Origin of the sequence: Anabaena sp. WFMT (assembly GCF_051781005.1) — a bacterium.
Classification (GTDB): domain Bacteria; phylum Cyanobacteriota; class Cyanobacteriia; order Cyanobacteriales; family Nostocaceae; genus Anabaena.
Genome location: NZ_JBPWOA010000026.1, coordinates 346,029 through 403,699, shown reverse-complemented (window position 1 = coordinate 403,699; position 57,671 = coordinate 346,029). Strand labels below are relative to the sequence as shown.

At 38.5% G+C, this 57,671-nt stretch carries 48 protein-coding genes; 19 read left to right on the top strand and 29 right to left on the bottom strand.

The annotated features are described in order from the left end of the window. Positions 1–213: 213 nt before the first annotated feature. The 4 genes from ACSQ6I_RS18640 to ACSQ6I_RS18625 all read right to left on the bottom strand — a co-directional run bounded on the left by ACSQ6I_RS18640 (position 214) and on the right by ACSQ6I_RS18625 (position 3,541). Positions 214–606 (bottom strand): DUF309 domain-containing protein, encoded by a 393-nt coding sequence (locus ACSQ6I_RS18640; RefSeq protein ID WP_438891781.1) that lies wholly within the window; start codon positions 604–606, stop codon positions 214–216. Further along, the gene (locus ACSQ6I_RS18635; protein ID WP_438891801.1) at positions 603–968 is read right to left on the bottom strand and encodes a ferredoxin thioredoxin reductase catalytic beta subunit; all 366 of its coding nucleotides are present in this window, start codon (positions 966–968) and stop codon (positions 603–605) included. The genes ACSQ6I_RS18640 and ACSQ6I_RS18635 overlap by 4 nt, the downstream gene beginning before the upstream one ends. 217 nt (positions 969–1,185) lie before the next feature. Next, positions 1,186–2,346 carry a DUF58 domain-containing protein gene (locus tag ACSQ6I_RS18630; protein ID WP_438891780.1) on the bottom strand — a complete coding sequence of 387 codons (1,161 nt, stop codon included), beginning with the start codon at positions 2,344–2,346 and terminating at the stop codon, positions 1,186–1,188. 163 nt (positions 2,347–2,509) lie between these two features. Then, complete coding sequence (locus ACSQ6I_RS18625) at positions 2,510–3,541, bottom strand: DMT family transporter (protein ID WP_438891779.1); 1,032 nt, start codon at positions 3,539–3,541, stop codon at positions 2,510–2,512. Positions 3,542–3,849: 308 nt separating this feature from the next. Here ACSQ6I_RS18625 and ACSQ6I_RS18620 point away from each other — a divergent pair, with 308 nt between their 5' ends. Both ACSQ6I_RS18620 and ACSQ6I_RS18615 read left to right on the top strand, forming a co-directional pair. Then, complete coding sequence (locus ACSQ6I_RS18620) at positions 3,850–4,644, top strand: endonuclease/exonuclease/phosphatase family protein (protein WP_438891778.1); 795 nt, start codon at positions 3,850–3,852, stop codon at positions 4,642–4,644. 114 nt (positions 4,645–4,758) lie between these two features. Beyond that, positions 4,759–5,202, top strand: coding sequence for a DUF29 domain-containing protein (locus ACSQ6I_RS18615; RefSeq protein WP_438891777.1), 444 nt, complete (start codon positions 4,759–4,761; stop codon positions 5,200–5,202). A gap of 167 nt (positions 5,203–5,369) precedes the next feature. Here the strand turns inward: ACSQ6I_RS18615 and ACSQ6I_RS18610 are convergent, their stop codons facing one another. The 9 genes from ACSQ6I_RS18610 to ACSQ6I_RS18570 all read right to left on the bottom strand — a co-directional run bounded on the left by ACSQ6I_RS18610 (position 5,370) and on the right by ACSQ6I_RS18570 (position 11,451). Next, entirely contained in the window at positions 5,370–5,840 is a 471-nt protein-coding gene (locus ACSQ6I_RS18610; protein ID WP_438891776.1) for a hypothetical protein, read from the bottom strand. An 88-nt stretch (positions 5,841–5,928) separates the two neighbouring features. Then, complete coding sequence (locus ACSQ6I_RS18605) at positions 5,929–6,417, bottom strand: endonuclease NucS domain-containing protein (protein ID WP_438891775.1); 489 nt, start codon at positions 6,415–6,417, stop codon at positions 5,929–5,931. 198 nt (positions 6,418–6,615) lie between these two features. Further along, complete coding sequence (locus tag ACSQ6I_RS18600; protein ID WP_438891774.1) at positions 6,616–6,780, bottom strand: hypothetical protein; 165 nt, start codon at positions 6,778–6,780, stop codon at positions 6,616–6,618. Next, the gene (locus ACSQ6I_RS18595) at positions 6,780–7,100 is read right to left on the bottom strand and encodes a DUF433 domain-containing protein (RefSeq protein WP_438891773.1); all 321 of its coding nucleotides are present in this window, start codon (positions 7,098–7,100) and stop codon (positions 6,780–6,782) included. The genes ACSQ6I_RS18600 and ACSQ6I_RS18595 overlap by 1 nt, the downstream gene beginning before the upstream one ends. Before the next feature lie 32 nt (positions 7,101–7,132). Then, positions 7,133–7,774 (bottom strand): Uma2 family endonuclease, encoded by a 642-nt coding sequence (locus tag ACSQ6I_RS18590; protein WP_438891800.1) that lies wholly within the window; start codon positions 7,772–7,774, stop codon positions 7,133–7,135. A 70-nt stretch (positions 7,775–7,844) separates the two neighbouring features. Beyond that, positions 7,845–8,435, bottom strand: a complete 591-nt coding sequence (locus ACSQ6I_RS18585) for a Uma2 family endonuclease (RefSeq protein WP_438891772.1) — start codon at positions 8,433–8,435, stop codon at positions 7,845–7,847. A gap of 327 nt (positions 8,436–8,762) precedes the next feature. Beyond that, a complete protein-coding gene (typA, locus tag ACSQ6I_RS18580; protein ID WP_438891771.1) occupies positions 8,763–10,553 on the bottom strand; it encodes a translational GTPase TypA in 1,791 nt (596 codons plus the stop codon). A 169-nt stretch (positions 10,554–10,722) separates the two neighbouring features. Next, a complete protein-coding gene (locus ACSQ6I_RS18575) occupies positions 10,723–11,187 on the bottom strand; it encodes a type II toxin-antitoxin system VapC family toxin (RefSeq protein WP_438891770.1) in 465 nt (154 codons plus the stop codon). Beyond that, positions 11,188–11,451, bottom strand: a complete 264-nt coding sequence (locus tag ACSQ6I_RS18570; protein ID WP_438891769.1) for a hypothetical protein — start codon at positions 11,449–11,451, stop codon at positions 11,188–11,190. It lies immediately after the preceding gene. 118 nt (positions 11,452–11,569) lie between these two features. On the opposite strand from ACSQ6I_RS18570, the gene ACSQ6I_RS18565 reads away from it, so the two are divergent. Continuing rightward, the gene (locus ACSQ6I_RS18565) at positions 11,570–12,859 is read left to right on the top strand and encodes a serine/threonine protein kinase (protein ID WP_438891768.1); all 1,290 of its coding nucleotides are present in this window, start codon (positions 11,570–11,572) and stop codon (positions 12,857–12,859) included. Positions 12,860–12,987: 128 nt separating this feature from the next. Continuing rightward, positions 12,988–13,560, top strand: a complete 573-nt coding sequence (locus tag ACSQ6I_RS18560; RefSeq protein WP_438891767.1) for an HD domain-containing protein — start codon at positions 12,988–12,990, stop codon at positions 13,558–13,560. 70 nt (positions 13,561–13,630) lie between these two features. Here the strand turns inward: ACSQ6I_RS18560 and ACSQ6I_RS18555 are convergent, their stop codons facing one another. Next, the gene (locus ACSQ6I_RS18555; protein WP_438891799.1) at positions 13,631–14,647 is read right to left on the bottom strand and encodes a ribose-phosphate pyrophosphokinase; all 1,017 of its coding nucleotides are present in this window, start codon (positions 14,645–14,647) and stop codon (positions 13,631–13,633) included. Between the two features lie 995 nt (positions 14,648–15,642). On the opposite strand from ACSQ6I_RS18555, the gene ACSQ6I_RS18550 reads away from it, so the two are divergent. The 5 genes from ACSQ6I_RS18550 to ACSQ6I_RS18530 all read left to right on the top strand — a co-directional run bounded on the left by ACSQ6I_RS18550 (position 15,643) and on the right by ACSQ6I_RS18530 (position 22,068). Beyond that, positions 15,643–17,361, top strand: a complete 1,719-nt coding sequence (locus ACSQ6I_RS18550) for a protein kinase domain-containing protein (protein WP_438891766.1) — start codon at positions 15,643–15,645, stop codon at positions 17,359–17,361. A 79-nt stretch (positions 17,362–17,440) separates the two neighbouring features. Continuing rightward, positions 17,441–18,118, top strand: a complete 678-nt coding sequence (gene bioD, locus ACSQ6I_RS18545) for a dethiobiotin synthase (RefSeq protein WP_438891765.1) — start codon at positions 17,441–17,443, stop codon at positions 18,116–18,118. A gap of 617 nt (positions 18,119–18,735) precedes the next feature. Beyond that, positions 18,736–20,376, top strand: coding sequence for a GspE/PulE family protein (locus tag ACSQ6I_RS18540; protein ID WP_438891764.1), 1,641 nt, complete (start codon positions 18,736–18,738; stop codon positions 20,374–20,376). A gap of 6 nt (positions 20,377–20,382) precedes the next feature. After that, positions 20,383–20,607 carry a hypothetical protein gene (locus tag ACSQ6I_RS18535; RefSeq protein WP_438891763.1) on the top strand — a complete coding sequence of 75 codons (225 nt, stop codon included), beginning with the start codon at positions 20,383–20,385 and terminating at the stop codon, positions 20,605–20,607. A gap of 237 nt (positions 20,608–20,844) precedes the next feature. Next, on the top strand, positions 20,845–22,068 hold the full coding sequence (locus ACSQ6I_RS18530) for a M20 metallopeptidase family protein (protein ID WP_438891762.1): 1,224 nt from the start codon (positions 20,845–20,847) through the stop codon (positions 22,066–22,068). Between the two features lie 25 nt (positions 22,069–22,093). Here the strand turns inward: ACSQ6I_RS18530 and ACSQ6I_RS18525 are convergent, their stop codons facing one another. After that, positions 22,094–22,933, bottom strand: a complete 840-nt coding sequence (locus ACSQ6I_RS18525) for a cyanophycinase (protein WP_438891761.1) — start codon at positions 22,931–22,933, stop codon at positions 22,094–22,096. Positions 22,934–23,376: 443 nt separating this feature from the next. Between ACSQ6I_RS18525 and ACSQ6I_RS18520 the strand changes: the two genes are divergently transcribed. Then, complete coding sequence (locus tag ACSQ6I_RS18520; protein WP_438891760.1) at positions 23,377–25,287, top strand: acetate--CoA ligase family protein; 1,911 nt, start codon at positions 23,377–23,379, stop codon at positions 25,285–25,287. Between the two features lie 327 nt (positions 25,288–25,614). Here the strand turns inward: ACSQ6I_RS18520 and dnaX are convergent, their stop codons facing one another. After that, the gene (gene dnaX, locus ACSQ6I_RS18515; RefSeq protein ID WP_438891759.1) at positions 25,615–28,050 is read right to left on the bottom strand and encodes a DNA polymerase III subunit gamma/tau; all 2,436 of its coding nucleotides are present in this window, start codon (positions 28,048–28,050) and stop codon (positions 25,615–25,617) included. Between the two features lie 230 nt (positions 28,051–28,280). Here dnaX and ACSQ6I_RS18510 point away from each other — a divergent pair, with 230 nt between their 5' ends. Next, positions 28,281–28,955 (top strand): hypothetical protein, encoded by a 675-nt coding sequence (locus tag ACSQ6I_RS18510; RefSeq protein ID WP_438891758.1) that lies wholly within the window; start codon positions 28,281–28,283, stop codon positions 28,953–28,955. A 185-nt stretch (positions 28,956–29,140) separates the two neighbouring features. Further along, a complete protein-coding gene (locus ACSQ6I_RS18505) occupies positions 29,141–32,695 on the top strand; it encodes a tetratricopeptide repeat protein (RefSeq protein WP_438891757.1) in 3,555 nt (1,184 codons plus the stop codon). Between the two features lie 579 nt (positions 32,696–33,274). Here ACSQ6I_RS18505 and ACSQ6I_RS18500 read toward each other — a convergent pair. The 6 genes from ACSQ6I_RS18500 to ACSQ6I_RS18475 form a co-directional block, all read right to left on the bottom strand. Continuing rightward, complete coding sequence (locus tag ACSQ6I_RS18500; RefSeq protein WP_438891756.1) at positions 33,275–34,615, bottom strand: O-antigen ligase family protein; 1,341 nt, start codon at positions 34,613–34,615, stop codon at positions 33,275–33,277. Next, positions 34,597–35,439, bottom strand: coding sequence for a YaaW family protein (locus ACSQ6I_RS18495; protein ID WP_438891755.1), 843 nt, complete (start codon positions 35,437–35,439; stop codon positions 34,597–34,599). The genes ACSQ6I_RS18500 and ACSQ6I_RS18495 overlap by 19 nt, the downstream gene beginning before the upstream one ends. A gap of 340 nt (positions 35,440–35,779) precedes the next feature. Beyond that, positions 35,780–37,093 (bottom strand): ABC transporter substrate-binding protein, encoded by a 1,314-nt coding sequence (locus ACSQ6I_RS18490; protein ID WP_438891754.1) that lies wholly within the window; start codon positions 37,091–37,093, stop codon positions 35,780–35,782. 144 nt (positions 37,094–37,237) lie between these two features. Then, on the bottom strand, positions 37,238–38,410 hold the full coding sequence (locus ACSQ6I_RS18485; RefSeq protein ID WP_438891753.1) for a glycosyltransferase: 1,173 nt from the start codon (positions 38,408–38,410) through the stop codon (positions 37,238–37,240). Positions 38,411–38,700: 290 nt separating this feature from the next. After that, a complete protein-coding gene (locus tag ACSQ6I_RS18480) occupies positions 38,701–39,363 on the bottom strand; it encodes a glycosyltransferase family 2 protein (RefSeq protein ID WP_438891752.1) in 663 nt (220 codons plus the stop codon). 126 nt (positions 39,364–39,489) lie between these two features. Continuing rightward, positions 39,490–40,131, bottom strand: a complete 642-nt coding sequence (locus ACSQ6I_RS18475) for a hypothetical protein (RefSeq protein WP_438891751.1) — start codon at positions 40,129–40,131, stop codon at positions 39,490–39,492. A 212-nt stretch (positions 40,132–40,343) separates the two neighbouring features. Between ACSQ6I_RS18475 and ACSQ6I_RS18470 the strand changes: the two genes are divergently transcribed. Continuing rightward, positions 40,344–41,084 (top strand): class I SAM-dependent methyltransferase, encoded by a 741-nt coding sequence (locus ACSQ6I_RS18470; RefSeq protein ID WP_438891750.1) that lies wholly within the window; start codon positions 40,344–40,346, stop codon positions 41,082–41,084. A 5-nt stretch (positions 41,085–41,089) separates the two neighbouring features. Here ACSQ6I_RS18470 and ACSQ6I_RS18465 read toward each other — a convergent pair whose 3' ends face one another. Genes ACSQ6I_RS18465 through ACSQ6I_RS18455 form a run of 3 tightly spaced genes read right to left on the bottom strand, consistent with a single transcriptional unit; the run spans position 41,090 to position 44,327 of the window. After that, on the bottom strand, positions 41,090–42,010 hold the full coding sequence (locus ACSQ6I_RS18465) for a S66 peptidase family protein (RefSeq protein WP_438891749.1): 921 nt from the start codon (positions 42,008–42,010) through the stop codon (positions 41,090–41,092). A gap of 50 nt (positions 42,011–42,060) precedes the next feature. Next, positions 42,061–43,230, bottom strand: coding sequence for a peptidoglycan-binding protein (locus ACSQ6I_RS18460; protein WP_438891748.1), 1,170 nt, complete (start codon positions 43,228–43,230; stop codon positions 42,061–42,063). 23 nt (positions 43,231–43,253) lie between these two features. Continuing rightward, the gene (locus ACSQ6I_RS18455) at positions 43,254–44,327 is read right to left on the bottom strand and encodes a DMT family transporter (protein ID WP_438891747.1); all 1,074 of its coding nucleotides are present in this window, start codon (positions 44,325–44,327) and stop codon (positions 43,254–43,256) included. Between the two features lie 198 nt (positions 44,328–44,525). Here ACSQ6I_RS18455 and ACSQ6I_RS18450 point away from each other — a divergent pair, with 198 nt between their 5' ends. The 4 genes from ACSQ6I_RS18450 to ACSQ6I_RS18435 all read left to right on the top strand — a co-directional run bounded on the left by ACSQ6I_RS18450 (position 44,526) and on the right by ACSQ6I_RS18435 (position 49,935). Then, a complete protein-coding gene (locus ACSQ6I_RS18450) occupies positions 44,526–45,533 on the top strand; it encodes a DNA-methyltransferase (protein ID WP_438891746.1) in 1,008 nt (335 codons plus the stop codon). A gap of 354 nt (positions 45,534–45,887) precedes the next feature. Then, positions 45,888–46,544, top strand: coding sequence for a vWA domain-containing protein (locus tag ACSQ6I_RS18445; protein WP_438891745.1), 657 nt, complete (start codon positions 45,888–45,890; stop codon positions 46,542–46,544). A 20-nt stretch (positions 46,545–46,564) separates the two neighbouring features. Beyond that, complete coding sequence (locus tag ACSQ6I_RS18440; RefSeq protein ID WP_438891798.1) at positions 46,565–47,332, top strand: PP2C family serine/threonine-protein phosphatase; 768 nt, start codon at positions 46,565–46,567, stop codon at positions 47,330–47,332. Positions 47,333–47,709: 377 nt separating this feature from the next. Then, entirely contained in the window at positions 47,710–49,935 is a 2,226-nt protein-coding gene (locus tag ACSQ6I_RS18435; protein WP_438891744.1) for a protein kinase domain-containing protein, read from the top strand. Positions 49,936–49,972: 37 nt separating this feature from the next. Here ACSQ6I_RS18435 and ACSQ6I_RS18430 read toward each other — a convergent pair whose 3' ends face one another. Together ACSQ6I_RS18430 and ACSQ6I_RS18425 are read right to left on the bottom strand one after the other, a co-directional pair. Then, a complete protein-coding gene (locus tag ACSQ6I_RS18430; RefSeq protein WP_438891743.1) occupies positions 49,973–50,305 on the bottom strand; it encodes a pentapeptide repeat-containing protein in 333 nt (110 codons plus the stop codon). A gap of 492 nt (positions 50,306–50,797) precedes the next feature. Further along, on the bottom strand, positions 50,798–52,450 hold the full coding sequence (locus tag ACSQ6I_RS18425) for a Ppx/GppA phosphatase family protein (RefSeq protein ID WP_438891742.1): 1,653 nt from the start codon (positions 52,448–52,450) through the stop codon (positions 50,798–50,800). Positions 52,451–52,681: 231 nt separating this feature from the next. Between ACSQ6I_RS18425 and ACSQ6I_RS18420 the strand changes: the two genes are divergently transcribed. Then, positions 52,682–53,563, top strand: a complete 882-nt coding sequence (locus ACSQ6I_RS18420) for a 4-hydroxybenzoate solanesyltransferase (RefSeq protein ID WP_438891741.1) — start codon at positions 52,682–52,684, stop codon at positions 53,561–53,563. On the opposite strand, the gene ACSQ6I_RS18415 is transcribed toward ACSQ6I_RS18420, so the two are convergent. Both ACSQ6I_RS18415 and ACSQ6I_RS18410 read right to left on the bottom strand, forming a co-directional pair. Further along, positions 53,560–55,419 carry an ATP-binding protein gene (locus tag ACSQ6I_RS18415; RefSeq protein WP_438891740.1) on the bottom strand — a complete coding sequence of 620 codons (1,860 nt, stop codon included), beginning with the start codon at positions 55,417–55,419 and terminating at the stop codon, positions 53,560–53,562. The two genes, ACSQ6I_RS18420 and ACSQ6I_RS18415, sit on opposite strands and share 4 nt — an antisense overlap. Before the next feature lie 11 nt (positions 55,420–55,430). After that, positions 55,431–56,324, bottom strand: coding sequence for a phosphate/phosphite/phosphonate ABC transporter substrate-binding protein (locus ACSQ6I_RS18410; protein WP_438891739.1), 894 nt, complete (start codon positions 56,322–56,324; stop codon positions 55,431–55,433). Between the two features lie 589 nt (positions 56,325–56,913). Here ACSQ6I_RS18410 and ACSQ6I_RS18405 point away from each other — a divergent pair. After that, positions 56,914–57,492, top strand: coding sequence for a hypothetical protein (locus ACSQ6I_RS18405; protein ID WP_438891738.1), 579 nt, complete (start codon positions 56,914–56,916; stop codon positions 57,490–57,492). Positions 57,493–57,671: the final 179 nt, after the last annotated feature.

Below are 57,671 nucleotides of genomic sequence, written 5' to 3'. Positions count from 1 at the left end.
GCGAAAATAGATATCTAGTGAAAAAGGTTAAAAAGCTGATTAAACAAGCTTTTATTCTTTTTGCCTTGTTGCACTAGAGGTGCTGAAGTGTCAACTCAACCACTTTATCCAGAAATACAATCTGCTATCGGGAATAATTGCAGATAAATCTTGAATATGTGACTACAACTTGAGATTGTTGACGCTTAAGGACACCTAAAAGTTTCGTTATTGCTAGTCTTTAATTATAGAAATTCTAGGTAAAGACAAGGCTGCATTTTTACCTAAATCTACACTAAGAATTTTTTCTGGATCTGTTTGTTGGAGTTCCTTCAACAATTCCACACTTTGAGTAAAAAATTCTTCCACATTGATGGCGCAATCACTAGCGGGATAACGGCGTAAGCGATTGCTACCTTCCCCCAATAAAATCATTGCTCCTCGCAAGTTACGATTACCCAGGTGATAGAGGGCTACTGCAATTTGCAGAATACCTTGATATAAACTTTTTTCTGGCTCGGTTGCTTCAATCCATAGAGCTTCTAAGGTGTCATGACAAGCGTAGAACTGTCCAGAGTTGAACTGTTCCACTCCTTGCCAAAACTCTTGGGGTAGGTCGTCACTCATCCCATGCTATCCCGCACTTCTTTGATGGTTTCCAGGGAAATATCTTGTCTTTCGCCAGCAAAATCGTTATCGGTGGTGAGAAAGAGCATACAGTGGCACTCTTTGCGTTCTCGCATGGGGACACAGGGACAGTTCCAATAGGCAGCGCTGACTTCTGCTTCTTTGTCTTCATAGTGGCGACAGGGACACAAAGGCGCACCGAGTTCATCTTTATGTTTGGCTAAACCTTCAATTACGACTGCTGTAACGGAAGGTTCTGAACAGAAGTATGTTCCAGTCCGTTTGGCGTATTGTTCGGAAAAATGCCGCATTGCCTCTAGGCTTTTTTCGCTGGATTTTGTGTTAACTTCTGATTTAATCATTGGATCGTCGTTCATAAATTAAATATTTCTTTGCATTATACAACAGCCTCAGTGAGCTATTACTGGGGAAATCTCCCCAACCTGAATTTTAAAATTTTGACCTAGATTTATGCTAACATTCGTCGGCCTAGGCGCTGGGTTTTCTTCCAGAGCAAAATAACTTGTGTCATCCATGAAGATGAACTTATTGAAGTTAATTTAATTTTTGTATCAATTTCTATAGTGAACTTAATGGTTTTTGCAACTGAAGTTGTAGTTCTTGTTCACTTTGAAGGATGATGCCAGGATAGTCTCGATTGACTATGACTTGTTCTGAGGATGGATTTATATTCTCCCATAAAACCCAACGACTGCCCAAAGGTAATTTCGATAGAGTTAAGGGGTTTTGGGTGAGCCAAATTAGGGGGTAGTTGTCTGGTGGTGTGTTGGCTTCTTCTAAGGGGTTGGTTGCTGCTAAGGTTTCGAGAACGGGAATATCACCTTTGATTAAACCTGTGGCTGCTGTCCACAGTTCTACTTGCAATTGTTGTCTATGGGCATAGAAATATAATGAAGCGGCGGCGATGACTGCTTGTTCAAATTGTTCTTGTTGCCAATTAGCTGCACTATCAAGGGCAATAATTATTTCTTGTCCACCTGTGATCACTTCTAATTCTCTGACTCGTAATTCTCCATAACGAGCGCTGGTGCGCCAATGAATGAGACGGGTGGGATCACCGATGCGATAAGGACGGAGCGATCGCACTAATCCTGTTGTCGCTAATAGTAATGGTTTTCCCCGAAGATCATTTTTTTGGTGTTCATCTTGCCCAATTTCATCAACTAGGGGGCAGCTGGTGAGGGGTAAAACGGTGGGATAGACAATTGCTCTAGCTTTGCATTCTCGCTGCCTACGACACCAAAATAAGCCCCAAGGCGCACCTGTGGCTAATTCTACTGTTTCCCATCGGTACAATCCTCGGCGTTGGGTGGGGTGGTAATATGTCCAACGGTGAGAGTCTTTTGCGTCAATGGTGTCAATTGGCTGTTTGACTGGTTTGCCTAAAATGAAGGGAAGTATATCTGCAACTTGCAATAAGGTGACAGGTCTTTGGGTGGGGTTATGGACTTCTATTTCAATGGTGATTTCGTCGCCAACGCTGACTGGCTGGATGGGAGAGCGTTTGATAATTAGATTTTTGAGCGATCGCGGTGCTAAAAAAGCGGATACACCCACAAGGGCAAGACAGACCCCACTAATTACATATAACCAGCCCGCCATCGTATTGATAGCAGCGCCTAAATAACAAATAGCAATGCCGGCTAATACCCAACCGCCATAGGTAGGAGATGAAGCGTGAATTTCTAGCCAACTGGTGATGTTTTTGGTGATTTTCATAGTGTAAGGAGACAGAAGGGAAGAAAGCAAGTTTTATCAGCTTTGTCAACAGTTTCTTTTTTAACTTAAAAATAATTGAAATGTACAGGATTTGAATGAATTCAGAAATTTTAAAATTTAGGGTGGGTTAGTCATAACCAACCCTAAAAACTAGCAACTTGGATTAAGTTAGATCATCTAAAAATCCTAACCTAGTTAATTTTTTATGTTTTTCCTCAGAGATAACCAAAACAGGCAATATTGCCTTGCTGACATCAACCTTTGTATTCGACTCGACATCTGGAGATTTTTGTTGACTTAAAGCTATTGCAGCTAAAACAAAAACTGCACCAATGAAACCATTTAGCCCTAGCCGTTCACCAAGTAACAAAAACGAAAAAATAGCTGCGAATACTGGCTCTAGGGTGTAGAGTAAAGCTGCTTCTTCAGATCGAATCCAGCGTTGAGCTACTGTTTGTAGCCAAATAACAAGAGCCGTTGCAACTATCCCCAGATAGAGAATTACACCCCAGTTTTCATTAATAGTCTTCAATTCGTCAATTAATTTTGTATTGCTCCAGATTAAGCCCATAATTGCAATTACAAACAACTGCACACTGGTGAGGGATAAAGATGGGTGGCGGGATGCTACTTTTTCTAGGATTAGAGTATAAACTGCATAAAGAAAGGCATCACCTAACATTAACAAATTGCCAATTCCTAATATTCCCTCTCCCCAACACATCACGCCGATACCAATAACCGCAAGTCCGGCTGCTAGGAAAGTTTTCAACGGTAAGTAACGACCAAAAAGCCAACCCATTAGAGGTACTAAGATTGCACTCAAACTAACAATAAATGATGCCTGGTTAGCATGGATACTTTCAAGAGCAATTGTTTCAGTAGCTAGATAGGTGAAAAATAAGATTCCCAAAATTAAACCATCGCGTAACAAAATAGCGTTTAGTCGCCGCAAGTTGACGCTAAAAAATAATGCTGCTACTACAAATCTCGTGGCAATTAATACACTAGGTGAAAGACTAACTACTGTTTTTTCAATGAGTGGAAAAGTTGTACCCCAAATGATGTTGATGACAATAAACAGTATAATTCCCTGAAGGTGCAAATTGTTTTGTGTAAGTTGATGGGTGGAATTGCGAAGCCTGACACTAGCCGCCACCCAGCGGCTGAACATCTTACTCAAAAACAATATCATAAAGATTTTCCAGCTATCCCTTCTATCATAAGGAACAGAGTGGGTAATATTGTTATTACCATTTTTTTGTTAACCCAAGAGAATTTTACTGTACATAATAAATACTATAGCAATCTGATTTGATTTGTAAATTTATTCTGGGAAGCAGGAGATAGATAATAAAGAGAGTATATATGTACATAATCTGTGTAAAAATTAAAAATTAATGGTAGTTTATAATAGTGCTGTAACTCAGTGAATTGCAGAAATCACAGATTATAATTGCCAATAAAGCGCAACTCAGAACCAAAGATTATTTTAATAAACTCATGAAAGTTATCACAATTAACATTCTATTTAAACTGAATTATTGGACACAACGCCGAGAATTATTAATAGCGGGACTCAAAGCCGAAAGTCCTGATATTCTTGCATTACAAGAAGTGAGTTTATCAGAAGATACAGCTGCTTGGATAGCAGAACAATTAAATATGCCTCATATTTATAAATCTGTACCCAAGGAATTATGTAATAGTGATTTACCATTTGGTTTAGCTATTCTCAGCCGTTATCCAATTGAAAAAACAGCAGCACTAAATTTAGAACATCAGGGAAGAATAGCCCAATATGCACAAATTAAGTTAGATGATAATAAATCAATAGTAATTTGTAACGGTCATTATTTTTGGCATCCCGGTTCTCACAAAAAACGCAATAAACAAATACAAATGATGTTAGATTGGTTATCAGAACTTCCTGATACAATGCCGGTTATATCAGTGGGAGATTTTAATGGTACTCCTGAAACATCAGGAATTGCATTAGTTAAGGAAAAATATCAATCAGCATATCAAGTTTATCATGGACAAGAACCAGAATATACTTGTCCCACACCTTTAGATCAAATTAGTTGGAAAAAACGAATCAGACAATTTTGGAGAACGTTAATTTTTAATAGGAGTTGGAAACTGTGGAAGGGAACTTTAGATTATATTTTTATTAATCAGCATTTACAAGTTAGAGATTGTCGAGTAATTCTCAATCAACCAGCAGCAAATAACCGTTATCTTTATCCTTCTGATCATTTTGGCATTGTTGCTGATTTAGAGATTGTTGATAATTAGATTACAGCAATTTTTGGGTAAATGAAACAATTTTTTTATTTCACGCAGAGACGCAGAGGCACAGAGAGAGATTAAGAGGTATGATTATATTGAAGATAAGGGAAGTGTGAAGTTATGACAATTATTACTAATTTAAAACAACTCTATGAAAGCGATGAAAACTTATGGTTAGAAGAAACTATTGAATTGTTAAAACAAAGACAATTTAATCAACTTGATATAGAAAACTTAATTGAGGAGTTAATCAGCTTGGGGAAAAGAGATTTAGCTAAAGCCAAAAGTCTTTTAAGGCAAATCATCATTCATTTATTATTACTTCAATATTGGCAGGTAGAATATGAAAGAAACTATCGTCATTGGATTGGAGAAATCAAGACTTTTAGATATGACTTAAATAATCATCTAACGACAAATTTAATAAATAAGTTACAGGATGATTTAGAAAATATTTATCAAAGTGCGGTTGATTTTGTGAAAATCAAAACTAATTTGACTATTTTACCAGAAAAATGTCATTACACTTTAGTCCAGTTGTTAGATGATAATTATTTACCTTAAATATATTCGTTTTTATCTGAATCTGTGAAAATTTAGGTTTTAATTAGTTGGATTTTAGCAGTGAAGCTGATTGAGTTGTTTGGTTCAAGAATAAAACGAGTTGAGATAGTGAAGAATTTATGGTTTTTTACGTGCCTAAACCACCCTACAAACTATGAATATTTCATTTATAACCTTTTTAACCAAGTGTCCAACGCAATATCCACTAATAAATCTAGAGAGTTAGTTTTACTGTTGATGATTTTTTCATAACTTTGATAGCAAATATTGGCTTTATCCAATGATGGAAAGTTTGTTTTATGCCTTTTGATTGAATCTATAAAAACTGGATAGTTATAGAATGTACTCAGTTTATGTTTACTGGAAATAAAAGCTCTAGGATAGTTAATCATTCCAGTAAATGTATCCCAATCTTCATTAGTTAAGATATACATTCTCATTATTGTTGTTTTCCTCCAAGGTTCTGGATCTGGTAATCTTAAAAATAAATTAGGTCTTCCATAGTAGGGGGAACCTGGATTGCAAAAATAGAACTCTGCACATTTCTTATTTTTCCCTTTTCCATATTCAATCACATTACCATTCACATTTTCTTGCATCCGGTGATCAAAACTCAGAATTTTTTGACGAATTCGCAAAACAGCTTCTCTCTCTTTTTCACTCGACTTTTCACATTTAGAGAGACGGTTAATTAATGCTCTGGAAGGTGGGGGTATATCTTCATTACTATTTTTTTTGCTGCTGATAGGGAATATTGATTTTAAAAAATTTATGATTATCTAAATCTTTCAACTCTAGAAAATAGCTAATATCATCTGCTAAAATAGCAAATTCAAAAAATCGAATAGATAGATGATTATAAATTCTATCTGTAAAATTATCCCGATGAAAATTAGGTGTAATCGCTATCAGTTCTATTGGCTTCTGATAGTCAACCTCATCTGCAAAAGGTTTTTCCTCCTGTAGCGCGTGATAATATCGAGTTAGCTGCTGAATAATATATCTATCTTCAATATTTTTCAATTCCAGTACGACTAACTGCTGATTTTTGCCCAAAGCTAAAATATCACAATATTGTCCATTGACAAAATATTGACGCTTCAGGGGAGTTAATCCGAATAGGTGCTTTAAATTAGCCCAAACAAAATCTTCTAAATCAGCCTCAGTTGCAAATTCCCAACCTGTACCAGTTGGCTTTAAATTTACCAAATCCATTGTTTAAATCTGACTATAGTAACTTCCTATTTTAAATATTCCCAAAGTCAGAGACTGATTTATCATCATTGCCGATTTATTTATGAAAATCTCTTTTTGTGTCTCTGTGCGAGAACTGAGAACAAGGTAAATAATCAGCTATCTCTTGTATTCTTGGTAAATGAAAACCTGTATTCCCGATTTCTGTTGATTATTTTTTTAAATTCTAATTAGCCGATTAGCAAAATCTGGATTTTCACTCAAACAACTATACAGTATTTGAGCTTGTCCTGCTTCATAGGAGGTAAGCACATCATATTGAATCAGCCGTAATTGTCGAACAATTTCTAGAGGAAAGTTCTCATCAGAATACAATCTCAACATCAATCATCCTCATTTTGGGAAGTGATGATGATATCAATTTCCGAACGATGCTGTTCGTAATAGTTCCACGCCGCTATAAGGTCTTCATGTGTGAGGCTAGGATAATTTTGCAGTAATTCTGCATCATTTGCTCCCTGCTGACGAAACGAAACCAACGTCCAGACAGGAATGCGTGTATTCCGAATTCGAGGATGTCCACCACAAATTCCCGGTGTTTGCTGTACAGCATTGAGTTTGAGACGACTTTCTAAAAGTTTTCTTTCTTCTGGGGAAAGTGCTTCAATTACTTGCACAAGGGAATCAACCAGTCGCTGATTCATAGCCTAACCTTTCATATTAGAAATATTCTTAATTATAACTGTAGCTGTCTTACCCAACTCCGAAAAGCTTTAAGCGTCGCATTTCTCCCCGCAGTTTTACTTTGCTCAAGATATTGAGGAATCACTTCAATCAAAGGTAAACCGGGGAAATTCAAACTTGACTGAGACTCAACATAATTCCCATCTTCTAAAATATTAATTTGCAGTTTAGCCTTCTCAAACCTCCACAACTCAGGAACTTGTAAAGCTTGATATATATTTGTATGAGTCCGGGAAGTAATATCAATTTCCAAAGCTAAATCTGGAGGAGGATCAATTGTTAAATCTAATCGCTTTTTCCCACGAATTAAAGCCTCATTTTTAATATAAAAACATTGATCAGGTTCTATCCCCTTTTCCATAAATTGATTTTTAAAAGTTGTAGAACCAAGACATCTAAATTCAATATCCAATTCTTCCAACAATACCTTAACTAAATCGCTAATGATTTCTTTGTCATCTTCATGTTCTGGTAATGGTGCCATAATTTCTAACATTCCCCTATCATAAGCAATTCGTGCAGCACGATGTTCTCCTAATTCTTCCAGAATTGCTTCTAACTCTGTCCAAGTGACATCTTCCAATAAAACTCTTTGTCCAGGGGGTACATGAATGCGCTTTAATTCCAACAACATCATTTCCACTCCTTATTTTTTTGTTTTAAAATTTATGTGAGACTATTTCTGATCTTGACTTAAAGATGTATTAATTTTTTCGCTGTAACCAAGCAAATACTTCATCAACACTCAGAATCAAATTCAAATCTTCTAAAACTGGTAAAATGTCTTTTCCTGTTAACAAATCTGGCAAAGAATTAGGTTGATAAACTAAAATAGAGCGTTCACTGGGATCTATTAACCATCCTAGTTGACTGCCATTTCTCAAACAATGTAAAATATTGCCAGTTACTTTAGTTTGACTTTGTGCCGGAGAAAGAATTTCTATTATCCAAGGAGGTGCAAAATCAATACCACTGCTGATAATATCTCCGCTGTCATCCAATGGTATTTGATTAGTAGAAATTACCACCACATCCGGAACAACTGAACGATTACCGCAGGTACAGCGCAATTCAGGAAAGGCTTCATAGTTACTTCCCAATTGATCAATCACTGCAACTAAACGCTTTTGTAAAAGACTGTGTTTACCACCACCCATTGGTTTTTGAATTGCTTCTCCGTTAATATATTCCCAAGCTGGTGATTCTTCAATATAGGGAAGTTTGAAAAACTCCTCTAAAGTAATGGTTTGTGGAAAAATGATTTTTCCTTCTGTTAACCTAATATTTTTTATCATCAGGTTTTTATTTTGGGTATAGTTCGTAAGTATTCAATCTTTTTCTCTCTGTGTCTCCGCGTCTCTGCGTGAAAAAGAGCTTTTATAACCCCATATCAATGCCTTGGGATTTTAAATAAAATTACCAGAAAAAATATCCTATGTCAATATCAATGGCTGAAAAAACCAAACTTCGTAAAATTATTGAGAATAGTGTCAAGAATATTGGAAATATAGGCTGCTTATTGCAAAAACCGTTAAGTCTACAAATTTTCTAAAAACTGATATAAGCAAAATTGATTAACCGCTGATTAAAGAAAGAGGGTGGGGTTTCCCCACCCCTACGGATTACCGTTTCACCAATTTCTTAGACATCTTGCGGAGACGGATAGATTCAGGTGTAACTTCCACCAATTCATCTTGAGCGATGTATTCCAATGCTCGTTCCAAACTCATGTCTATTGGTGTTTGTAACTGGACAAGTTCATCACCACCAGCTGCACGGTGGTTGGTCAATTGCTTGGTTTTACAAACGTTCAATTCCAAGTCTTGGGGACGATTATGTTCACCAATAATCATGCCTCTGTAAACCTTGGTTCCTGGACTGATAAAGAATGCGCCTCTATCTTCAGAGTTTTTCATGGCGTAGAAGGTAGAAACACCTTCTTCAAAGGAGATTAAAACGCCTTTATTCCGGGCTTCAATATCCCCAGAAAGTTGACGATAATCAAGGAAACTGTGGTTCATGATGCCTTCACCACGAGTCATCCGCATGAATTCACCACGGAAACCAATCAAACCACGGGCGGGAACAATAAACTCTAGTTGAGTGCGATCGCCTCCACCAGGCTGCATATCTTGCATTTCCGCTTTCCGTTGTCCCAAACGCTCAATACAGCTACCAACTGCATCAGCAGGAACGTCTAAAGCAAGAAGTTCAAAAGGTTCGCAAGGATGACCGTTAACTGTGCGGTAAATTACTTGAGGCTGAGATACTTGAAACTCAAAACCTTCACGACGCATGGTTTCGATTAAGATACCCAAGTGTAATTCACCCCGACCAGAAACCAGGAATTTATCTGGTGAGTCGGTTTCTTCAACACGCAACGCCACGTTGGTTTCTAACTCACGGAACAAGCGATCGCGAATTTGCCGAGAAGTTACCAATTTACCTTCTTGACCAGCAAAAGGTGAATCATTCACCCAGAAGGTCATTTGTAAAGTTGGTTCATCTACCTTAATTAATGGTAAAGCTAGGGGTTCATTAGGATCTGTAATTGTTTCACCAATGTAAGCATCAGCAAAACCAGCCACAGCCACAATATAACCAGCGGTAGCTTCTTCCATGTCTACCCGCTTCAAGCCTTCAAATCCCATCAACTTGGTGATTTTACCCTTCACAATGCTGCCATCTTCTACCACCAAAGCAGCTTGTTGTCCGGCACGGATAGTACCATTGTGGATTTTACCAATGATAATCCGTCCTAGATATTCAGAATAATCTAGGGTGGTAACTTGCAATTGCAGAGGTTTGTTAGGATCTCCCACTGGTGCAGGTACGTGGCGAAGAATTGCATCAAATAGGGGCTGCATATCTACCCCTTCTGCTTCCAAAGTTTCTTTAGCGAAACCAGCCATACCGGAAGCAAACAGATACTTAAAGTCGCACTGGTCTTCATCTGCTCCTAATTCCAAGAACAGATCCAAGACTTTATCAACAGCAACGTGAGGGTCAGCTTGTCCACGGTCGATTTTGTTAATAACGACGATAGGACGCAGACCTTTTTCCAACGCTTTTTTCAACACAAAGCGAGTTTGGGGCATGGGGCCTTCGTTAGCATCGACAATGAGCAGACAACCGTCAACCATGCCGAGTACCCGTTCTACTTCACCACCGAAGTCAGCGTGTCCAGGGGTATCAACAATATTGATCAGGGTTTCTTTGTAGCGAACCGCTGTATTTTTAGAAAGAATTGTAATCCCTCTTTCTCTCTCCAACGCGTTGGAGTCCATGACGCAATCCGGAACGTCTTCACCTTCACGGAAAATGCCGGACTGTTTGAGGAGAGCATCAACCAAGGTGGTTTTACCGTGGTCAACGTGAGCGATGATGGCGACGTTACGAATTGGGAGCGTCATAGAGAGTTTATGTGAACTTTAGTGTTTTTAGAATTAGTAGCTAAATGTTTGGCTGTTGTAACAGAATTGGGGATGATTTGCCGATTCTGTAACGAACCTTTAATAATTCTAGCGTAATTGTCACAAATATTGTTGTTTTGAGAATAACTAGCAAGAGAATTTCTTGGGTTTAGGGGTGGTTGTTAGGATTTTCCACAAGCAAACCTTCACTAGCAGCGGCTATATTTAATTCTTTATCAGCAGATATAAAAGTCAATAAAGGTAAATTATTTGCTATGCAAAGAGTATTGATGGCTTTACCAGCAGCTAATTGAACTGCGTCATAACCTCGTAAACCATATTTTTCTGCCAATGTCATTCCTGAATTAATGATGCTGTCTGTAATTTCCAGAACCTGATACTCAGATTGGATATCATTTCTCAACTGATGATATACTGCTGTAGCATCTTTAGAACTAATACTTCCACCACGAAATCGCCTACTAATCGCCGCAGTAATCTCCACAGAGGTAATAGCTGCAATAAACACATGATTTTTTAGGGTAAGATCGAACAAACTCACAACCCAAGCTGAACCGATTTCTGCAACATAGCGTTTAACTAACGCACTACTATCTAAGAAATAAACTGCCATTTAGCGGCGTTCCTCAATGATAGTTTGAGAAACAGGCTTACCCTGTACCTGAATGAGTTTTCTTTCTTGTTCTTGACTGTCAGCAGGATACTTAATTTGTTTTACTAAACCAGAACTTAAAAGTGCTTGATGAAATTTTGTGATTTGATGCGCTTGTGCTTTATCAGTCAGACATATTTGGATAGCTTGATTCAGCTGTTGTAGTTCATCTTGTTCTAAACAATCAAGCTGATTGAGAATTTCGTTAAGAATGTTTTGTGGCATAGGTTTTTAGTTTGGAATAAAGGTTTTTCTACTATTTTAGGCAAATAACAACCTGGAATCAGCACTTACGACTAAAATCGTGCCAAAATTAACTTATGTTTCGATAAGTTTACAGGTTATGGCTTGGTTATCAGGACAGCAATTACAAGATGGTAAATACACCATAGAAAAAGAATTAGGTGAAGGTGGTTTTGGTATCACATATCTTGCTAGAGATAATCATGGAAATTTAGTTGTTATCAAAACCTTGAATAATACAGTTCAAAAGCGTTCTGATTTTGCTAAATTTCAACAAGACTTTCTCAACGAAGCGATTAAATTAGCTAAATGTAGTCATCCCCATATTGTCCAAATTTATGAAGTCATTAGTGAAGATTCGCTGTGGTGTATGGTGATGGAATATATTGATGGGGAAGATTTAGGAAGTTTGGTAGAAAATCAAGGTGTTTTATCTGAAGATGTTGCATTAATGTACATTCAGCAAATAGGAGAAGCGTTAACTGTAGTTCATAATCACGGCTTATTACATCGAGATATTAAACCGCAAAATATTATGTTACGTTCTGGTAAATCAGAAGCTGTGTTAATTGATTTTGGCATTGCGAGAGAATTTACACCGAATTTAACAAAAACTCATACAAAAATATTATCTGATGGTTTTGCACCAATTGAACAATATGATGCTAGAGCAAAACGGGGAGCATTTACAGATGTTTATGCTTTAGCTGCAACTTTATATTCTTTGTTAACTGGAGAATTACCACCCATAGCACCAATGAGAGCAATTGGTACAGAATTAGAAGAAGCAAAAGAGATAAATTCTAGTATTAGTGATAAAGTGAATCATGCGATAATTAAGGGCATGGAAATAAAGCCAGAAAATCGTCCCCAGTCAATAAAAGAGTGGTTATCTCTTCTAAATATTGAAATAACTAGTACTGCTATTTCCCCAGTTACACAAATTATAGAAGATCAGATTATTCGTGAGTTTATAACTCATGTTAACTATAATAGTACCAACGCAGGATATCTTATACATCATAGAGAACATAACAATGATCCTGCATTGCACTACCATATTACTATCTCAGATACCCATGTTTTTAACTTTGGTGGAAATGGATTTGCTGTATTCCGAATTCCGCCAAAGTATCATATAGTAGAATCGGTAACTTTATTGCCTAGAAAAGAAGTCCTTGATAGATGTTTAATTGCTTATGAATTATTCAAAACTTGGGATTATGGTTTATTAGGTTGGAACTGTGAACATTTTGCTAGATTAGTAACAACTGGTGAAGCCATTAGTTATCAAGTAAAAGAGTCAATTTTAGCATTTTTAAATAACAATGGTTATCATCCATCGGCCAAAGAAATGATGGACAAAGCTTGTCAAAGTGCAAAATACTAGTTTTGGTTCAAAGCAATAACCTCTCTCTTTCTCTTCCTTCTCTTCCTCTTCCTTCGTGTCCTTCGCGCCTTCGCGGTTCGTTTCTTACCAACCTCAAAACCAAACCAGAAAATTAAAATTAACCATCAATGCTATCAGAACGATTTACCCAAGCCCTAACCTACGCGCACGAACTCCACGCAAAACAAGTGAGAAAAGGTTCTGGTGTTCCCTATATTACCCATTTATTAGGAGTAACCAGCATAGCTTTAGAATATGGTGCAAACGAAGATGAAGCGATCGCAGCCTTATTACATGATGCCATAGAAGATCAAGGAGGTGCAGCCACCAGAGAAGAAATTCGTCGTCGTTTTGGGGATAATGTCACCGCTATTGTTGATGGTTGTACAGACGCAGACAGCAGACCTAAACCACCTTGGCGAGAACGTAAGGAAAAATACATCGCCCATATTCACACCGCTTCCCCTTCAGTGCTGCTAGTTTCTGCCTCTGATAAACTTCATAATGCCAGATCCATTGTCAAAGATTATCGCTTGATTGGTGATGCAGTTTGGGAACGTTTTCAAGGTCGCAAAGAAGGTACACTTTGGTATTATCGAGCATTAGCCGATGCCTTTGGGAAAAATCAAATCACGCCCTTAGTCGCAGAATTAGAAAGAGTCGTGACAGAATTGGAAACTTTAGCCACAAAGAAAAAATGAAGGACGAAGATGAAAACAATCATCCTTCAAATTTCATAATTCATCCTTTGGGATGAGAGTCTTTTGTTGACTAACGGAATAAACTACTGAGTGAACTATCTTCGTGAATCCGCCAAATCGCTTCTCCCAGTAAATTAGCCACTGAAAGCGTCACCAATTGGGGAAACTGATTGCTTTCAGGAATGGGAATGGTGTTAGTAACTATAACTTCTTCAAACAACCCACTTGATAAGCGTTCAATCGCAGGTGGTGAAAAAACTGCATGGGTAGCACAGGCATATACCTGACTTGCGCCTTCTTGACGCAGTAATTTAGCCCCTTCAGCAATTGTGCCGCCGGTATCAATCATGTCATCTACTAACACAGCCGTTTTGCCTTTAACATCACCAATGACGTTCAAAACTTCGGCGACATTGTGCGCCTGACGGCGTTTGTCAATAATTGCTAATGGTGCATCATTGAGCTTTTTCGCGAATGCCCTGGCTCGTGCGACACCACCCACATCCGGGGAAACAACTACAATGTCATGCAATTGTTTACTGACCAGATAATCTAACAAAACTGGTGAACCGTAAACATGATCAAAGGGGATGTCGAAATATCCCTGAATTTGCGCGGCGTGCAAATCCATTGCTAAAATGCGGTTAGCACCTGCTTGTGTGATCAGGTTGGCAACCAACTTAGCTGTTATTGATTCTCGTCCTGCGGTTTTGCGGTCAGCACGAGCGTAACCATAATATGGAAGTACTGCTGTTACCTGCCGTGCGGAAGCCCGACGACAGGCATCAATCATAATCAGCAATTCCATTAAGTGGTCATTAACAGGTTGACAGGTGGGCTGAATTAAATAGACATCACAACCCCGAATAGATTCTTGGATTTGAACATAAAGCTCTCCGTCCGCAAATCTTTTGCGAATCATTGGTCCCAAGTCCATTCCCAAATAACGAGATACTTCTTGGGATAGTTGTAAATTAGCAGAGCCAGAAAAAAGCCGCAGGCGATGATTTTCTGTAATTCCTGTGGCTGCTGGTTGTACTTTTAAAGTCGCAGAACTAAGCACAGCAGATCCTCGATGTGCATTCATGGCAATATTATCATTTAGAGAATTAGAAGATTTTACTGACATAGACTAAATAAAAAATCTATAAGTTTTGTTGAAGATTTTATACAAAGAAAGAAAGATTTCTCCATAAAATTACATTTGCTAATTTTCTAATCCTTTAGTGAAAAAACCAATGAGGATTTCACTGACATCTATTTTCTCAAATAGTTCCATAGTTTCCAGTGTTAGGTGTTGAAGTAAACCGCGCAAATATTCAAGAAATTAGTAAGTAGGTTACTTATTGTACCCGTTTCTTTTATAACTGAGAATAAAAGATTTACACATGAAGTGATAATTAAATTATTTCTCAGGCAGTAGAACACTTATGCTTATAGAGGTTTTCCGTAGGATGAGAACATACCGTTATCATAAAATATGGCTTAGGCCACGCTACGCTACAGACACCAAAGAACTTTCAAACCTGTTCCCTGTTTTGCGTTATCTACTATAAGCATCCAAGGTGCAGCTAATTATTTTATGATACTAGCGCTAAATTCAGAGATTAGTGCAGAAAGACGGAAGGTCTGAGGTGGTTTTTTTAGGGTCTATGCGCTACTAAAACGTTAAAGCTGTCAGGTGTAGAGTCTATATCATTTCCAAAAAGTGATGATGTAGTGCTTATACACGGCTCACGCCAACGGTAGGATCATGATCGAAACTGCAACAATATACAGCAGAATTAAGGCTTCGCTGTGAGCCTCAGTCGAACGGAGTTAGGAATAAAAGTATGGGTGTAGCATAGCTTTGTGATCATATTTTGTCCCTTATCTACCTGCTATCTGCTGTATTAAAAAATGTGGATCAAATAAAATGCCAAACTTGAATAGCATAGTAACGTACCATTTTTTTGCAAAAGATGCGTTAGACATTGTGCGATCGCAGCTATAACTATCGGTACAGCCAGGTCATATTGTCTATAATTAGTCCTTTAAGCTTTATCTTCTAACTCTGTTGCTATTACACTTAATCAATTGATTATGCAACCACCCATTACAGTTAGTACTGTCCTGCAAAATCGTTACCATATAATTCACGTTCTTGGACAGGGGGGATTTGGTAGAACCTATCTTGCAGAAGACCAGAGGCGCTTTAACGAACTTTGTGCGATTAAGGAATTAACGATCGCAGTCAAGGGAACTGCTAGTGAAAAAAAGGCAAAAGAGTTGTTTGAGCGAGAAGCTGCGACTTTATATCAAATTGAGCATCCACAAATACCGAAGTTTCGGGAAAAATTTGAACAAGACCAACGCTTGTTTTTGGTGCAGGATTACGTTGCTGGGAAGACTTACCATACTTTGTTAGCTGAACGCCAAGCTGTTGGTCAATCTTTTTCAGAGACAGAGGTTTTAGAGTTGCTGAACTCTTTATTGCCAGTTTTAGAATACATTCACGGCTGCGGGATTATTCATCGTGATATATCACCGGATAATTTGATTTTGCGAGACAGTGACAAAAAACCTGTGTTAATTGATTTTGGGGTAGTTAAAGAACTAGCTACGCGATTATATACGCCGAATCAAAACCAGGTAACTACTGTGGGTAAAATGGGCTATTCTCCCAGTGAGCAAATTCAATCAGGCAGGGCTTATCCTAATAGTGACTTGTATGCACTGGCAGTAACGGCCATAGTTTTGTTAACGCTGAAAGAACCGACAGATTTATTTGATGAAACTAAACTGAGTTGGAATTGGCAGCAATGGGTAACGATTAATCCGCGTTTTGCTGAAGTCTTACAGCGAATGTTAAGCTATGTTCCGAGCGATCGCTTTCAAAGTGCAGCACAAGTGCAATTAGCCTTGCAATCACTAGATCAACCCCATGTTCCTCAAACCAATACATCCTATGTACAAACTCTCGCTGTTGGTAATAGTCCGCAACCGAAACCAAGATCACCTCAAAAACCTCGTCCTGTAATTTATCCTCAACAAACTAGTCCAAAACAAACCAGTTCAATCCTCGATAAACCGTTAGCAATTGGGGCTATTGGCAGTGCTGTAGTTATTTTAGCGGGATTTGGTTCTTGGGCAATAGTCAAGTCTCTTCGCAATTCATCCCAACAACCATCAGCAGGAACATCTGTACCTCAAAATTTTCCCTCACCAGTAATTCCTGATACTACATTTACACTGTCACCTACACCTACACCCACTAATACCCAATCTGTTGTATATCAAAAACGCCTGAAATTAGGTAGATTTAATACTGCTACAGTCGAGGATACTCTTAAAGTAAATGACATAATTCAATATAGTTTTGCGGCTCAAGCTGGGCAAAAATTAACGGTTTCCGTTGACCAAGGATCTGGAATTTCGCTAACAGTGCTAACTCCCAATGGTCAACCAATTGATGGACAATCTCAACCAGTTACATCATTTGAAGGCATCTTATTAGATAGTGGTAAATACATTATTCAATTAAGTCTGTCAGAGGGAGTGGCTGAAAGTTATTACAGTCTCAGTGTTGCTTTATCAACACTAACTACACCTACAGAGACACCAACACCAACGGAAACTCCTACACCTACAGAGACACCAACACCAACGGAAACTCCTACACCTACAGAGACACCAACACCAGCGGAAACTCCTACACCTGTAGAGACACCAACACCAACGGAAACTCCTACTACAGATGTAGAGAACAATAATCAATTACCTGAAACAACATCAACACCAGGATTTGATCAACAAAATTAACGCTAAATTATAAGTAGTCCCTGCAAGAAAATTGCAGGGTAGAATTTTAAGTAAGAAACAGTAATTCTTGGTAAATAAATTGTTAAACACATTACTAATTACAGGGACTGATACGGACGCTGGCAAAACTTTTTTGACCACAGCCTTGGCAGCTTATCGGCAAAAATATTACCCTCAAAGCAGCTTGGGGATTATGAAACCGATTCAATCTGGTGTCGGTGATAGTGAACTTTATCAGACTCTTTTTACACTAAATCAGTCGCCAGAAGAGATTACACCTTTGTATTTTCAAGCACCTCTAGCTCCACCAATTGCAGCAGCTAAGGAAAATCGTACTATAGATTTAGCTTTGGTTTGGCAGACTCTACTCAAGTTACAAAAGGAACGTGATTTTTTGTTGGTGGAGTCTTTGGGAGGATTGGGTTCACCAGTTACTGATGAATTGACAGTAGCAGATTTAGCGGGTGAATGGCGTTTACCAACGGTTTTGGTTGTGCCAGTAAGATTAGGTGCGATCGCTCAAGCCGTGGCTAATGTAGCATTAGCTAGACAAACTAAGATTAATCTGCGTGGGATTATTCTCAACTGTACTCAACCCCGCACAGAAGCAGAAATAGCTGATTTAACACCACCGCAGTTAATTCAATCATTTACTCACATCCCCGTTTTAGGTTGTTTACCTTATTTAGAAAATCCCACTGATTTAGATAAACTTGCTGAAATTGGATCTAATTTAGACTGGGAAATATTAACGTAAGTTGCTAGTTAAGGAAACTGTCAGATATGGCTAACGCCAAGCTACGCTAACAGGATTTCCAGGATTTAAGGATGAACAGGATGTGGCTTTAGAGAACTCCACAACAAGAAATGCCCAATGTCATTCTGAACGGAACGAAGTGTAGTGAAGAATCCTCCGAGATGCTTCGTTTCGCTTTGCTACACTCAGCATGACAAAACAGGATCATTTATTTTGTGGCTTACTCTTAGGGACTTCCAAGAAATAAACTATCCCGATTAACGTATCCCTTACGGGAGCGTTAGCCATACCGCAGAGGCGCAGAGAAGCCAGTGCGTTGGGCGGGTTTCCCGACTTGTAGCAACTGGCGCGACACGGAGGAATAAGGGTTTGAGTAGTCACTGAGCTTGTCGAAGGGTCGAAGTGAAATTTTTTACGTTAGGTAGTTGAGTGTTTTTTATTTAGAAGTCCCTTACTTGAGAACATTTGATGGGTTAAGGAACTTATGTGGGTAAGATGGAAAATGACACCTGTAGCCTAAATTTATCTAAGTATATAAAGTTTGGTTACGCAATTAAACATTTCTGGGAAAATTGGTTCTTCAGGATCTAATTCTGTTCTCCTGTTATTTAAACCCTATGCAAAGTGTCATTAATACTCCATCTCCTTGGCAACAACTAAAAAAGGGAGAAATTGACTGCCAACAAGCAATCGGTCTTTTGTTAAATGAGGCAGGAAAACTTAACCTTGAATTATTAGATATAGAAGTCAGTTATCGGTTTTTTAAATTATTTCCTAATCCCCAAGAATTACCTCCAGTCGTTCCCCTCATACTTTGGCGTAACTGTTACTATTTGGGGAGTCCAGTGACTCTGATACCAGATATAGTAAAGAAATTGTGCGATCGCACTTTCACTGAAATTAAAATTATTCCCATTAGTGAAAAAAGCTATAAATCTTGGTTTCTGACACAAAAACTCGACCTCAATAAAATTAGTGCAGATTCATTAATTAATCCTCTCACCAAAGAATCGGAAATAGAAAATATTTCTGAAGTTGCAGAACTCTATCTCTCCAAAGCATCTGACCAAATCGAAAGAGTCAAAACCCTTTTCAGTAGTGCCTTACGCAACCGCGCTAGTGACATTCACCTTGAACCAATGTCAGAGGGTTTAAGAGTCCGCTATCGCATTGATGGCGTACTGCGGAATATTACCACTCTCCCTCTAGAAGTGAGTCGGAGAATAGTTGTAGCCACCAAAGTCATGTCTGAACTAGATATTGGTGAAAGCCGTCGCCCTCAAGATGGACGCATTAGCCAAAAGTATGCAGTCGGAGATTCATCAGAAGTGGGATTAGATATGCGAGTTAGCACCCTTCCCTGTGTCGGTGGGGAGAAAGTGGTCATCCGCTTACTACCCCAGCGTAATCCCTTCTCTGATATCACCAAACTCGGCTTTTCCGCATCTGCATTGGAGACTTATAAAAGCTGGTTAAGCCAACCACAAGGGATGATTATCCTCACAGGGCCAACTGGTTCAGGTAAAACCAGCACGCTATACACCAGTTTGCAAGCAGTTGCCACCGAATCAGTTAATGTCGTGACAGTGGAAGACCCAGTAGAATATGTCCTATCAGGTATCACCCAAACCCAAGTCAACGAAGCCGCAGGTATGACATTTGCAGCGGGTTTACGAGCGATTCTCCGCCAAGATCCTGATGTAATTATGTTAGGAGAAATTAGAGATCATGAGACGGCAGAAACAGCCGTTAGAGCTGCTTTAACTGGACATTTGGTGTTTACCACACTCCACACTAATGATGCTGTAGGCACAATTCCCCGTTTAAAAGATATTGGACCAGATCCAGGTTTAATCAGCGATGCTCTCTTAGGTATTGTTGCCCAACGTTTGGTGCGTCGAGTTTGCCCCCATTGTACAGAACCCTACACCCCCACAACAGCAGATTTGCAAAAACTGGGACTAGAAGCAACACCGGCTACAACCCAAGGCTGGCGACGAGGGAAAGGTTGTCCTAGATGCTTTGATTCTGGCTATTTAGGACGAGAAGCAATTGTGGAATTACTAGATGTAGATGATAGGGTGAGAGAGTTGATTTATGAAGGAACAATGACTCAGCTACATTCTTATCTCAAGGAGATTAATTTTACTTCCTTTAGTGTCTCTGCTGCCCAAAAGGTAACAACTGGAGTGACAACATTAGAAGAAGTGCTAAGGGTTTTGCCTCATAGTGCTTTATCTCGCAAATATTCTGTCTGAATAATTATGGACTTAAAGAAGAAATTCCGTAAGAATTCAGGAGTCAGGAGTCAGGAGTCAGGAGTCAGGAGAAAGAAGAAAGAAGAAAGAAGGAAGAAGGAAGAAGGAAGAAGGAAGAAGGAAGAAGGAAGAAGGAAGAAGGAAGAAGGAAGAAGGAAGAATATTTTTCTCTTCTGTTCTCTGCTATATCAAACATTATGTATCCTGAATCCTTACGAAATCCTCTGTTAACTCATGTTTTGAGACTATAGACAGATGGAATATGTCTTATGGAGTAAGATAAGCTAAAGTGATAAGTATTCAGGATAGAGAATACAGAAGTCAAAAGAATAAAGGCTTTCTAAGTCAACTTTGATGATTTTGATAAAATTTAACTTCTCTCTATTCTTCATTTCATAAGCATTCTGACTCCTGACTCCTGAATTCTTACGCTAAAGTCAAATCTATTTATATTTAGTTGTGTTCACAATGATTTCTACAATCCCAAATTCTTCTACTGAAAATCTTGCTAATGTACGGTTGCAAATTCGCTCATTACAACCGCAATTAATAGAATGGAGACGACGCATACATCAAAAGCCAGAATTGGGTTTTCAGGAAAAATTAACATCTGAGTTTATTTCCCAAAAATTGCAAGAATGGGGAATAGAACATCAAACAGGTGTAGCTAAAACTGGCATTGTCGCCATTATCAAAGGTGAAAAATCTCAGCATGGTAAAGTTTTAGCAATTCGTGCTGATATGGATGCTTTACCAATTCAAGAAGAGAATGAAGTTGCTTATTGCTCACAGCATAATGGGGTGATGCACGCCTGTGGACATGATGGTCATACTGCGATCGCACTGGGAACAGCATACTATCTCCATCACCATCGTCAAGACTTTGCTGGAACGGTGAAAATTATCTTCCAACCCGCAGAAGAAGGGCCAGGAGGTGCAAAACCCATGATAGAAGCAGGGGTACTCAAAAACCCAGATGTTGAGGCCATTATCGGTTTACACCTATGGAATGATCTTTCTGTTGGTAAAGTAGGAGTCCGTTCTGGCGGTTTTATGGCTGCTGTAGACTTCTTTAACTGCACCATTTTAGGTAAAGGTGGACATGGAGCATTACCCCATCAAACCATTGATTCAGTCGTCGTTGCCGCTCAAATCGTCAATGCCTTACAAACCATTGTTGCCCGGAACGTCAACCCCTTAGATTCAGCCGTAGTGACAATAGGTGAACTCCACGCAGGCACTAGAATGAATGTGATTGCTGATACAGCCAGAATGAGTGGCTCAGTCAGATATTTTAATACCGATTTAGCAGGCTTCTTTAAACAACGTATTGAGCAAATCATTGCCGGAGTTTGCCAAAGTCATGGTGCAAATTATGAATTAGAATATATCAATCTTTACCCTCCAGTAATTAATGATGTCGGGATGGCAGAATTAGTGCGAAATGTAGCCGAAGAAGTTGTAGAAACCCCTTTAGGTATCATCCCAGAATGCCAAATTATGGGCAGTGAAGATATGTCATTTTTCCTGCAAGAAGTTCCTGGTTGCTATTTCTTTTTAGGTTCAGCTAATGCAGAGAAAAAGTTAAATTATCCCCATCATCATCCCCGATTTGACTTTGATGAAACCGCTTTAGTCATGGGTGTAGAAATGTTTGTCAGGTGTGTAGAAAAATTTTTACCTGAACAATAAAAATACAAAAATTTAGGAGTATGGTTTACACCTTGCTCCTTCCAGAAACAGAAGTTTTATTATCCAGGATAGGTTGGCGAGTTTTCAAGTCAAATTTGTGGCCATGGGGCAAAATATGCAGCTTCACACCACAAACAGCCAAGGGTTCATCTTTCAAGATTTGATCCATATTGTTATATGTACCTTCTGATTCATCAACAATTGTGACTGAACCCTCACCAAAGACTTCTATTTGCCCATCGGATACTACAATTGCAGTATTTTCATCAATACCAAAGCCTAAAACTACAGGCTCTTGTACCAAAGCAGTAATTAAACGTCCCAAACGTCCGCGTTCAGAAAAATGCTGATCGATGACGACACCAGGGAGAAAACCAAGACCAGGCCCCATTTCCACAATTTCTAATCTGGCGCTGGTTTGGGAGTCACCTTCCACAATCATTTTATCTGGCATCACAGCAGCACCTGCACTAGTCCCAGCGACAACAGCACCTTCAGAATGTTTTTTGTGAATGGCTGCATCAATTTCAGTGTTTTTGAGAATACTGGTAATCCGCGCTTGGTCTCCCCCAGTAAAAAAGATACCTGTTGCTCTATGAATTGCTTCTAATGCTGTAGATGAGGATGCATCTTCACGGGTCTCTGTATCAATAATACGAACTTCTGAAGCTCCTAAACGTTCAAATACTTCAATATATTTCGCTCCTACTTCTCTAGGTAATTCGGTTGCGGCTGTCATAATTACAATGTTTGCTTTTACACCTCCAGCCCGGCGGACAAACTCTCGTAAAATCGGTGCATCTCCATTTTTTTCTTCAGCACCACCAATAATTACTAATTGTCCTTTATTTTGATTCTCAGACATAACGTCTCCTGGTTTGAGTTATCTAATTTCAATAAAACATGATGTGAAAACAATAAAATCTTTCGTTTGGTAGATTACATATAACGGTGAATAGGGAAAAGGTAATAGGTGAAAAATAAATTCTTCTTCTTCTTCTTTTCTTGTTCCCATACTCTGTATAGGAATGAATTATAGAAGGCTCTGCCTTCCTTTTGTGACAGATATAGGCAGAGCCTTGTGATAGCATTCTCAGTCGGAGACTGGGAACGATATCTGGTAAGGATTTAGTTTTAAGTTGAGACTCATGAGCATTGTGCTTTATCCCTACTAAATTCTGCTGTGATGTGGTTAAAATTATGCCCTGAGATAGCTGAAATTATCATTCTGTGTAACTAAAATTTAGCTATAAATACAAAAAAGTCAGAATTTAAATTTCAGGGTGTTTAGAGAAAGGTTGATTATCAATGATTCAAGCACAAAGCAGCGATGTCATCCGCATCAATGCCAGAAAAACTGATGTCTTCGATATTTTTAATTTAAAATATTACATTGGACCAAATCCCTATTTAGATAGGAGTGCATTAATTTTTGATTTTGCTTTAACTGGATTTGGAGAGCCACTAAAGATAGAAGAATATGTTTTTGATATTAGCAAGATGTATTCTCACTTAGGCAAGCAGACATATAATTCCTATGCTGATTTGTTTGCGCGTGTTGTTTCCGAAGTGGGAAAATTAGATATGGGTTTGCATCTCAATCACTGGAGTGTCAAGCCTGAGCATGATTTTGTCAGAATTAGCATCCAATCACTACATGAACTGACAAGTAGAGCAGTAGTTTATTTTGTTTGGGATTGGTGGGAAACTATTACTCAACATGAGGAATTTTTGTTTGAGGAAGGGTTGATTAAACTGCAAAATAGATTCCGTTTATCTGCTTACGGTGGACCTACAGTTTACGCTTTATTCCAAACGGCTTATAACCAAGGTATTCCCGCTTTCTATTTATGGGAAGAGGGATTAATGCAATATGGTTTTGGTAGAAAACTGGTGCGGGGAGTAGCGACTACTTTTGATAGTGATAGTCATATAGATTCAGAATTTTCTACTCGCAAGGATGACTGTAAAGAATTTTTACACAAATTGGGTTTCCCGATTCCAGAGGGCGAAATTGTTTTTTCTGAACAGGAAGCTGTGGAGGTAGCAAGAGATATTGGCTACCCAGTTGCTGTTAAGCCGGTGGTAGGTCATAAAGGAATTGGTGTAACTCCTGACGTGCATAATTCTAGAGAGTTGGCATCGGCTTATAGTAGAGCGTTGATAGCGATTCCTGAAGAACAGCCAACGCGAATTATTGTAGAGAAAAGCATCCGGGGAAAAGATTTTCGCTTACTGTGTGTTAATGGTAGATTTATTGCCGCTACAGAACGCTGTCCAGCATCAGTTACGGGTGATGGTTCCGCAACTGTTAAAGAATTAATTAGACGGGAAAATCGCAAACCAGAACGTTGGGATACACCAACTTCACCGATGAGTAGGATTGAGATTGATGAGGCGCTCGAAAGGTATATAGATGAACAGGGTTTGAGGTTAGATAGTATCATTGAGAGCGATCGCACTGTTTATTTGCGTAAAGTTGCTAATCTGTCCGCCGGTGGCACAAGTATTGATGCTACAAAAATAATTCACCACGATAATATCATCTTGGCTCAAGATATAGCCCAATATTTTCGCCTCACTTGTTTGGGAATTGATATCATTGCTGAAGATATTTCTGAATCTTGGAAAACTGGTAACTTTGCTATCTTAGAAATTAACTCTGCACCGGGAATTTTAATGCATCTTAACCCGGCGATGGGTGAAAGTGTTGATGTTCCTGCTCAGATTTTGTCAACCTTTTTTCAATCTGGTAGAGATTCCAGAATTCCCATTATCACTTTTAATCAAATCTCTATCAATGAATTACAAGAAACAATTGATCACATTCTTTCACAACATCCTGAATGGACAATTGGCGCTGTTTGTCGTCAAGGAACGTTTGTCAATCGTTCCAAAAAGGTATTGCAAAAAGATTACAACAGCAATGTCCAAATTTTGTTACGTAATCCCAAACTTGACCTACTCATTGTTGAATACTCAGAAGATATCCTGGAAGAAGATGGGATGTTTTACCAGGGGAGTAATATTGTCGTATTGGATAATCCCAGTGAAACTGAGATGATGTTAATCAGAGATATTTTTGATGATTCAATTGAGGTGATTAAGAAAGAACAAGAGGTTTCTATTCGCCGTCAAGGATTAATTGAAGATTACGCTTTGGGTGATGATGAGCCTTTTACAAGGGTTTATTTGAAAGAAATTAGCTCGATTTTGTAACCAAAAATTGAAGCAGGAGTCAGTAGAGGTAAAGCGCAATGCTCATTGTTGTGAACTTAACGTGAAAACGTTGTAATGACGTTATCTCAAACTTATTCAATTCTCGTTCCCATACTCTGTATGGGAATGAATTCTAAAGGCTCTACCTTCTATGACTAATATTACGCTGTGCTATCAGTTACAGTAGAGGCAGAGCCTCTCTGATGGCATTCCTAGTCAGAGACTAGGAACGAGATATTTTGTAACCAAAAAGTAATAAAAAATATTCACTTAACTCCGGTGGGTTATGCATACTTCGACAAGCTCAGTACAAGTCTTGCCTGCCCTTTAATCATAATCATAATCTGATTCATATATCTCAACTTCTGTTGAAGGTGTAGCATCAGATAAATCGAAAGTATCATCTGTGAAGCGGATGATTTCTCCAGAGAAAAAATTTGCCAGACTTTTAGCCGCATTTGCCACTTCCTCATTATCCCAAGTTGGCACAGGTGCTTGGGTTGGCGGGGGTGATAGGGTTTGGACGGGGGCTGTGTTAGCTGCTACAGGTTCAGTTTTTGTTGGTGCTGGTGGTGGGGTTTGTTGTGGTTGGGGCGCTGGTGCTGGTGTTAGAGGTTGAATTTGTTGGTTGTAGCTGGGTGTCGTTGGTGGCTGTTGAACGCGAGTAGAATCTTGCGGGGGAGGATTTTTTCTGGCTGAGGTGGAACCTGATGAAGTTGCTTTTTCCAGATTGACTTGGATTTCACGCTGAAAAGTCTGCTGAAACGCAGTTGTAATTATAGGCAGATCCGATTTACCTTTTTCATACCATGCTTGTTTAATAGCAATACGAGCCAAAGCGCCATCAAAGTCTAGAAGTTGGCTCATTTGACGTAGCATTTCTCTCCTGGAGGGTGGTTGGAGGTTAGCAAGTACCTGTTGCCAAACTTGAGTTAAGTCATACTCTGATCCTGCCGCGACTTCCTGCAAAGGTGCGGTTTGATGTGTCACTGTTGGAGGAGTAACATATACAGGTTCTGGTAGTGGTGTAGCTGCTGCTGAATTGTGATTAGCTTGGGTATAAGCTGGTGGTGGAGTAGCTGCTGCTGAATTGTGATTAACTTGTGTATAAGCTGGTGGTGGAGTAGCTGCTGCTGATTGATAGTTTGGTTGGGTATAAGTGGCTGGTGGTGGAGTAGCTGGTTGGTAAGAAGTTGGAGATACCGCAGGTGTATTTACTTGCTGAGGAATACTGGGCGCTTGTGGCTGAATATTTGCACTGGGTAATAAGCCGAGTAATGTGACTTCTAACCACAAACGGGGCTGGGTGGTATTTTTTAGTTGGACTTCTGCGGTTCGGAGGTGTTGCTGTCCGCGCAAAATGGTGGTTATGTCTAACCTTTGGGCAAAGTTAATTAGTGTTGTCCAGGTTTGTTGAGTACAAGCAACTAAATCTTGACGATTTGGGGCTGTTTTGGCTATGAGTAAATCTCGATAGAAGGCGGCAAAATTTTGGAGAATTATGATGGGTTCTCTGCCGCGATCTAGGATTTGCCTGGTAGAGTCTAGGACGATTTCGGAATTATCTTGAGCGATCGCATCTAACAAACCCAATAAATCTTTTTCACTGACTGAACCCACTAAATCCCACACTTGATCTGGTGTCACTTCCCCAGCAACTAAAGCTAATTGATCTAGTAAACTTTCAGCATCTCGCAAGCCTCCCTGAGCAAGTTGTCCTACTAAGGTGACAGCATCACCAGAAATATTAATATTTTCTTGAGCAGCAATATGGTTTAAATGCTTCACCATCGCATCTAACTGAATGCGTCTAAAATCAAATCTTTGACAGCGAGAAATAATTGTTGGTAATACGCGCTGGGGGTCGGTTGTCGCTAAAACAAAAACAATGTGCTTAGGTGGTTCTTCTAATGTCTTCAGTAACGCATTGAATGCTGCGGTACTTAACATATGGCAGTTATGGACTAGAAGCCCGTTAGCTACAAAGTTATGATTATCCTCAACTTCAATATCATAGACTTGCTCAACTCCAGCGAGGTGAACAGATTCGACCTTCTCCAAATTTGTAGTCCATTGCGGGTATGGAATATCCACATTCACAGGGGATAGTATCTTCACACCTTCTTTTACGTCTCTTGCTGGTATCCATCCCTGCTCTGTTCTGATTAAATGATTACCTGTACATCTGATTTCGCGGTTAGTGGTTTTGATGACAAAGGTTTGCTTTTCTCCTTGGTCTAACCAACGAACAATTTTTTTGAATTCCCACTTGCCAGATGAATCATTGTAACTAAGGACTTTCTTGCCTTTAATACTGGGGTTATCAATGCGAACAAGCCCTTCGTCGGTTAAAACCAATGAGTCTCCTGTGAGGCATTCATCAATTACATAAACCTTGTACCGACACTGCACAGGGGCAAATTGTGCCTTTTCAATTAATTCTCTGATATTATCGACACCAGTGTTACTAGCAGCGTCGATTTCTATGACATCGAGGGAATAGCTTTTAGCAATGCCTTGACAACTATCACAAACTCCACAGGGTTCAGCAGTTGGTTTGTCACTTTTAAGACAATTTAACGATTTTGCCAAAATTCGGGCGCTAGAAGTTTTCCCTGTACCTCTGGGGCCAGTGAATAAATAGGCAGGGGCAATTTTAGATGAGCCAATCGCATTGGTGAGGGTAGTAGCGATCGCTTCTTGTCCCACCAATTCAGCAAAACTTTTCGGGCGATACTTGTGGTGTAGGGGTTCGTAAGACATGGAGAGAAATTTCAATGCCCTTGATAGTTAATTCGTAGCACCCAGTCGAGTTCGGGGTTTAACTATTTTAACAACTCATGGCAATTTCCCCTTGAGAAAAACTAATATCAGGAAATTTACTTAGCATAAATAAATTAATGTAATTTTTGTGATTTATAGTTCCTGGACTCCAGTCGAGAATGGATAGCGGCTTGTCCCCCACATCGCTAAAATTTTAGAAGCAACACTCAATGGTGCAGCAGATGCTCAAGCGGCTAATTCAGTGGCTGAAAAAATTTTTTCAGCCGTTCTTTCCTAACAAACAAAATTTCATTCCAGTCACAAAAGATGTGCAGAAAGAAGTAGCACCACCGCTGAGTGATACGGATTTAGAATTTCTGTTTACAGAACTTTTGGCAGGAGTTCATCAAGCTAGAGGCCAGGCTTGGGCGCAAAAATGGTTACACAAAATTGAGCATCGCGTCACGACTCAACGGTGGCTAGACTGGTTAAAACAGTTTAGCGAAAAATTATTAACATCTCGTACACCCAATAATGAATTAGCGGCGCGGTTAGTACAGCTAGGTGAATTAGACATTGGTGAAATTGGCGACCTTGCCTATGATATTGGAATGCAGTTGTTGACACGCAATCAAGGTGAACCGATTTGGGAATATGACGGGCCAGATACTATCAGCCAAATTACTTCAGCGCCACCAATCACCTATGTAGTATCAACAGAAGCAGATGATGGTAATTTTCTAGAGGAAGAATACCAAACTCTGACCTGGGATGAATTGTTTGTGATGTTGCAGGAGGATCAAAACCTCCGTCAGCAAATTGCCCAAGATTTGGCAATTGAAACTGATGATCCAGAAATTATTATCCAGACACTCTTGAATCAATCCCAGACATCTGTTGAGTAGCACTGAGTATTGAGTATTGAGTATTGAGTACCGAATAGTAGGAGTAATTTCTGTTTACTGATAAAGTTTTGTATAGTTTTTATTACTATATCAACGCAGTCTAGGTTACTTGCCAGGTCTGTTAGGTGATTCATGATTTTTTTGACACAACGATGGCTACAATCTAGGAGAAAGAAAATCCAAGAATGTGGCAAATGCTCAGGTGGCTATTGCAGTGGCTTAACAGTTTTTTGAAGTACCCTTTTGACAGTCGTCGGACTCATGATGCCGACGCTGAGAAGGGATACAGGGTGGTAAACTCTCCACCCGAATTAACCAATGCGGATCTGGAAGTTTTGTTTAACCAGCTGCTGGAAGGTGTGCATCAAGCACGAGGACAACAATGGGCGCTGAAGTATTTGCAGCGAATGGAACCTCGGATTACTGTTGAGCGCTGGATAGATTGGCTGCTGATATTTGGTGAAAAATTGTTAGCTTCACCAGCACCAAATAATCAGATAGCAACGCGGATGGTGCAACTAGGTGAACTAAATGTCGGCAGAGTTGGTGAACTTGCGGCTGAAATTGGCATCCAATTATTGAGGCGTGATTTCTTAAATCAAGAGTATGTATCAAATCCTGAACCAGTAGAGGTGACAGCCGCAGCAGCAGTAAAGCCACTGGTAGAAGAGACTCCTGGGCAAAAATTGCTTCGAGATTTGGGTGAAAAGTTATGGGAACATGATCAAGGCGAAACTGTCAATGCCTCAGCCGCATCCCCAATATTGGAGCAAATATGGGTTAACTCAGAAGAGTTGAGTTATGAAGATGTCCAAGCAGATCTATCTGAGGCTGTGGTTTTTGAATATGTTGGAGAAGAAGCTTCAACTGTTGAGGAATTAGAAGAAGTTGCAACTTCTTCTTTGACAGAGAGTTGGGATCGATCGCTTGTGAATTTAGAGCCGCAGGTTGCACACACTCTAGATGAGTTGGTGGTGCGGTTGGAGCAAAGTACTAATTTAGTTCAACAACTGGCTTCGGAACTAGCAATCCGTGAAAGCCAAGCCATTATTGAGCGACCATCGTTTCAATTGACTGTGACTAACCAAGCTCAAGCATGGTTTTACCAAGGTTTACAGCAAGCTAAATCTGGGGATTTATTGGGAGCGTTGGCTTTTTATAACCAAGCTACTAAACTGCAACCAGAAGATTATGAGTATTGGTTTAACCAAGGGTTGACACTATTTCATTTACAACGGCTCACCGAAGCGATCGCTGCTTATGACCAAGCTCTGAGTCTAAAACCTGATTTCCACAAGGCCTGGTACAACAGGGGGGGTATTCTAGGGGAGTTTGGAGACTTTGATAATGCGATCGCTTCTTTTGATCAAGCTATCCAATTTAAACCCGATTACCAAGAAGCTTGGTCTAGTCGCGGTTTAGCACTGCTGAAGTTAGGACTAATTTGGGAAGCCATTTCTAGTTATGACCAAGCCCTGAAATTACAACCCCACGACCAGGAAACTTGGTATTACCGGGGGGTAGCCCTAGCGGTGGGTGAACAATACGAAGATGCGATCGCATCCTATGACCGAGCCATAGATATCCAACCCGACTATCACGAAGTTTGGATTGACCGGGGTGTAGTGTTATTTAATTTAAAACGCTGGTCAGAAGCCATTGAATCCTGGGATCAAGCCCTGGCAATTCAACCTGATGTTTACCTAGCTTGCTATAACCGAGGCATAGCCTTAGAGAACCTAGGAAGACGTGAAGAAGCCATCACTTCCTATCAACAAGCCATAACTATTAAGCCTGATTTTCACCCCGCCTGGTACAACCAAGCCGTAGCCCTATTTTACTTAGACAGATTTACTGAAGCGATCGCTTGCTATGATAGCGCCTTAGAAATCAAACTAGACTACTGGGAAGCTTGGCTAGGTCGCGCTGGAGCCGTTGCTAACTTAGTTAATGACAAATTATCCCTGAATATACCCAGTAGCATCGCCACATCCAATCCAGCCCTCAAACAGTGCGGCTATGAAGGTAAATTAGCCACATATCAAGAAGGGTTGAAATATCTTCGTCCCGATACCCACCCCGAAGGTTGGGGAAGATTGCATCTAGCAATGGGTAATACACACTATGAGCAAGGTAAAAAACAACCCATACCCCGCTATTTTTGGCAAAAAGCAGCATCTGAATACCAACAAGCACTATTAACTCTCACAGCCGAAGATTTTTCAGAATTGCATCTCGATGTTTTGCAATCTCTGACCAAAGTATTTTTAGGTTTAGGACAAACTGCACCAGCCCAAGAAATACAACAACAAGGACTAGATTTATTACAACAATTACTCAATCAAACAACCCGTCCTCAACAAAATAAAAAACAACTAGCTCTCAAATTTGCAGGCTTAAAGCAATTGGCTGTTGATTTAGCCGTAAATGTCGGTGATTTAGTAGAAGCTTGGGAAATTGCCGAACAAGGTAAAAATACCTGTTTAAAATTACTGCTTTCTGGTTGGAGTGATGAAATTTATTTCCCCAACTATGATGCAATTCAACAACTACTTAATCCGACAACAGCAATAATTTACTGGCATCTCAGCCCAGCAGCGTTACACACATTTATTATTAAAGATCAAGCCCCATCACCCATCTTGCTATTAACACCAATACAAGATGTAGAAGCCATACCTGAAGCAGTACAACGTTTAATTGAATTTGAAACCTGGTTAGAAGATTGGCAAAAAGAATATCAAGGATATCGCCAAAATCAATATCCAGAAGTTGACCACAATCATTCCTGGAATTTGGAGATGGAGCAGAGGTTATTAAAACTGCAAAATATTCTGAATATTTCCACAATTATTCAGGAACTTGAAGGTATCACTAACCTGATTTTAATTCCCCATCGTGATTTACATAAATTGCCTCTGCAATCACTATTCCCTCTTCATCAACCAGATTTACCAAATTACACCATTAATTATTTACCAAGTATTCAAATAGGGCTTGATCTAAAAACAAATTCATTATCAAATTGGCAACAACAAAAATTCCTGGGTGTAGAAAATCCCGAAAGCGTAGATAATAGCGAGTCTTCTGAGTTTGCATCGGTAATTGTGAGACAAATGTTTGATTATGCCCAACATATCAAAGGTACACAAGTCACTAGAGATAATTTAGAAAATGCTTTAGTGGCAGATTATAACATTTTTCATTTTACTGGACACGCTATTAACAATTTGAATGAAGTCCAAAAATCTGCTTTGGTATTAGCAGGTGAAGACAAGCTCACCTTAGAACAAATTTCTCAGCATACTTTCAGCAATTACCAGCTTTTTACACTTACGAATTCTGAAAATATTAGTACTAATAGTCAGAATATCAGCAGTGAATATGTAGGTTTAGCAACTGGTTTATTAAATGGAGGTGTTCCCTATGTAGTAAGTACAATTTGGACTGTAGAATCATCTGTTACGGCTTTAGTAATGATAGAGTTTTACCGCAGATTACTTACTCATCATTCACCAGTTATATCCTTAGCTGAAGCAACAAATTGGTTGAGAAATATAACGGTTGCAGAACTGATTGTATGGTATGAACATTTATTGCCTAATTTGCATCCAGAAGAATTACAACTCAGAAACTATGTAACCACACAAATTTATAAAAATAGCAAATTAGCATCTCACACACAGCCTTACGATAATCCTTATTATTGGGCAGCATTTATCATTACAGGATGTAATTGAACAAGGAAAGATTGAGTTGGTAACAAAGTCACCCTGATTCCATTAACAAAATGAAAAATGAATTGGTATTGCACAATAACCCTTTTGGTGAAATATTTTTTTCTGGGTTACTCACTATAGGATAAGAATTCGGAAGTCAGGAGTCAGGAGAAAGAAGAATATAATATTTTTCTCTTCTGTTAAGGGACTTCCAAATAAAAAAATGTACAAAAATTTCTTGTGGTGCGGGCATCCTCGGACTGAGCCTGTCGAAGTCTTGCCCGCAAATTATCAAGGACGGGCAGGATGCCCATCCCACAAGATTGGATAATTTATTTTCTGGTGTTCCCTAAGAGTTCCCTGCTATATCAAACATTCTGTATCCTGAATCCTTACATAGATAAAATTAGGACTTATGCAACAGATATCCCTTTCCTCTTTCTTTCTGACTCCGTTCAGCTGACGCTCACTGCGAAGCCTGACTCCTGAATTCTTACATTTTTATATTATGGTCAAAATTGGAAAAGTGAATTAGAAATGGTGTAAAGATTTTAAAGAACATGGATTTATTAACTTACAAAAATTCTTAACCGAACACTCCTAACTCCTGAATCCTGAATCCTGACTCCTGACTCCTGCTGTATATTGATATGTCACTCCGCACAGGGCAGCTAAAAATACCCAAAATAGGGTACTTAAGCGGATGTCAAAAGTTGTGACATCGACAGTATTAAATAATATCCAGCCGATAAAGGTGATGATATAACTAAAGAAGATTAATCTGTTTTCTAATTGTATATATTTTGAATGCCACAAAAGTTGAATAGCTGCAATTAAGATCCAAGCGAGTAAACTACAAAATAATAAAGTAGTAATCAAACCTGTTTCCGCAGATAACATGAGAAATAAGTTATGAGGATGATTGATATCAATTTGCATTTGTGCTTTGTAGAGTCCGCTAAAACTGCGTAAACCTGAACCAGTCAAAGGATGTTGTTGAGTTAAATTCCAGGCAAATTCCCACTGGGTTTTTCGCATCATGGCTACTGGTCTGTCGGGATACATATCATCATTGACACGCGCCCAGATAAAATAGGGAACGAAGCGACGGAAAAATTGTGCGATCGCTAAAGGTGCAAAAGCTGCTAAAAGAATACTAGTGGCCATACTCAAGAAACCAGCCACGAGAAGTTGCCAACCTTGATAGCAAGCATAAGCTACACAGGCAAAAACGGCTATTACCCACCCATTCCGCGAGTTAGTTAAAACTAAAGCCATAAAATTGGCAAATACAGCCACCGTTAAGAAGATGATGGGACGATAAGAAACTTTTAAGGGCGGATTTTTGACTTTAAGTTTTTGATAGTTTTCTAGCCATAACCCTAAACCTAAAATGAAAATAGTCACCAAATAAGCGGCTAAGGTGTTAGCGTGCATTAGCACAGAAGACATACGACCTAATGGTACTCCACCAGGGGAAATTGTGATATCTAAAAGAACCCACAAAAACTGTAAATTGAAAGTCCAGCCAAGAAATAATTGTCCAAAACCGATCATTACCACAGGTAAAGAACCAAATACCATAATCCAAGCGATTTGCCGTAATTGGGCAGATGTTTGAATCAGGGCAGTTAATCCCGCAAACACGAAAAAATAGGGTAATAAGTTAAATAACCCCAGGAAAGCTTCCATTTGGTGAGAAGCAAACCCGGTAGTTATCAACAACAATAAACTTAAAACTGCAAATCCTCGGTGCAAGGGACGACGGCTAATTGTGCGGTATTGTTTAGCCCACGTTATTAATGCGGCCAAAGAGATAGTTACAGCCCCCAAAAAGGGATTGAGAGGAAAGACAAGCAACCCAAATTGAAGACAGTTCCAAGCGGGTTGCAAACTAGAGTTGGGATGATAAAAAGCCTTGTTCAAGCTGGCTCCCAACATTCTGCACGGGTGAGACGAATTTGCGCTAGGGTGAAGATAGTAGGAATAATGCGACCGTAATTAGTAGCGATCGCTCTCCAACCCAAATCCGCTAAAAACCAACCCCACATCATCGGTCCGATCAAGGCAAACATACTGCGAACAGCACCATAACGGGCAGCACTCATCGTCATCCCTTGTTGCGCCATTTTTACAGTTACATAGCTTTGAAACTGTTTACTCGCCACCTGTGTGCCTGTAATTGCTGCTTCTTTAGCCACTTGATAAGTAGCAAAGTGGATAGCAAATTGATGGGCAATCTGTTTTAAAACAAATGGTTGCAGAACTGAAGTTACAGCCAAGGCACTACCACCTTTGAAAATTAATCCTAAAGGATCTTTTTGTAAATATAGGGGTAATGGTTGTTTAATATCGGATTTAAGCAGGTGACTTTGTAATCTTACGGTCAATTTTTGCTTCTCTTGTTCTGGCAGCTTTTTCCACACCTTTCCTAAAAGATGTAAAAAGACTTCTGCTTCTAAATCAACGGTTGCTAAATTGTGATAATAAGAAATTTTCAAATACTTACATACTTGAATTAACACTTGTCGATATGTTACTTGACAAGTGCGTCCGCGTAATACAGTCATCCCATCAGCCCCTAGAAAGCGAAAACGATCTTCTATTGCATTTAGCCAAGCTTGACGATCTTGGCTTTGTACTTTGATCGGTTCAGGTGTGTGAACATAATCTAGGGGATTAAACTTGCGACTAAACAGAATTGCTGTTAAGTCTTGTAGTTCTTCTTCGGTGGCTAACTCCAGTACAGTCCTTAGTTCATCCAAGTTCCCATTCTCCGATACAAAAATGCTAACAATTGCTAACAATCGACTGCTTTACACTTAAATGCTAACATGGACAGGGTTGAGTCAAATATAGCCATTATATTCAGGACTTACGCAACCGACATATTTAGTATGATGCATCAGATGCTGAAAATCTAAAGCTGCGAGGCTAGAAAAAGTATTTGATTTTTAAGGATATCAAGTTTTGAAGGATATCAAAGCTTAATTCTTGCGTATTCAATAATTCATGAATTACCGCTATTTTTGTTATTTTTTGCGTAATTTCTGGCTCAGTTAAAATCTGCTGTATCAATTAGTTAAGCCAGAAAATATGAAAAAATTATGGCCAAATTAAATCTAGACGTGTTTGAGCCTGTTGGAGTGCTTTTTCTGGAGATTCTCCCAGTAGGGTTGCTTCTATAGCTCTACCTAAACTATCAGAAATACGACTATATCCAGCGATGGAGGGTGAAGAACGTGCTACGGGTAATTGGTCAAAAAATACTTTTAATAATGGTTTATTAGCAATAAATTGCTGATAAGTTTGACTGCGAGCAGCAGTAAATGTCACTGGTAAAAAACCTGTTTTTATACTCCATGCTGTTTGAAATTCATCACTTAACACATACTCCAAAAATTTGAGTGCAGCTTTTTCTCTAGCTGGTGATGATTTCATCGCAAACAAACTTGCAGTACCTGTGACTGTTGCAGGTATCACTCCTGTGGGTACAGGAAAGACTTGATGATCAACTTCAGACTTCATGATTAATGTCCAAGGTCCAGTAATCTGCATTGCCACACGACCATTCAGAAAAGCGTCTTCTTCATAACCTCGTTCTGGAGCAGAAAGCATCACTGACCCATCTTTGATCAGGTCTTGCCAAAATTGTAAAGCTGCGATCGCTCCAGGATGAGTTAAATTCGGTCTATTATTAGTAATAATCTCTCCCTCAGCACCAAACAAAAAGGGCAACCAACTAAAAACAGTCCATCCTCCTTTTCCTAAAGGCAACAATATTCCATACTGTTCTGGTCGCTTATCTCCGTCTTTATCTATAGTTAATTTCTTAGCAACTGCTCTCAATTCTTCCCAAGTTTTAGGTATTTCTGTAATTCCTGCCGCTTGAAAAAGCTGAGGTCGGTAAAAAATTCCAATATTACTAGTGTGCATAGGAACAGACCAAATATGACCATCTATCTCCATTCCTTTTAATAGATTTGGTCTAATATCTGATTTTATTTCTAACTTTTCTATCCAATCATCTAAAGGTCGAATAGCTCCTAAATCAACAAATTGCCCAGTATATTCTGGATAGAATAAAAGCATATCTGGCAGCACATTACCAGCAAATGCAGTTAATATTTTTGGTAATTGAGGTTCAGGTTCAAAGATAGCTTCAACCTGAATATCTTGATGATTTTTATTAAATTTTTCTACTAATTTGTAGAAATAATCACGATTTTCTGGGGGATTTATAGACTGCCATAGTGTCAGATGAATTACTTGATCATTTTGCTGTGATATTCGCTGACAACTAGATAAAGATATTAGACACAAACTCAGCATAATTCCTAAAATGACCATCTGCCGAGTAGAATTAAATAATTGACGGCAAAAATTTCTAATAGGGGATAATAATAAGTTCATTTTCATGTCTGGCAGTTATCCAAAAGATAAATTAATTTCACAAAATATAATGAAGTAATAAAAATCATTTATTTAAGTTAGGACTAAAGCTGCGTGTCACACCAGAAATCTATTGTAGGGTGCGTAAGTCCTGTAAGTAATCAATCATATTCATTGATAGACCACTTGTTCTATCAATTTTTCTAACTTCTTAGCACAGCTAGTTTCACTAAAAAATTGTGCAATTTCTTCAGAGCGATTAATCTTCTCTTGAGGAATTTTTGCATAATCAATAATAGCAATTGCTAAAGCATCTACATCATTAGGTGGTACTAGAGTTCCACATTTCAATACTTCAGAAATTTCCCGTGGACCGACTGGACAATCACTAGTAATAAAAGTTACTCCACTAGCTACAGCTTCTACAAGTACCATACCAAATCCTTCATAATGAGAAGCAAGTATCACTGCTCTAGATAGTGAAAAATAAGCTCTAGGATTAGGAACAGCCCCGACAAATAAAACAATATGATTAATTGCTAAAGAAATTGCCAGGTTTTGCATTTCTGTTTCTAAATCACCATCTCCTAGTAAAATTAACCGGATGTTGGAGTGATATTGACTAGCTTGAGCAAATGCTTTGAGTAATGTTTTATGATCTTTTTGAGAATGAAATCTAGCAGCAGATACAAAAGTAATTAAATCATGGTTTTTTAACCAAGACTCTGCACTAGAATTTAAAAGTTGATGATTTGGATCAGGTATTGCTGGATTATAGCATATTGCCATGTAAGTAGGATTTAAGCCAATTTTTAAGAATCTTTCATATAAACTCTTGCAAACAAATACTAGTCCACTGGCTTGGTGAAGACTACGCAAACTAATCAAATTATCAATATTTATAGATAAATTTTGGAATAGTGCTATCAACCAATTGGCTTGGCTTTTGCTTTCGGCTTGTAACTCAGAAATGAAATCAGTATGAATATAGCTAATATATGGAACTGATAAACTACCAGGGATGCGTTGAGAAAGATAAAAAAGTTTCGTTATAAATGCAGTATGGCAAACAATAATATCTGGTTTTAAGCCAGAAATTATTTTACTTAATTGGATAGCTATCCATATTTGGTGTATCGCCCCACCAATGTAAAATGAACTACCTGCAACTTTCATGATTATTAGTTTTTCAGCAGATTCAAAATTTACTAGCCATCGTGAATCTAAATCAGTAAATACTACGGTAGAGACTTTATGACCTGCTTTTGACTGCGACGAAATTAAAGAATTAGCAGTCTTTGGCGCTCCCCCAATATTACTCAAAACTAGATGACAAATATTCATACTTGAATGTAAAAATTATAAGTTCTTCATTACCTAAATATGTGAAATTTAGCCAAGGGACTTCCAGGAAATAAATTATCCAATCTTGTGGGATGGGCTTACTATGGCTAACGCCACGCTACGCTAACGACAAGCTCAGTACAAGTCTAGCCCGTCCAGGTTTTTCGGTCTAACCCACAAGAATTAATTGAATACTTTTGGCTCTTTGGAAGTCCCCAAAAATATCTCAGGAAGCCGACCCTGTATAGAAAATGAGAAATAATTTTGAACTGAACATAATTACCAAAAATTTAGTTAGATGAGGACATTTCTTCTAAAAAACTTTTAGTAACACTACTTTCTGCTCTTGTGTAAAGATAAGTTTCTGGTTCAGTAAGTTTTTCTGTTTTAAATATTTTTTCTGCTCTACACCAAAACTCTGTATCTTCTACGTAAGGAATATCATTAAATCCTTGCAATTCAAAAAATACACTCCTTTTGCCAAAAAAGGTTGGTCCTACAACACATTCTTTCAGATTAATAGTTTTATCGCGTTGAAAATAATCAACAACCCAAATTTCTCCTTCGGTAGCGAATCCTCCTTCTATTAAATCCAACTCTGGATGAGATTTCATATATTTGATTCTCGATTCTAGATGACTTTCTAAATATGAGTCATCGCTATCAATGAATGTTATGTATTCTCCAAATGATGCTTGAATGCCCGCATTTCTTGCATAACCAGGCTTTCTATTTTTATGCTTAAAATAACGAATACAATTAAATTCTTGAACATACAAATTGACAATATCAAAAGTATTGTCTTGGCTGCCATCATCAACTACAATTAATTCCCAATTCTGAAAAGTTTGATGAATAATACTATCAATACACTTATTTAAGTATTTTGCCCTGTTGTAGGTAGGTAGGATGATTGAGATTTCTGGAATCGGTTCAAACATTACACTGTTCATAATCATAAATTATTGTAATTACAGTTTCAAAAAAAGTTACTCTGGTAAATTAACCTTATTTTTCAATGCCGCTACGAGTGTAAAAAGGATATTTTGATTAAAACCTGTTAGCCGGCAGGGAAATCTTTAGGATACTCTGATACTTTCCCGTTCCCATAAAGCTAGATGTCTGATAGGATAACCTTCTATCCAGTCTTCTATGAATGCGATGGGTGGAGCAAAGTTAAATGGCTCTTTCTGTAAATTCAGCAGACGAAATGATCCAGTTGGGATATCTTCATTCTCGGAGTTAGAATGAGTGGATGTGAGTAAGTATTTAATGTCACTTCTTAAAAAGTTCTCAATCACTGATAAAATGTCATTATTAGATAAGTGAAAAAGGCAGTCCCGGCAAAGCCACATATCAGCCTTTGGTAGAGCTTCCTGAGTTATATCTAAATAGGTAAAGTTGTGATTTTGACTACCATAAAGTAGTTGATTACCATTTATTAATGATTCTACAATATCAGCACCGATGTATGTAATTGGTTTTTTCCAAGAAATCATTCTGAACCAGTTGAAATCTCCACAGGGGGCATCCAAAATTACTTTGATGCCTAATTTATTGACTAACTCAGGAATTTCTTTACGGATATTCTCCGTATATTCAATTGTTGATCCTGGACCAGAAACGCTTTCTTCATTGCCCCATAGGTTATCTGTGTAATGATGCTCAAATATTTCTTTTGTATTAGTCACGATGGCGATATTTTCAAGTTTGTGTTGCATGATTTTTTTAACTCAAGATTTTGAAAAAAATAGCGATAATTAATTTATTATCGGCATTTACGAGTATTTTTCACTCTAGACTAGATGTTATGAGAATATTATACAGGTTTATATAAAAATACAAACAGTTATTAAATGTAATTTAAAAAAATGGGCATGATCTTTGATATCATCTAAAAATACAATTTACTTATGATTGAGATATCAATTTTATGGATAGATTTCTACTCCCATCTTTCTTAAGCGATTATTCACAAAGTTCATTTAATTTAAAGCAGCATTTACAAGAATTTTTGCATTTAGATTCAGAAACACTAGATCAAAAATTAGCTACAGGTAAGGAAAAATTAGCTGAGTTAGGCCACAAAGATTTTGATTGGGAAGCCGCAAGTAATTTTTATCGTGACAAAGTTGGAGAGATTTATTTATTTGAGTTGGGAGCATGGCATCTAGAAAGCCCTGAAAATATTGAAAATACCTTATTTTTGATTGTAGATTATGCCAAAGGTCGGGTGTTAGATTTTGGTGGTGGTATTGGGACTCATACAATTTGTGCTGCTCGTTGTCCTCAAGTTGAACAAGTAATATATTGTGATATTAATCCTTTAAATCGTGATTTTGTTCGTCATCGAAGCGAACAGTTGGGGCTAAGTCAAAAAATAGTTTTTTGTTCAGAAATGCCTCTAAAAGATAGTTTTGATACAATTATATCTTTTGACGTTTTAGAACATTTACCAGATCCCTGTCAGCAATTGCGTTTATTCCATCAAGCCCTGAAACCGGAAGGTAGAACTATTCTGAACTGGCATTTCTTTAAAGGCTTTAATCAAGAGTATCCTTTTCATTTGGATGATCCACAAGTCATAGAAACCTTTTTTAAAATCGTGCAGAGTGAATTCGTGGAAATTTTTCATCCTTACCATACTACGGCTCGTTGCTATCGTAAATGGTGATAATCTCAGTGTATCTCTAATATACCTTGATCTGCGTCTAATGTTGCCATTACTCCCACAGGTAAAGCAGCATTAGGGCTATCATGACCAAAAGGTAAATCGGAAACAATGGGAATTCCTAAATCAGCCAACCGTTCCCTCAAAACTTCCTCTATACTCAAACTAGGTATATGAGGTGGTGCTTCACACTTGGTAAACCCTCCTAAAGCAATACCACGAACTTTAGATAAGACCCCACTTAATCGCCATTGAGTTAACATCCTATCAATCCGATAGGGTGGTTCTGTCACATCTTCAAACGCCAATATCACACCATCAAGGTTAGGTAAAAGCGGTGTGCCTAAAAGATGGGTAGCAACTGTTAAATTACCAGGAAGTAGCACACCTGTTACTTTACCACCACCCCAGCCATTACCCTTTAAAGGTGCGATCGCACGACCTGCTACTATGTCAAATAGCCTCTGTCTTGACCATTCTGGCTCATTGACGAGGGTCGTCATGACGGGACCATGAACACCGGAAATCCCGGCGTTATAGAGGCTCCACAATAGGGCTGTGATATCAGAAAAGCCTATCAACCATTTGGGATCTGCTATATTTTGTTGCCAGTTCCAATCTTCTAAAATGCGGGTACTACCAAAACCACCTCTAGCGCAGATAATACCACGACATTCTGGATCATTCCATGCTGCTGCTAATTGTTGACGACGGTGGGCATCTGTACCAGCAAGATAACCATGTCTATTATCTATGTTAGGGCTGATTTCGACTCGGTAGCCGTGCGAAAGACATCGCCAAATTTCTACACTTTTATCAAAAGCCTCAAATTCTCGCAATGCACCACTAGGGGCAATTACACGCAATAGATCACCAGGTTTGAGGGGTGGAGGTAAGATAGCAGATTTGTGCTTTTGGATGTTGGACATTGAGATGGGGGAGATGGGGAAAAATTTTACCAATTACCAATTATCAATAATCAATTTTGTTCTTCTGTATTCATATCCATGAAAGTTTGTGATTCGGGAATGTTACCCACACGGTTAATTTTCGTAAAAGCATATCGTGCTGTTGCTTGTACTTCTGGATCTGGATCTTCCAGTGCGTGGCATAAAACCTGACTCATTTGCCCCATCATGTCATAAATACGGAGTAAATCACGAATAGCATTTTTCCTGACTTGAGGACTTTCATTTTGCAGAGATATAACTAAAGCACGGTTTAAAGGTTTGAGAGTGCGACTACCAATTTCTGCCAAAGCTGATAAAATTAAACCATGTTGTTGAGAATCAGCATCAATCATCAACTCAACTAGTGGCTTAATAGCCCGCGAATCTCCTTGTTGTCCTAAATTCCAAATAGCCTTACGTCTTTGGTTAGGATCATCAACCCGCAAGTCTTTCATCAATTCATCAAAAATATTAAGTTTAGCAACAATGGCACTTGTTTTTGGTTGTAATAATTCTATGGAACTTGATACGGCAGGTGTTTGTGCTGGGCTTAAAAAGAATTTAGGATGATCCTGAACGGATGGGCTGAGAAGTTTTTGATCTTCTGATATTGCTGAATATTGGATTTTATCAACCTTTTTGATTAAGTAGATAAATGCACCAACACTTCCTAAAATTCCTAACCCAAGTAGTGACCACCAGAACAAATTTATCTGGCTGGGTGGGGACGTAGTATTAACTTGAGAAATAGGAGCAGAAACAGGAGCAGTTGTACATTTAGTTTGACCTAATAAAGCTGTTTTCAGAATACTTTGAGTGGTTAAATCAGCAACACCATCTTTTCTTTTCAGTACTCCTGCTTTCTGAAATTTAGCTACTGCATTTTGCGTACTGAGGCCGTACTGTCCGTCAATCCAGTCATTGTAGTATCCTAATGCCTTCAATTGGACTTGCAATACCTGCACCTCCGAACCTGTCATCCCTGGATTGAGAATAGTTGGTTGGAAAGGTGCTAAGTTAGGTGTAGTTGCGATCGCCTCTGGTGGGCGTTGTGCGATCGCTCGATTTGGGTATAAACCCAAGCAGAAACAAGAAGTAAAAACCAAGATGAAATGGGGAATGGGGAACTGGAGACATTTGTTTTCCTGTGTTTCCTGCTTGCTGCTGACCTGATTTTCCTGTTTCTTGATCTCCCGCATATTCCTCATCTCCGAGTAACTTGTTAGGGTGAAGCTTCTGGTTCAGATTCTCTTACAGATGAGGTGAGAGTGGTCAACCTCTTAGTAGTGGATGCTTCTAAAACTAGTTGCTGCTGTGGTATGGCTTTTTCACTGATAGTAACTTTGTTATTTTGACCTGCTAGGGTTTCGCGTTGGTTAATTAAATAAATACTGATTAAAGTTATGAAGACTCCTAACCATTGAATGGTGGTGAGAACTTCTGAGAGGAAAATATGACCAAATATCAACGCAAAAACAGGTGTGAGAAAAGTGAGAGAACTTAAACTAGTCAGATTACCACTTTGAGCAAAGTAGAAAAATAAACCATAAGCGATCGCACTCCCAAATATAGTTGCATAACTTAAAGCTAACCAATCAGATGGTACAAGATTTTGCCACTGTTCAACTTCCACGGTTGCAGAAATTCCCCACAACGGCAACCCTGCTAAAATCATATGCCATCCTGTAGCCGTGATCGGGTCAGCATACTTACACACATACCGAATCAACACGGTTCCCACAGCCATAGACAAAGCTGCCAATAACATCAACCACTCACCACTAGCAAACAATTGTTGCCAGTTGTCAGTTGTAATTTTTACCCCTGAGTCCAGAATCTGAAAAATCCACTCTTCCGGCAAGCCAATTAAACTAATACCAGTAACTCCCAATCCTAACCCTAACCATCCCCAAACGCCAATATGTTCTTTAAATAGCCACAGGGAGAGTAAAGCCACTGCTAAAGGTTGAGAGTCAATCATTACAGAACCTAACCCCGCACTGGTTCTGACTAACCCCTCTGCCAAAAAGCCTTGAAACAGCGTACCATCAACAAGGGCAAATATAGCAATCCACAGCCATGCTAACCATCCTTTGGGTTGGGGTCTACCCATAAATGCCGCAGCAATCAGAATTAACACCCCCGCAGGTAATAACCTTAGTCCTGCCATAAAGAGAGGTGTTGTATGAGGTATCACCCCTTTCATGGCTACCATTGCCGTACCCCAGAGGAAAAAGGGAGCAATTAACAGTAAGGAAGCTACGAGAGATTTAGATTCTCTAAGTTGCAGTTGCATGGGTTAGCGGTGGTGTTTAGTAAATTAGGTGGAAACATTACTTTACCTAATTTTACATAAACATTGCTTTTTATGTTCATGTAGCATCTGGGAAAACAGGAATTAATACTCAAAGGTAACAAAACTTACAATGACTTATTTTGAAGACTGAAAGCTGAATTGTGTTTAATCAGCATAAAATAGTATTAAAAATTTGATATGAAACTGAATTGTCAACCTTACTATACAACAAAATTGGGTGCTGCTTATTTGGGCAACAGCCTGGAATTAATGGCAAATATTCCTGATGAAAGCATTGATTTAATTTGCACATCGCCACCTTTTGCATTGGTGAGAAAAAAAGAATATGGTAATGTTGATGCGGACAAATATATTGAATGGTTTCAAGATTTTGCAGTACACTTCCACCGGATTTTGAAACCAACAGGTTCATTAATTATTGATATTGGTGGTAGTTGGATTAAGGGAATGCCAGTTCGTTCTCTTTATCATTTTGAACTGGTTATTTCTCTATGTAAATCAAAAGAAAAAGGTGGATTAGGATTTTATTTAGCACAGGAATTATATTGGTATAATCCAGCCAAACTCCCCACCCCAGCAGAGTGGGTAACAATTCGTAGAGAACGAGTCAAAGATGCAGTAAATACAGTATGGTGGTTGTCAAAAGAACCCCATCCCAAAGCTAATAATAGAAGAGTTTTAAAACCCTATAGCAAGTCGATGAAAAACCTTCTCAAAAATGGTTATCAACCAAAAATTAGACCATCAGGGCATGATATCTCTAATAAATTTGGCAATGATAGAGGAGGTGCTATTCCTCCCAATATTATTGATGGTATAGGAAATACAAATCAGGAAGAAATAGGACAACCAACACTTGTACAAGAAATATGTTCAGAAGATTTAATACATTCAGTCAATGTTATTTCTGCCTCAAATACTGCTTCCAACGATTATTATCAAAGACGCTGTAAAGAAGCAAATATTAAACCACATCCAGCAAGATTTCCCCACGCATTACCAGAATTTGTGATTAACCTTTGTACAGAACCGGGTGATATTGTTTTAGATCCTTTTGCTGGTTCTAATATGACAGGCCGAGTTGCAGAAACTTTACAAAGGCATTGGTTAGCTTTTGAGATTGATGAAGACTATATTAAAAGTTCAAAATTGCGGTTTGAAGAAAATAATTTTTTTGGCTATTGAGGATTGCGTGACGAAGCCATTCCCCCCTAACCATCCTTAAACTAGAGTCAAAATAATTCGTAATTGATAATAATGCCTCCGGCAGGCTACGCCAACGTAATTCGTAATTGCAATCAGTGGAGGCTTGAACCTACCACTGATTGTAGACCACTAAATCCAAGATTTAGTGGGGGCTTGTACCCTCTTTAATTACGAATTACGAATTACGAATTAGTAATTATTTGGTCAAACCCTTTTTATCAAGCTATTTTGGGTATTGATCCCGTACAAACACTCGTGTTAAAATATGTAGTAACAAATAGAATCTAAATTATATATTTTGCGTCCCATTTTGATTAACCAGGAGCATCAAAAATGCCGATAGGACTGCCTGAATTCGTGGAAAACCCAGAAAATCGTTGTCCTGTGATTCTTCTACTTGATACTTCTGGTTCAATGTCAGGGCAACCTATTCAGGAGTTAAATCGAGGTTTAGCAGCTTTTAAAGAAGATGTTTTAAAAGATGCACAAGCTTCCCTAAGTGTAGAAGTTGCTATTGTCACTTTTGCCCCTGTGCGACTGATGCAAGATTTTGTGACTATTGATAACTTTACAGCCCCCAAGCTAGAAGCAGAAGGTGTTACACCAATGGGTGAAGCAATAGAATACGCTTTGGATTTGTTGGAAACTCGTAAACAGACTTATAAAGATAACGGCATACTCTACTATCGTCCTTGGGTATTTTTAATTACTGATGGTGCGCCTACAGATTATTGGCAAAGTGCAGCGCAAAGAGTAAGAGAAGCAGAAGAACAACGCCGAATGTTGTTTTTTACTGTTGGTGTCCAGGGTGCGGATATGAACAAACTCAGAGAAATTGCACCTCCTGAACGTCCTCCAGTGATGCTAAATGGCTTAGATTTTCGCTCTTTATTTGTTTGGCTTTCCACTTCCATGAAACGGGTTTCTAGTGGCAAAGTAGGGGCAGCTGTAGCATTACCGCCGGTGGGATGGGGTCAAATTACCAGCTAGATTTAGAGGATTTATTTATTGTGGGTTGGAAAGCAATTGTTCGTTCTGCAACGGGAACGAGTCATCAAGAGCAAAAAATACCTTGTCAAGACTACGGAGATTATCGCATTTTTAATGATGTGATTGTGGGCGCGGTTGCTGATGGTGCTGGAAGTGCTAAATATTCTCAAATTGGTTCTAAATTAGCAGTAGAAACTGTTATTAAATGCTTTGCAGATATTAATGAATATCCTCATAAGTTAGGGTTCTCTCAACCACTTTCTCAACCAGAAGCTAAAGATTTTTTTGCTAAGATTGTCAATCAAGTGATTGCCAAATTACACAATCAAGCAGACACAAAAAATTACGCTGTCAATGATTTAGCTTGTACACTTTTGGTTTTCATAGCGACTCCTGAATGGGTCGCAACTATGCAAATTGGGGACGGATTTATTGTGGTGCGTTCCCAAGATTCAGAATATCAATTGTTATTTGAACCCGACAAGGGCGAATTTTTCAACGAAACGACTTTTATCACTTCAGCTAATGCACTAGATGAAATGCAGGTAAAGGTTATTTCAGGACAGCAAGATTTTATTTGTGCTTCTACTGATGGACTAGAAAAAGTTGCAATTCGCTTGAGTGATTGGCAACCTTTTCCGCCATTCTTTAAACCTTTTGAAGAATATTTGCGAGAAATAAATAATCCAGAAGATGATGATCATTATATTATTGATTTCCTCAATTCGGAACGACTAAATTCTCGCACTGATGATGATAAAACTTTGCTTTTGTGCCTCTTTGAATAGAATGCAATTGATTTAAAAAAAACTGTAGGTTGGGTTGTTCGCTTTCTTAGTTGCGAAGCAAGAGAATAAAACCTAACATTTTCGAGATTTCTGAGATTTTGTTGGGTTTCCCAAATCCTCAACCCAACCTACACATTTTAGGATTTTAGTAGGTTAGTTTGTTCGCTTTCTTCGTTGCGAAGCAAGAGAATGAAACCCAACATTTTAGGATTTTAGCAATACAGCGGATTTCGCTGTCACGAGGTACATACCTAGCGGGCAAGACTTGTACTGAGCTAGTCGAAGTATGCCCGCACCACAAGAGTTTCATGATTCAAGTTTGTATCTCATTTAAATGAAATCCGCTGTATATTTCAGCAAGCCCTAATTAAAATTATATGACAGTTCTCACCTGTGCCAGTACGGGAAAATCAATTACTCTGTTAGGTGAATCTATAGATAGTGGTGAAGCGAAAGTTTGGCGAACTAATCTAAATGGTTATTTAGCTAAAATTTATCATTTACCAACACCTGAACGGTTGCAAAAACTAGCGGTAATGATATCGTATCCACCAACTGATCCAAATTCCCACCTGAATCATATTTCTTTTGCTTGGCCTAAGTCATTACTTAAAGATGCTAATGGTAATTATGTGGGTTTTTTGATGCCAGAAGTGAGGAATGCGAGACAACTTATTGATATTTATAATCCACAGCGTTGTCAAAAGTTAAAACTTGCTATTAATTGGCGGTTTCTGCACGTAACGGCATTAAATATTGCCTCATTTATTGCGGCAATTCATGATTCTGGATATGTGTTGGGAGATATTAAACCACAAAATATTTTAGTTAATAATCGCGCTTTACCTTCAATTATTGATACAGATTCATTTCAGGTTAAAAATCCTAAAAATGGAAAAGTTTATCGTTGTTTAGTTGGTTCAGATGGTTATACACCACCAGAGTTGATTGATGCAGATATTGCTAGTATTGAACAAACAGAAATACATGATAGATTTCGGTTAGCAGTAATTATCTATCAATTATTATTTAGTGGTAATAGTCCTTTTCAAGGAAAGTGGATAGGTGCGGGGGAAACTCCAGAAGTTAATGAACTTATCCGCCAGGGTTTATGGTTATATAGTCCAAATAGTTTGATTCAATCTGTAGAGAGAACAATTCCTCTGGATATTGTTCATCCAGAGGTAAAAAAATATTTTTTAAAATGCTTTAATGATGGGTATGAAAATCCTAATTTACGTCCTACCGCTAAGGAATGGATGACAGCTTTAAAGGTTGCTAGTAATGAGTTAAATGTCTGCAAAGTGGTAGATAGTCATTATTATAGCCAAACTTATGGTAAATGTTATTGGTGCGATCGCTCTACAAAACTCGGTATTGATATATTTGGGGTTAATAAACCAAAAGAACTACCTGCTATTCATGCCACTACGGTAGCAGGAATCCTGACTATCACTGGACATTCCAACTCTATCAACTCTATAGTATACAGTCCAGATGGCAATACTCTTGCTAGTGCTGGTCGTGATCAAGTGATCAAATTGTGGAATACTTCTACAGGAGGGTTAATCAAGATTCTGACTGGCCATTCTGACTGGATTAATTCCCTAGCATACAGCCCAGATGGTAAAATTCTGATTAGTGGTAGTCGTGATAAAACTATCAAAGTGTGGAATGTGTCTACAGGTAGAGAAATACGCATTCTCGCTGGACATAACAACTCGGTTTGTTTCCTCAGCTATAGTCCAGATGGTAATACTCTTGCTAGTGGTAGTGCTGACAAGACTATCAAACTATGGAATGTGTCCACTGGTAAGGTAATAATTACTCTGAAAGAACATTCTGACTCGGTGCTTTCCTTAGCCTATAGTCCAGAGGGTAATACTCTTGCTAGTGGTGGTGCTGACAACACTATTAAACTGTGGAATATCTCCACTGGTAAAGTAATTCTCACATTGATAGGACACGATAATTGGGTTCGTTCTTTAGCTTATAGTCCAGATGGTAAAATTCTTGCCAGTGGGAGTTCTGATAATACTATCAAACTGTGGAATATCTCCACTGGTAAAGTTATATTCACACTTACAGGACATTCTGATTCTGTTCCTTCCTTAACTTATAGTCCAGATGGTAAAATTCTGGCTAGTGCTAGTGGTGATAAAACTATCAAACTGTGGAATGCATCTACCGGATGGGAAATAAACACTCTTAAAGGACATTCTAACTCAGTTCGTTCTTTAGCTTATAGTGCAGATGGTAAAATTCTTGCTAGTGGAAGTGCTGATAATAGTATTAAAATTTGGCCGATACTATCACAAACTATTTACTCACGAACATCTACTCCAGCATCAAAACCAGTTCATTCACGAACATCTACTCCACAATTAAAACTAGTTCGTTCACGAACATCTACTTCCAAATCAAAAGCATTTTTCAAACCTAGTATACTAGTCAGGAATAAGCAACGCAATCAAGGATTCTGGGGTGTTATTCTTTTGTTTTGCTTACTGGGTTTTTCATATTTTCTTACTGTTGCAAATAATAAGAATAATCAAACACCAAATTTTCCTATTGAAGAAATACCAGGAGGTAGTATTTTATAATGAGGAATTGCGATTCCACTGGATACTTGGCTCAGACTCACTCAAGTTGGTTAGGCGCAGTGACAATATCTCCATCCGGCAAGATAGTATTGCAGAAGAAAGCACCATACATCTCAGCACAGTACCAGTCAGCACCTTCCAAGTTGGCATCTTGCAAGTTGACTTCCTCCATACGACTAACCCTCAAGTCAGCCCCACTGAGATTAGCTCCACTGAGATTAGCGTTTCTCAAATCGGCAGCATACAAGCAAACTCCACTAAGGTCAGTTCCACTCAGATTGACTCCACTCAAATTAGCATTTCTGAGATTAATCCCAACAAAATTTCTTTCGCCAGTAGCATAACGTTGCAACAACTCTTCAGCATCCATAATATAAGTTTCTCATCAAATAACACATATAACTCTAACCTACTCACCATCTGGAACACCTTCAACTTTACCTTCTTTTCCACCGACCTCCCCATCGGACAACTAGCAGAAGCCCAAATCACCAATATCTCCGGTGATAGCCAGGGGAAATGCATCTAATTTTTTTTTGACAAAATGTAACTTATATGAATAGATAAAAAAGGTAGTATTACCAGGGTAATATCAAGTTAAAAAATATTAATAATCATCCTCATTTTACCCAGATATTTGTATAGGTGCATTAACTGAATTTTAACGTAAGGATTCAGGATATAGAATGTTTGATATAGCAGGGAACACTTCGGCAAGCTCAGTGCGTAGCAGGTAACGGAAGAGAAAAATATTCTTATTCCTTCTTTCTCCTGACTCCTTGCCCTGAGCGTTCACGTAGTGTGTCGAAGACAAGCCGAAAGGCTGACTCCTGAATTCTTACATTTTAATGCACCATAAAAGCTAAGAAAAATTAACGCTGCAAGTATTGACTAAACTTGCTACCAATTTTAGCCCGAATTCTTCTTCAAACACTCCTTTTTTATAATCTAAATTCCACAGTTCTAAGGCGCAATCATCACCTAGACTAGAAGGGAAAATTAACATTTTCAATTCATGTACATTGGGAAAGTATTCACATTGTACGCGAGAGACTGCCCCAATTTGTCTTCTATCTAAAGCTACTGCTAATCTTAAAATTGCACTCAATTGACTCACCATTTGCCGATGTTCTTTATGTAATAAATTACGGTAGTTTTCGTGCTTTTTCTTCGGTGCAGATTTACGGTGATAACGGGCTAAATTAGCTATGATTTCGATCTCGGTTTCGTTGTAACCAAGTAATTCACCATTTCTAATTAAATAGTATGAATGTTTGTGGTGTGAGGAATGACTGATGTAGTGTCCGCAATTATGTAAAATGGCAGCAGCCCAGAGTAATTGTTTTTCGTCTTTATCCCAATTATGTAGTTTGCCTTGAGTTTGATCAAATAAACTGAGTGCAAATGCAGCAACGCGATCGCTATGCTCTAGGTTAATTTGGTATTTTTTGGCAATTTTCAGCACATTACGCTGTCTAATCGAACCTTGATAGCGCAATCTGTTGTCAATTAAACCATGTGTTAGCATCCAATCTACAATCACTCCTTCCCGCAAGGATCGCTCACAGAGTGTGACTGTATCCACGTCTAACAGGGTCATTGCTTCCTGTAATATTATTGCCCCAGCTAGTATCACTTCTGACCGCTTATCTGGCATTCCTGAAATTGCTGCACGTTCTACATTCGTCATCCGTCGCAATCTAGTTACCCATGTCCGCAAGTCTTGAAGACTAAATTGATAACCGTTGAGAGTAGAAGGGACAACACCCATTTTTTCTTTAGCATGAATTGTTGCTAAAGTTTCAATTGTGCCAGATGTTCCTACTAACTGCGGAGATTCACCAGGTTGGAGTTTAGAAAGCACATCTTCTACAGAACGTTCTAACATCCCTCTTGCGTAAGCTTGCAAGTATTTAAACTGAATATCGCTGATGGGGTCTGTGGTGATTAATTCCCCAGTCAACCGCACTGCACCTACTTTGGTACTGGTGAGGCTACGGGGTTCTTGGGAGTCACCTAAAATTAATTCTGTAGAACCACCACCAATATCAACAATGATATGCGGTTGGTGATTAAATTCCATCCCCGATAACACGCCTAAATAGATGCGTCGTGCTTCTTCTTGACCAGAAATCAAGTCAATGGTTAAGCCTATTTCTGTTTCTACTCTATGTAAAAAATCTTGACCGTTGGGGGCTTCACGGACGGCGCTAGTTGCTACTGCGATAATGCTTTCTGCTTCTAGGCTTTTAGCGAGTTCTTGGAAACGTCCTAAACAAGCGATCGCTTTTTTGATCACTTCTGGTTTCAGTTCTCCAGTCTCCAAATTGCGATCGCCTAATCTGACTGTTTCTTTTTCTTTGGCGATCATCGTAAAAGCTGGTAAGGTCGGTTCAATCCTCACTATCACCATATGTAAGGAATTAGTACCGATATCAATGGCCGCAATAATCGGGTTTTGCTTAATTGGTTGAGTAGGTGTACTCTCCCAATTAGCTGAAACTAAATTCAGCATTTAAATTTCTCTCTCTTAACAACAGATGGTCAAACTTTGTGTCGGTTTAATCCGCACTCAATACTTATTACTGGCAATCTACAGACTTGTCAGGTTAATTGTTTGGTAACATTACTCACAATTAAAATAGTGAATCTGTATCCAAAGCTGCAACTTCACTTTATGTGTTTGTAGTGTTCAAATAACGATATTCTATAGATGTAGATGTGAAGATATGTGAATCGATCAAATATGCTAAAAACATCAGAAAGTGACCAAAAACCATTATGGCTTGTAATTATCCAGCTATTACGGTGGCATAAACCAGAGGGCAGATTGATTTTGATGATCCCTGCACTTTGGGCTGTGTTTTTGGCAGCTGATGGTAAACCACCTTTACCCTTAGTGGGGGTAATTATATTAGGTACTTTAGCCACAAGTGCCGCAGGTTGTGTTGTCAACGATTTATGGGATCGAGATATAGATCCGCAAGTAGAGAGAACACGCGATCGCCCTCTTGCTTCTCGCACTCTTTCTGTAAAAGTTGGTATAGGAGTTGGTATCGTTGCCCTAGCCTGTGCAGCAGTTCTCGCTTTCTATCTTAACCCCTTGAGCTTCTGGCTATCTGTGGGAGCAGTACCTATTATTTTACTTTATCCAGGCGCAAAACGGGTGTTTCCTATCCCGCAATTAGTGCTTTCCATCGCTTGGGGTTTTGCGGTTTTAATTAGCTGGAGTGCAGTCACACAAAACATTTCCGCACCAACTTGGTTGCTGTGGGGGGCAACGGTTCTGTGGACATTGGGATTTGATACAATTTATGCAATGAGCGATCGCGAAGATGATCAACGTATTGGTATCAATTCTAGCGCCCTCTTTTTTGGTAAACACTCCCCCACCGCTATTGGCATTTTCTTAGCTGGTACTGTCATTCTCCTAGCTGGTGTCGGTATTTTAGTGAATCTCAACACAGCTTTCTGGATAAGCTTAGTAATTGCTACTCTTGGTTGGTTTTGGCAATCTCTGCAATTAAGAAACTCAGAACTACCCAATCCTGTTTATGGTGAAATGTTTCGTCAAAATGTGTGGATTGGTTTTTTAATTCTCGCAGGTATGATTGTCGGTTCTTTTTAAATACTTATATGTTTGATCGGCAAAGTAATTGCAAACTCTGTCCCTTGGGGAACAGCCGAAACAACTTCTATTTTACCTTGGTGTTTTTCAATTATCTGATAACAAATACTCAATCCTAAGCCAGTACCTTTGCCAACTGGCTTAGTAGTGAAAAAAGGGTCAAATAGCTTATTGATAATTTCTGGTGCAATTCCTAAGCCATTATCTCTAATTTTTACTTGGATATAATTATCCTCTACCTTTGATGTACTTATCAATATTTGTTTATTAGTTTGCTCCTTATAATCAATTAACGCATCTATCGCATTACTCAGAATATTCATAAATACTTGATTAAGTTGGGCTGGATAACAATCAATTAAAGGCAAATTACCATAATTTTTAATAACTACTATTTCTTTATTAAGTCGATGATTTAAAATTAATAAAGTATTATTAATCCCTTCATGAATATCTACATCCTTGATTTCCGATTCATCTAATCGAGAAAAATTACGCAATGACAAAACAATTTCCCGAATGCGTTGAGCGCCTATTTTGATAGAAAAAAGTATTTTCGATAAATCTTCACTGAGGAATTCTAGATCAATTTCGGCAATTTTTTCTTCAATTACCCAATTTTTATTAGGGTATTCTTGCTGATATAAATTTATTAAATCAACCAAATCTTGTAGATAACCTTCAGTGCATTGAACATTGCCATAAATAAAGTTAACAGGGTTGTTAATTTCATGAGCTATCCCTGCTACCATTTCCCCCAGAGAAGACATTTTTTCAGTTTGAATTAATTGCCCTTGAGTATTTTTTAATACTTGCAGCGCTTCTTGAAGTTCCTGGGTTCTCTCTTCTACCCTTTGTTCTAAAGTTCGCTGTGCTTGTTGAAGTTCCTGGGTTCTCTCTTCTACCCTTTGTTCTAAAATTTTACGAGCTAACTCTAGTTGCTGGGTATAGTCTCCCACCCATTCCACTAACCGATTTAGAGATTTTGCTAATGTACCTACTTCATCATTACTGTTAACATCAGCCCTGAGTTGAAAATTTGACTCTTCAGTGATTTTTCTAGCAGTTTGAGTAACTGCTTTTAGCGGACGGGTAATTAATTTAGTAGTAAAAAATGCCAGTGCTGCGGCAATTATAGAGGAAAGCAATATACTCCCTAAAATGATTTTTATTCGCAGTTTTTTGGCATTTTTAAAACTAATATTAGCCTGTTCTCTTTGAGTATCAGCACGCCTAATAATGATAATTAGATCATCTGATAATTTCTCAAAATTAACATTGAGATCAATATATTCCCTTTCATTGAGTAATACAATTAGCTTTTCTTGGTAAGACTTAGTAGTTTTTTGTGTTAAGTTATTTGATCCTATTTGCAGCCAAAACTTTTTAACTATCTGAGTATATAAATCTGTATTTTTTTTATATTTATTTACTAAAATAGCGAACTCTTGATTATTTACTGCCAAATCATCAGGATAGGCGTTAATAAAAATTTCTAGCTCAGATAACTGCTGATTAACCTGAGTAACATCATCCAAAAATTTGTTTTTTTCAAATTCCAACCAAATAGAATTATTTAATACGGTAGCTAATCTTTGTGGATGCAATCTTACTGTTATTACAGCATTTTTTAAATCTTTTAAAACTGATTGTTGCTGATAAGATAAGAATAATTGATTTTGGGCTGTCCCTTCGTAGTGATTTGCAATTACCAAACCACTCACTGTCCCAATAGCAGCAATACCAATTGTAAAAGTGTAACCATAACTAATTTTTTTGGCTATGTTCCAGCTATTGCTTAGATAACTGATCCACAGGATCACAGGTTTAATTTTTCTCTTGGCAACATCTATCATTCATTAAGTAACTATTGTAAGAAGTTTCCCTGTCCAAGTTTTTGATAAACTTCACGAATCATATTATATTCCGAATCCTCTGCTGTCACTAGCTGCCCTCCTTGATATTTTTGGTTAGCTGAAGCAACTAACAGACTCTGAATTAGTTTATCCTGATTTGCCATCATACGCGATCGCACGGTTTCTACAAAATCAGCTGCCATCTGGTTACTAACCACAAATACATCACTAGGCAGTAATGGCCCTGTAACAATTATAGAGAAATCTTGCTCAGACAAGCCTTCTCTGGCTAGAATATTTTGGTATCTATCCGATGCAACTGCCCAGGCATCAACTTCTCCTTTTTTTAAAGCGACTATACCCTTATCGTTTAACATCACAATTTTGAAGTCTGTATTTGGATCTAATCCCGCATCAATGAGCAACTTCATGGGAGAAAGATGACCAGAAGTTGAACCAATACTTCGCATAGCAATTGTTTTGCCTTTTAATTGACTTACTGATTTAATGGGGCTATTGGCACGCACTAAAATAATTGAATGATAGTTAATGCGCTTAATTGCAACTACAGGAATGGCTTTGGCTCTGGCATTTAAAACTAAGTATTCTGAAGGGCCAGCAAACACAATATCTACCTGTCCCGATAGCAAAGCAGGTGCTGCCGCTGTAGGATTATCCACAGGAAAAAATTCAATAGGTATACCTAATACTTCTGCTAAAGCAGTGCGAAAGGCTCCAAAATCACGCTGCAAATCTTCAAGCCCAGTCACATCTGTAACTGCAAATCTTAATTTTTTCGGTGCTGTAATAGCTAACTGATCTGGCGTATCATTAGCAGTATTAATCCCAGATGCACAACCGACAGTAAAAAGCAAAGAATACCATATCAACTTACGGCGTTTCATACATTAAATTTAATAATGGTTATAACGTGTAATTTTTTCAGGTCTATTTCGCCAGTCTCTAATTGAGAAGATTCATGGATTTATTAAAATTTGGTATTAATCTGTTATTTAAATCACTGCCTTATTATACCTCACCGTAGCAACCTGTAAGGTTAAGGCAAGGTTATTAGTATAATACTTGATTAATTAATCATCAAAAATAGTCTTCTGACAAGAAGAAACTTTAGATATCATTAGGACTAAAGCTGCGTGTCACACCAGAAATCTATTGTAGGGTGTGGTTCGGCAAGCTCACCAACCACGTCAGATATCAAAAATCTGTTTATTTACTAGATTTATGCAGTCTGACGCACCTTACCAATGTGCCATTTGCATAAGTCCTGACCATCTTAGTAGAATTGCTGAATTTTATTCAGATATGAATGCTTAAAATATGTCTATATTTAAAATTTCTATAGTTCTTTAATCACGCAGAATAATATAAAAATCAGAATTTTTTGTCAATATATTGGTAGACAGATTCAAAATTATCAGGACTATAGTTTTAATAGTTGGGATATTAATCTACAAGCTAGATTCACCCAATTAAATGAAGAAATCTCTTCTTGTAAAAATTGCCACAATAGTTATATTCTCTTTTGGTAGCTTGAGTGTAATTGCTGGCAGTTTTCTCCTCACTAAAGCTGCTAACAAGACTGGAACAGTACAAATAATTACTGATGCCTCACGTTATCATGAAATTCGTCATCAAAACTGGTCGGATATTGAGCCAATAAAACACTTTCCCCTAAAAATACCAGCTGATGCTAAAGCTGTGCGAATGGCATATTCTCCGGGTTTGATGCAAGGAAGTAGTTTTTTACAAATCCGTTTTCAACAGCCTCAGGAGCAAATTCAAAAATTACTTTCTAAATACAGTAAAATTGCGTTACATCAATATCGAGGAGGTGATACAAACGACCATAGCAAACAACCAAACGGTGTGCCTACTACATTTTTTTACACTGGTAAATCCGGGACTGAAGCCTTTCCCAATACTTATGAAATATTAGTATTAAAAGCACAGGCTCAAGGACAACCTGGTTTCAAATGGAATCATGGTAATAGTTATGGAGTAGCTATTGATAGTTCAGCTTCAGAAATTGTCTATTGGGTAGAAAAGTGGTAATTTACAGCAAAATTCAGGAATTAGAGGTGAAAGCCCCTTGATATTTGATGGCGCAGCTTGGCGGTGTCCATATTTTGATGTTCTGTTTATACCTCAAATTGTGGGACTTACTGGTAACTTGAAGCGTCGTCTAAGTAGGTTGGCGTTAAAAATTGTCGTTGGGATAAGGCAGGGGGGCT

Bases quoted from the DNA above. Each gene is read 5' to 3' on its own strand.
- ACSQ6I_RS18575 (WP_438891770.1), bottom strand. From the start codon at position 11,187: ATGGCAGTTTATTTCTTAGATAGTAGTGCGTTAGTTAAACGCTATGTT.
- ACSQ6I_RS18450 (WP_438891746.1), top strand. From the start codon at position 44,526: ATGAAACTGAATTGTCAACCTTACTATACAACAAAATTGGGTGCTGCT.
- ACSQ6I_RS18595 (WP_438891773.1), bottom strand. From the start codon at position 7,100: ATGAATCAGCGACTGGTTGATTCCCTTGTGCAAGTAATTGAAGCACTT.
- ACSQ6I_RS18485 (WP_438891753.1), bottom strand. From the start codon at position 38,410: ATGAATATTTGTCATCTAGTTTTGAGTAATATTGGGGGAGCGCCAAAG.
- ACSQ6I_RS18500 (WP_438891756.1), bottom strand. From the start codon at position 34,615: ATGTTGGGAGCCAGCTTGAACAAGGCTTTTTATCATCCCAACTCTAGT.
- ACSQ6I_RS18615 (WP_438891777.1), top strand. From the start codon at position 4,759: ATGACAATTATTACTAATTTAAAACAACTCTATGAAAGCGATGAAAAC.
- ACSQ6I_RS18540 (WP_438891764.1), top strand. From the start codon at position 18,736: ATGCAAAGTGTCATTAATACTCCATCTCCTTGGCAACAACTAAAAAAG.
- ACSQ6I_RS18435 (WP_438891744.1), top strand. From the start codon at position 47,710: ATGACAGTTCTCACCTGTGCCAGTACGGGAAAATCAATTACTCTGTTA.
- ACSQ6I_RS18410 (WP_438891739.1), bottom strand. From the start codon at position 56,324: ATGAAACGCCGTAAGTTGATATGGTATTCTTTGCTTTTTACTGTCGGT.
- ACSQ6I_RS18600 (WP_438891774.1), bottom strand. From the start codon at position 6,780: ATGTTGAGATTGTATTCTGATGAGAACTTTCCTCTAGAAATTGTTCGA.
- ACSQ6I_RS18625 (WP_438891779.1), bottom strand. From the start codon at position 3,541: ATGATATTGTTTTTGAGTAAGATGTTCAGCCGCTGGGTGGCGGCTAGT.
- typA (WP_438891771.1), bottom strand. From the start codon at position 10,553: ATGACGCTCCCAATTCGTAACGTCGCCATCATCGCTCACGTTGACCAC.
- ACSQ6I_RS18635 (WP_438891801.1), bottom strand. From the start codon at position 968: ATGATTAAATCAGAAGTTAACACAAAATCCAGCGAAAAAAGCCTAGAG.
- ACSQ6I_RS18590 (WP_438891800.1), bottom strand. From the start codon at position 7,774: ATGTTGTTGGAATTAAAGCGCATTCATGTACCCCCTGGACAAAGAGTT.
- ACSQ6I_RS18460 (WP_438891748.1), bottom strand. From the start codon at position 43,230: ATGCGGGAGATCAAGAAACAGGAAAATCAGGTCAGCAGCAAGCAGGAA.
- ACSQ6I_RS18415 (WP_438891740.1), bottom strand. From the start codon at position 55,419: ATGATAGATGTTGCCAAGAGAAAAATTAAACCTGTGATCCTGTGGATC.
- ACSQ6I_RS18470 (WP_438891750.1), top strand. From the start codon at position 40,344: ATGGATAGATTTCTACTCCCATCTTTCTTAAGCGATTATTCACAAAGT.
- ACSQ6I_RS18480 (WP_438891752.1), bottom strand. From the start codon at position 39,363: ATGAACAGTGTAATGTTTGAACCGATTCCAGAAATCTCAATCATCCTA.
- ACSQ6I_RS18570 (WP_438891769.1), bottom strand. From the start codon at position 11,451: ATGCCACAAAACATTCTTAACGAAATTCTCAATCAGCTTGATTGTTTA.
- ACSQ6I_RS18510 (WP_438891758.1), top strand. From the start codon at position 28,281: ATGGTGCAGCAGATGCTCAAGCGGCTAATTCAGTGGCTGAAAAAATTT.
- ACSQ6I_RS18520 (WP_438891760.1), top strand. From the start codon at position 23,377: ATGATTCAAGCACAAAGCAGCGATGTCATCCGCATCAATGCCAGAAAA.
- ACSQ6I_RS18425 (WP_438891742.1), bottom strand. From the start codon at position 52,450: ATGCTGAATTTAGTTTCAGCTAATTGGGAGAGTACACCTACTCAACCA.
- ACSQ6I_RS18585 (WP_438891772.1), bottom strand. From the start codon at position 8,435: ATGATAAAAAATATTAGGTTAACAGAAGGAAAAATCATTTTTCCACAA.
- ACSQ6I_RS18640 (WP_438891781.1), bottom strand. From the start codon at position 606: ATGAGTGACGACCTACCCCAAGAGTTTTGGCAAGGAGTGGAACAGTTC.
- ACSQ6I_RS18530 (WP_438891762.1), top strand. From the start codon at position 20,845: ATGATTTCTACAATCCCAAATTCTTCTACTGAAAATCTTGCTAATGTA.
- ACSQ6I_RS18490 (WP_438891754.1), bottom strand. From the start codon at position 37,093: ATGAAAATGAACTTATTATTATCCCCTATTAGAAATTTTTGCCGTCAA.
- ACSQ6I_RS18620 (WP_438891778.1), top strand. From the start codon at position 3,850: ATGAAAGTTATCACAATTAACATTCTATTTAAACTGAATTATTGGACA.
- ACSQ6I_RS18445 (WP_438891745.1), top strand. From the start codon at position 45,888: ATGCCGATAGGACTGCCTGAATTCGTGGAAAACCCAGAAAATCGTTGT.
- ACSQ6I_RS18525 (WP_438891761.1), bottom strand. From the start codon at position 22,933: ATGTCTGAGAATCAAAATAAAGGACAATTAGTAATTATTGGTGGTGCT.
- ACSQ6I_RS18550 (WP_438891766.1), top strand. From the start codon at position 15,643: ATGCAACCACCCATTACAGTTAGTACTGTCCTGCAAAATCGTTACCAT.
- ACSQ6I_RS18405 (WP_438891738.1), top strand. From the start codon at position 56,914: ATGAAGAAATCTCTTCTTGTAAAAATTGCCACAATAGTTATATTCTCT.
- ACSQ6I_RS18555 (WP_438891799.1), bottom strand. From the start codon at position 14,647: ATGAATGCACATCGAGGATCTGCTGTGCTTAGTTCTGCGACTTTAAAA.
- ACSQ6I_RS18565 (WP_438891768.1), top strand. From the start codon at position 11,570: ATGGCTTGGTTATCAGGACAGCAATTACAAGATGGTAAATACACCATA.
- ACSQ6I_RS18505 (WP_438891757.1), top strand. From the start codon at position 29,141: ATGTGGCAAATGCTCAGGTGGCTATTGCAGTGGCTTAACAGTTTTTTG.
- ACSQ6I_RS18535 (WP_438891763.1), top strand. From the start codon at position 20,383: ATGGACTTAAAGAAGAAATTCCGTAAGAATTCAGGAGTCAGGAGTCAG.
- ACSQ6I_RS18465 (WP_438891749.1), bottom strand. From the start codon at position 42,010: ATGTCCAACATCCAAAAGCACAAATCTGCTATCTTACCTCCACCCCTC.
- ACSQ6I_RS18430 (WP_438891743.1), bottom strand. From the start codon at position 50,305: ATGGATGCTGAAGAGTTGTTGCAACGTTATGCTACTGGCGAAAGAAAT.
- ACSQ6I_RS18560 (WP_438891767.1), top strand. From the start codon at position 12,988: ATGCTATCAGAACGATTTACCCAAGCCCTAACCTACGCGCACGAACTC.
- ACSQ6I_RS18630 (WP_438891780.1), bottom strand. From the start codon at position 2,346: ATGAAAATCACCAAAAACATCACCAGTTGGCTAGAAATTCACGCTTCA.
- ACSQ6I_RS18455 (WP_438891747.1), bottom strand. From the start codon at position 44,327: ATGCAACTGCAACTTAGAGAATCTAAATCTCTCGTAGCTTCCTTACTG.
- ACSQ6I_RS18420 (WP_438891741.1), top strand. From the start codon at position 52,682: ATGCTAAAAACATCAGAAAGTGACCAAAAACCATTATGGCTTGTAATT.
- ACSQ6I_RS18475 (WP_438891751.1), bottom strand. From the start codon at position 40,131: ATGCAACACAAACTTGAAAATATCGCCATCGTGACTAATACAAAAGAA.
- ACSQ6I_RS18605 (WP_438891775.1), bottom strand. From the start codon at position 6,417: ATGGATTTGGTAAATTTAAAGCCAACTGGTACAGGTTGGGAATTTGCA.
- dnaX (WP_438891759.1), bottom strand. From the start codon at position 28,050: ATGTCTTACGAACCCCTACACCACAAGTATCGCCCGAAAAGTTTTGCT.